This window comes from Sinorhizobium sp. NG07B (assembly GCF_002532005.1).
GTDB lineage: Bacteria > Pseudomonadota > Alphaproteobacteria > Rhizobiales > Rhizobiaceae > Sinorhizobium > Sinorhizobium fredii_C.
Window position 1 is genome coordinate 112055 of record NZ_NWTD01000001.1, and the last position, 55097, is coordinate 167151.

A 55097-nucleotide genomic window follows, 5' to 3' on the forward strand; every position below is an offset into this window, starting at 1 on the left:
TTTAAGGAACCATGCAGTGATTCAAAGTAGCAGCACTTCGCCGCGTCTGATGCGGCGGGCGGCGCTGTAGAGTGTAGCTGGCCTATAGCGCAAGTTTGTCGGCCGCGATACCGTGTCCCTGCGTCGGCGTTCCGCCGCCGTGCTCCGAGAGTCCGCCGGCATGAGTTCCTTCCGTTCCGCACTATCGCTTTTCCTGGCCGCCCTGGTGCTGAGCCTCTTCACCAGTGCCGCCCTGGCGGACGGGACGCGTCTCAATTTCGCCCAGAGCTTTCATGACCTTCCCGGCGTGCGGCCAGTGAACCCGTTGCAGGACGGCGAGATCACCGTCTGCGAGCAGGTCTTCATCGACCGCTACGGGCCGTTCGAACCCTCTCATGGCCGCCCTCGTTTCGATACCATCTACCGATGCCGCAAGGGCGACGGGCCGGTCTTTCAAAGCGGCCGACTGCCGCCGTCGCTCGAACGGCAGAAGCGCGGCCTGAACTATTGAATGCGGCGGCTTTCTCGACTGGAGAGGGAGGAAAGACAATGCCCGAGACGAAGCGACCGCTTGTCATCAGCGCGCCGGCGCCGCGCACGCTTGAGCTGATCTTCAGCCGGCAAGCGCGAGGTGAACTCGATCGACGCTATCGCATCGTCGAGGCCGATTCGGAAAACATTGCCGGGCTCGATGACGCAACGCTTGGCGAGGTTCGCTACATCATCGGCCAGCCGCCGCTGGACGAGCGGACGCTCGAACGCATGCCGCAGCTGCGCGCCATCCTCAATGTCGAAAGCAACCTCCTCAACAACATGCCCTATGAGGTGCTTTTCCAGCGCGGCATTCACGTGGTGACGAGCGGGCAGGTGTTCGCCGAGCCGGTGGCGGAACTGGGGCTCGCCATGGCGCTCAATCTCGCCCGGGGCATCGTCGATGCCGATCTCGCCTTCCGCGAGGGACGCGAGCTCTGGGGCGGCGAAGGCAACGCTTCGGCGCGGCTCCTCTCCGGCTCCGAGATCGGCATCGTCGGCTTCGGCGATCTCGGAAGGGCGTTGAACCGGGTGCTTTCCGGTTTTCGCGCCAGGATCCGCGTCCATGATCCCTGGCTGCCCGCCTCCATTCTCACCGACGCCGGGGTTGAGCCGGCCTCGCTCGAGACGGTGCTCTCGATCAGCGATTTCGTCTTCGTCGTCGCGGCCGTCACCAGCGAGAATGAAGGTTTTCTCGCTGCCGAAGCCTTCGCCAAGATGCGGCCCGGAGCGGCCTTCATTCTGCTCAGCCGCGCCGGCGTCGTCGACTTCGATGCGCTGATCGCCGCGGTCGAAAGCGGCCGGATCGTCGCGGCGAGCGACGTCTTCCCGGAAGAACCGCTTCCACTCGACCATCCGGTCCGCCGGCTTCCCGGCTTCCTGCGCTCGGCGCATCGCGCCGGCGCGCTCGACCAGGCGTTCAAGAAGATGGGCGAGATGGTGCTCGAGGACATGGACTTGATGGACCGCAACCTGCCGCCGATGCGCTGCAAGCGGGCGGAACGGGAGACGGTGGCGCGGATGCGGTCCCGGCCGGTCAGCGTCAATTGACGCCGCCCTGCTGACAACGGCAACAAACGGCCCTATGCAAGCCCGCGCGATAGCGCCAAGATCAATTTTAGGTTCAGGACCTAGCCAATCCGCATAGGGGCACGGACATGCGCGGCTCTAAGGAGAACAAGCGTCTCGATACCTGGACGCTCCGGTCGCTGCTGAGCCTCGTCATGGTCGCCGTGCTCGTCGTCGTGTCCGCCACCCTCGTAGGGCTCGACTACCGCCGCGCCCGCAACGCCGCAATCGAGGATGCCGAGGCCAACATGGGCGCCTTCGTCGATCGCCTCGTGGATCGGCTCGGTATGCTTTCCGGGGACACGTCGGCGCTGGTCAGCCTCGTGGCATCTGTCGCCAACGCCTTTCTGGTACCGCCGCCGCAGCGCATGAACGACAAGGTGGCGCTGCTGCGCGAAGGCATCATCCGCTCGCCGCATATCGACGGCGTCTATGTCGGCTATCCGAGCGGCGCCTTCTTCCACGTGGTCGATCTTCGCTCGTCTGCCTGGCGGATGGCACTCGACGCGCCGCGCGGCGCGACGCTCGCGGTGCGTTCGATGGAGCGCGACGACCAGGGAAGGAGGCTTTATCGGATCCTCTTCCTCGACGAAAGCGGCCTGCAGTTTGCCGAACGCCGCGTGCCCTCGACCGCCTACGATCCGCGGACGCGCCCCTGGTACCGCGCGGCCGTCAATGGCAAGGCGCCGATGTCGGTCGGCCCCTACGAGATGGCAACGACGGGCAAGCTCGGCATGACCATTTCGCAGGCTCATCGCGGCAATCCGCAGATCGTCATCGGCGCCGACGTCGTCGTGGACACGATCACCGATTTCCTGTCTCGCGAACGGCTGACGGCCGACTCCGTGTCGCTGGTTCTCGATGCTGTCGGAAGGCCGATCATCCATTCGGATCCGATGGCGATGAAGCGCATTCTGGCTACGAAGGACAGCACCGCGCCGGTCGCGGTGCCTGAGGCCGATCCGCTCGTCGAAAGCATCCGGCGCAATCCGCCGGCCCCGGGCAAGGCGGTCCTGGTCGATGTCGGCGATCGCACCTATCTCGTCGCGGTGACGCCGATCCAATCGGCGCAGCTTCTAGCGGGCCACCGGATCGTGGTCGCGGCGCCGCTCGACGAGTTGATGGCCGCCGCCAACGAGACTCTCGTCCAGGGCCTCGCCATCTCCGGTTCGGTGGTGGTGCTTGCCGTCCTCTTCTCGCTAGTCCTCGCGCATCTGATCACCAAGTCGCTCAACCAGCTCACCGCCAGTGCCAATCGGCTGCAGGATCTCGATTTCGCGACGCCGATCAAGGTCTCCTCGCACGTGGCGGAAATCTCGACCCTCAACAGCGCGATGAACAGGGCCCGCGATGCGATCTCCACCTTTGCGCTTTACGTGCCGCGCGAACTGGTGCGCAAGGGCATCGAATCCGGGCAGTTCGCCGGTCGCGCCGGCTGGCGCCAGGAGGTGACGGCGCTGTTCACCGACATCTACGATTTCACGACGATCAGCGAACACCACTCGCCGGAGGCGGTGGTGGCGATGCTGTCGGAATATTTCGACATCTTCAGCGAGGTGGTCGCCGCCCATGAAGGCACAATCATCCAGTTTCTCGGCGATTCGGTCTTTGCCATGTGGAACGCGCCAGTCGCCGATCCGCACCATGCCGAACACGCCTGCCGCTGCGCGTTGGCGGTCGAAGAGCGGCTCGCCGCCTTCAACGCCAGCCAGCGGGAGAGGGGGCTGCCGGAGTTCCGTACCCGCTTCGGCCTCCATACCGGTCCGGCCGTCGTCGGCAGCGTCGGCGCCAAGGAGCGCCTGCAATATACCGCCATGGGCGACACGGTGAACGTCGCCTCGCGGCTCGAGGGCATGAACAAGGACTACGGCACCACGATTCTCGCGAGCGGCGCCGTGGTGGCGCAGTGCAGCGAGGTGATCGCCTTCCGCCCGCTCGGCCTTGCCCAGGCGAAGGGGCGAGCCACTGCTCTGGAAATCTACGAGGTGCTGCCGACCGCCGCGAACGCCGGACAGCCACCCGGCGAAGAGGCGGGCACGGCGGCGTAGGGCGTCAGCATGCCCGCTTTTGCCTTGATCGCAAAAATGCAAAAAGCCCGGGAATCCGGGCTTTTTCTGCATTTCTAAAGGGAAATGGTGCCCAGAAGAGGACTCGAACCTCCACGCCTCGCGGCACAGGTACCTGAAACCTGCGCGTCTACCAATTCCGCCATCTGGGCGACGGACCGGCATGTAAAAGGCCGGGGGCGAAGTGTCAACAGGCATTTTGAAGTTTTCACCTCAGGACGCGAAAAAGCTCCGGCAAGCGGCGCCGCTTCGACGTAACCCGCTTTCCGCCGATCCCGACGAGCGTTCCAACGCGCCACGACAGGCAAGAATTCCAGTGACATGAGCGCCGGAGAGGCGCATGCTTCTGCGGACGACTGGACCGCGCGGAGATCCGGGCCTGAGTACGCGTGTGCGCGCCGAGAGTCATGAAATAGAACCAACCAAACAAATGTCTGAGGAGAAGGGGCAGGAACCAGAAAGCACGTCTTTCGGAAAGTGAGGAGAAAATGACGGGATTTCGGAATTTCGTTATGAGCTGCGCTTTGGCGGCCGCCTCCATGATCCCCCCCGCAGCGCCCGTCCAGGCCATGCCGCGTCCGGCGCTCGACATAGAGATCAAGGCGCCCGCAGGCGTCCAAACTGTCACCCACCGCGGATACTATGGTCGGGGCTATTACCCGCGCTGGCGCGGCGGCTATTACGGCGGCTGGCCGGGCTACCATCATGGCTATCGGCGAGCCGGAATCACCTTCTATTTCGGGACGGGCGGATACTATCCGCGTCACCATTACTATGGGAACCGCTATTATTACGGCACCCGCTATTACGGCCCAGGCTACTACCCCGGCTATTATCCATACCGGTATTACGGCGCTCCGTACCGCTATTATCGTCCCGGTTACTACGGCCATCGGTACTACAGATACGGCTGGTAACGGCTCGTTCAAATGAGGCTCGGCGGCGGATTTCGCCGGGCCTGCCTGATGCCTGAAGCTGCGACGCGAGCAGACTGCCGCGTCCCGCCCCTGGGACGTGCGGCCTATCTTTTCCTGACGATCCCGAGCCGCGCCATGACTTCCCCCGGAATGCCGTAGCGGCGCACCGCGTCGCGGCTGTCGCCCAATCCGCAGATTTCCCGTTGGATCAGGAAGGCCCAGACGACGTCAGCCGCCTCGTCGAGCAGCCGCTGGCGTTCCTCCGGCCGGCCCCGATCCCGGTCGAAGCCGGTAAGGGCGGCGAGCGCTTTCTCGACCTTGAGGCCATGGCGCCCCAGGGCGTCGGCGCGCTCGGCCATCAATTCGTATTCGAGGACGTTCACGCCGCTTCCGGCATCGAAACGGCTGAGCGCTTGCGGCGGACGGAATGTCATCGGCAGCTCCATCGGGACTGGCCCTCATAGGATGGACCGGCGGGAGCCCTCCGGCAAGAGCGAAGCCTTGGACGCATGATCCGGTTGGCGAGGCCATCGGAAAAGGCGCCCCCTGCCGCAGCCATGGTTAACACTTCCTAAACTTCTTCGCTCTATATTCGGTCATCATGCCAAGTCCCATGCCAGCGGCTAGCCCGCCGCGGGGCCGGCCCATCGGCCGATATGCGCATGAGGCGCCCTCCAGCAGCAAGGACGTTCGATGGCGAGCGCGGCTCCGCGATGGCGGTGCCGCACGCAATTGGAGATGAGGATGCCGATACCGATTGGCATGATCAGGAACGCAACCGCGCCCGGCGACGATCTCGTCCAGGCCGTCCGGCGGGTCCTGCCGCCTGCCGGCCAGCGCGCCGAGGCGATCCAGAAGCTGCTCGACATGCTCGGACGTCATCTCTCGGGCAAGGAGGTTCTTCCCCGCGAGGCGCTGGTGCGGCTCATCGAGGATCTTGCCCGTGTTCTGAAGTTTCCGCCGCTGCCGCAGGAAGGCGGCCGCGGCTTTGTCCGGCGTCTCGTCGAACTCATGGAATCCCTGCCGCTGCCGGAGCGTCAGGCGATAGAGAGGCAGCTTGGCGGCGGCCTCGCGCGACGCCTGGCTGTCCTAACGCAAAGCGGGCCATCAGCAGGATTCGCGAGCCCCACGACGCCGTTGCCGGCCGGCCACACGGGAATACGGAATTTGCCGCTGCCGCTGCCGGCCGCCCCGCACCTTGCCGCCGCCTCGACGCCCTCGCCCAACGACCTGGCGCTGCTGCAGGCGATGCTGCGGAAAACCTACGGTGCCGACGACGGTGCATCCGCCGAGCCGGTTCTGGAAGAAGTGCCGCGAGAGCCCGCTGCACCGGCCCGGGCAGCGGAACCGCCGGCCCCGGCCACAACGCCGCGATCGACGAGCAACGGCGATAGTGCTGCGTCTGCGCCTCCTGCCGTGGCCAGGGAGGACGGTCTCGAGCCGGCCGAGGCGATAGAGCCCGCTTTGGCTGAGGCTTCGGAAGATGCCGCGGCTTCGACGGACGACGTATTGCCGGTTCGTGCTGAGGGCGATGAAGTGGCCGCCCAGCATGGGGCCGCCGAGTTGCCGGACGGCGAGGCGGAGCAGATTTTTGGCGAAGCGGAACCGGGCGGCGCGCAAGCGCCGACCAGGGGGTCGGAAGGATTCGAGGCGGACGGAACCTACGGGCCGACGCGCGCCAAAGGAAGCGACGCCCGGGCACCGGTCCAGGCCGCGGCGCCTCGGAAAATCGTGCCGGAGTCCGCACTCGCCGACGCCGCCGATGCGCTCCTGCAAGTAAGTCTCGATCTGCCGGAAGGCGTGCCGGAGGACCGGCGGGCGCCGGCATCGGGGGAAGGCGAACGACAAGCTGTGCGGACGCGGCCGGCGCCTGATTTGCCCGAGTGGCTGCCGGAGGCTTCGCCCCCCGACAGTGCCGCCGAGGACGGGCAGCCCATCTCCGAACCGGTCGCTGCGGAAAAGCCGGAGGCCGCCCTGCGCGGTTCGGCTGCCGTTCAAGGGCAAGCGCCGGCGGGCGAAGACGTCGCCATGCAACAGGCCGTCGCTCTCCTCGTCGAGAGCGGTCTGCCGGAGATCATCCCCTTCGCAATGGTGCCCTATCTGCCGGCAAAGGAGGAGGCGGAAGACGAAGCCGACCGGACCGACCGCCATCCAGCCGATGAGGGCGAGGACGACGGCACCGGCAAAGACGACCGGGAAGAGGCGAGGCGAGGGCAAGATCCCGAAGGCGACGGCGACGATGCGGTCGATGCCAAGGCAAGCGACGCCTATGACCTCTACAGGAAACTCGGCGATCTCGGTTGAACGCCGAATCAAGAGCAATCGCAGCCCAAAAAAAGCCCGCGGAGATCGCTCTCCGCGGGCTTATCATTTCCAGCCTGACAACGATTACTCGTTGCTCTGACGGTTCTTCAGAGCAGCACCCAGGATGTCGCCGAGCGAGGCGCCCGAGTCGGATGAACCGAACTGAGCGACGGCTTCCTTCTCTTCCGCGATTTCCAGAGCCTTGATCGACAGCTGGATCTTGCGGTCCTTCTTGGAGAAGTTGGTGACGCGGGCGTCGACAACCTGACCGACCGAGAAGCGCTCCGGACGCTGTTCGTCGCGGTCACGCGACAGGTCGGCGCGACGGATGAACGAGGTGATGTCTTCGTGGTTGACGAGCTTCACTTCGATGCCGCCATCGTTGACGCCGATGACTTCTGCCGAAACGACGGCGTTCTTGCGCAGTTCGCCGGAAGCAGCCGCTTCACCGACGGCGTCCTTGCCGAGCTGCTTGATGCCGAGCGAGATCCGCTCCTTTTCGACGTCGACATCGAGAACGACAGCACGGACGACATCGCCCTTGTTGAATTCCTCGATGACCTGCTCGCCCGGACGGTTCCAGTCGAGGTCGGAAAGGTGGACCATGCCGTCGACGTCGCCGTCGAGGCCGATGAACAGGCCGAATTCGGTCTTGTTCTTGACTTCGCCTTCGACTTCGGTACCAGCCGGATGGCTATGCGCGAAGGCCTGCCACGGGTTCTCGAGCGTCTGCTTGAGGCCGAGCGAGATACGGCGCTTGGTCGGATCGACTTCGAGAACGACCACGTCGACTTCCTGGCTGGTGGACAGGATCTTGCCGGGGTGAACGTTCTTCTTGGTCCAGGACATTTCGGAGATGTGGATCAGGCCTTCGATGCCCGGCTCCAGCTCGACGAACGCACCGTAGTCGGTGATGTTCGTGACCGTACCGGTGATCTTCTTGCCGACCGGGTACTTCGCACCGATACCATCCCACGGATCGGACTCGAGCTGTTTCATGCCGAGCGAGATGCGGTGGGTTTCCTGGTTGATGCGGATGATCTGAACCTTGACCTGCTGGCCGATGCTCAGGATCTCCGACGGATGGTTGACGCGGCGCCATGCCATGTCGGTGACGTGCAGCAGGCCGTCGATGCCGCCGAGGTCGACGAACGCACCGTAATCGGTGATGTTCTTGACGACGCCCTCGACAACCTGGCCTTCCTCGAGGTTCTGAACGATTTCAGAACGCTGCTCGGCGCGCGACTCTTCGAGAACCGTGCGGCGCGAAACGACGATGTTGCCGCGGCGCTTGTCCATCTTGAGGATTTCGAAGGGCTGCGGATTGTGCATCAGCGGCGTGACGTCGCGGATCGGACGGATGTCGACCTGCGAACGCGGCAGGAAGGCTACGGCGCCGTCGAGATCGACGGTGAAGCCGCCCTTGACCTGGTTGAAGATGATGCCTTCGACGCGTTCGCCGGCTTCGAACTTCACTTCCAGGCGCTGCCAGCTCTCTTCGCGGCGAGCCTTCTCGCGCGACAGAACGGCTTCGCCGAGCGCGTTTTCGATACGCTCGACATAGACCTCGACTTCGTCACCGACCTTGAGCGAGCCGTCCTTGGCCTTGGCGCCGAATTCCTTCAACGGAACGCGGCCTTCGACCTTCAGACCGACATCGACGATGGCGACGTCCTTTTCGATGGCCGTGATGACGCCCTTGGCGACATAGCCTTCGGCGAGGTCCGTCTTGGCGAAGGACTCTTCGAGAAGTGCGGCGAAATCATCACGGGTGGGGGTGGTTGCAGACATGTAATCTCCTGCTGCATCTCCTGGCGGAGACGCATGTGCGCCGGGGGCTAGCGTTAAAAGGGCCTGAACCCAGTCCGCCCTTCTTAAAGGGCAATCCGGCGCATGGACGGAATTTCAGGCTTTTCGAGAAAGACGGTTTCGGCCGGAACCGGAAACAGGGCTTTCTTCAAATCTTCTCTTTCAGGGCAGCGTCGATCAGCGTCTTCGCCGCCTGGAATGCGGCCTCTATACCCATTTCGGACGTGTCGAGCAAGTGCGCATCCTCGGCTGGCTTCAGCGGGCTGTCGGCCCGGCCCATGTCGCGCTCGTCGCGCTTTTTGACGTCCTCGAAGATCGCCCCGTAATCGGCCGTGCCGCCGCCGGCAATGATCTCGTCATAGCGCCGCTTGGCCCGCACTTCCGGCGAGGCGGTGACATAGAGCTTTACCGCCGCATCCGGGCAGACGACGGTGCCGATGTCGCGCCCGTCGAGCACGGTGCCGGGCTCCCTCAGCGAAAAGCCACGCTGCGCCTCGACCAGCGCTCGCCGCACCGCCGGCATGACGGCGATCTTCGAGGCCGCCTCGCCGATCTGATGCGCGGACAGTACCGAACGATCGAGTCCGGCAAGCTCGATCTCACGCGCCATCCTCTCGGCCACCGCCTCATCATCGAGCGACAGCCCAGCATCGAGGAGCGCCTTGGCCGTGGCACGATAGGTGAGCCCCGTGTCGAGATGGTGGAAGCCGTATTCCTCGGCGATGCGGCGCGAAAGCGTGCCCTTGCCGGAGGCAGCGGGTCCGTCGATGGCGATGGTGATCATATTTGGTCCTGCGGTCGTTTCTGCGGGGCCTGTTAGATCAAAATCGACGGAGAATCCACGATCATTCGATAATTTACGGTTCGCCGGCCTGTTGCGTATGGGCCGGGTAGGGCGCTGGTCAGCGGTGGTATTATTCAGAGCGACATCCAACTGCATGCCGGGCAAACAATAGGGGAATTCTTTCGTCCGACTGAAGAAAACCACGATTATTTCGCGTCTAACTATTTAAACGTGATTTCAAGCCCGTCCACGGGCTCATATCGTACCGCTTTGCCGTCCTTGTTCTTGGTGGAACCTAAATCACTCCTGTGAGTTTTGCCACAGCGTGAAGAATAAGGAGAAGTTAAATGGCTGATAGAGGTCCAACAGTTGTGAATACTGGTAGTGGCGGCGGCTGGGCCGTGGCTATAGTGTTGGTTCTGCTTGTCGTCGGCGCCTTGTTCCTCTTTGGCGGCGACCTGTTCGATGGTGCTGGGGGCGGAGGTGACACGGATGTCAATGTCAACGCCCCGACCATCGAAACACCGGCTGGTGGGCAGGGAACGCAACAGGCGCCTGAAGGCGGGCAAACCACGCAACCCGCTCCCACAGGAGGACAGGGTACTCAGCAAGCCCCATCGGGTGGCACGCAGTAACGTATGAGCCGTCGCTTTCGGGCGACGGCTCATAAGCGAGGCTGCGGGGAAGGTCGGCTACAGGGGAGCTCATGACACCACGTCAGCCTCGTTGCGACTTCGCTTTGCAGAGATTTGGTTCCACGCGAGCCCGACCGATGTCCTGTTATATCGATCACTCGATCTTCGCACCCAACCCCGTCATCAAATCCATGAATTCCGGGAAGCTGGTGGCAATCATCGTTGCGTCGTCGATGGTCACCGGATGCTCGGAGGCCAATCCCATGACAAGGAAGCTCATGGCGATGCGGTGGTCGAGATGGGTTTTCACCTGAGCGCCGGCGGCACTACCGAGACTCTTGCCGTCCGGGCGGCCGCGCACGACGAGCGAGGCTTCGCCCTCGTCGCAGTCGACGCCGTTGAGCTTCAGGCCGCCGGCGACGGCCGAAAGGCGATCGGATTCCTTGACGCGCAGTTCGTCGAGGCCGTTCATCACGGTGGCGCCGTCGGCAAAGGCGGCGGCGACGGCGAGCACCGGATATTCGTCGATCATCGACGGGGCGCGCTCTTCCGGCACCGTGACGCCCGTGAGCTCCGAATGGCGGACGCGCAGATCGGCGACGTCCTCGCCGCCGGCAAGGCGCCGGTTCATGACCTCGATATTGGCGCCCATTTCCTGCAGCGTCAGGATCAGCCCGGTGCGGGTCGGGTTCATCAGCACGTTGAGGATGATGACGTCCGAGCCCGGGACGAGCAGCGCCGCCACCAGCGGGAAGGCGGTGGAGGAGGGATCGCCCGGCACGTCGATGACCTGGCCGGTGAGCTTGCCGCGGCCCTCGAGACGGATGGTGCGCACGCCGTCTGAACCGGTCTCGACCGTCAGGTTGGCGCCGAAGCCCTGCAGCATCTTTTCCGTATGATCGCGGGTCATCACCGGTTCGATGACGGTGGTGATGCCCGGCGTGTTGAGGCCGGCGAGCAGAACGGCGGATTTCACCTGGGCGGAGGCCATCGGCACGCGATAGGTGATCGGGTTCGGCGTCTGCGGCCCGCGCAGCGTCACCGGCAGCCGGTCGCCCTCGGCCGACTTCACCTGCACGCCCATCTGACGCAGCGGGTCGAGCACGCGGCCCATTGGCCGCTTGGTCAGCGAAGCGTCGCCGACGAAGGTGGAATCGAAATCATAGACGCCGACAAGACCCATGGTTAGTCGGCAGCCGGTGCCGGCGTTGCCAAAATCGAGCGGCGCTTCCGGCGCCAGCAGGGCGCCGTTGCCGACGCCGTTGATGATCCAGGTGTCGCCATCCTTGCGGATCTTCGCACCCATCGCCTGCATGGCCTTGCCGGTATTGATCACGTCCTCGCCTTCGAGCAGTCCGGTGATGCGCGTCTCGCCCGAGGCCAGTCCGCCGAACATGAAGGAGCGGTGCGAGATCGACTTGTCGCCGGGAATGCGCACGGTGCCCTTGAGATCGGCAGACTTCTTGGCGGTGGCGGGCCGCGGGCTCAGGCCATGGGACATGATATTTACCTCTGACAATCCGGCTCGTCGGCGGCCCAGGGACAAGCGCTGCTTGGGGTTGAACGAGGAACCGCCGGTGTTGCGCGCTCCCTAACATAAAGAGCAATAGGGGTCATCCTCCCCCAAGAAGAAAATCCGGCGCAGCCGGCCCCGGAAGTTTGCCTTTGACAGACGACACCAAGACGATTATGGGGACCGGCTAATCATCATCAGCTTGATACCTTTCTAACCGCCGGCTTTACCGGCAAGAGCCGGCTCGCCGGCCATTCAAGAGGCTTTGACTGTGGCAAAACCGGAACTTGGAACAAAGCGCATCGACCCGGAAACGGGGCGCAAATTCTACGATCTGAACCGTGACCCGATCGTCTCCCCCTATACCGGCAAGTCCTATCCGCTGTCGTTCTTCGAGGAAACCTCCGTCGCCAAGGTGCTCGAGAAGGAGGAAGAGGAAGACGTCACGGAAGTCGATGCAGAGAACACCGAAGTCGAACTCGTTTCGCTCGAGGATGCCGACGACGAGGCATCGGGCGGCGACGACCTGCCGGATCTCGGCGATGACGACGTCGAGATCGACGGCGACGACGACGACACCTTCCTCGAAGCCGACGACGAAGACGATGACGACGACATGAGCGACCTTATCGGCGTCTCCGACGAGGACGAGGACGTCTAAGGCGTTCAAAAGTCGGATAAAAGCTGCTCTGGCCGCGCGATCATGCAGCGGCCGGGCGGCCGGCCGGAAAGGAAGATAAAATTTCTCCGGCCTTTAATTTTCGGCTTGCCATCTGCCAAAAGCAGAAGTAATAAGCCGCCACTCGCCGGGCACGACGCCCGACGAACTTCCCGGAACCGGCACTGCCGGACCCTCTATGGGGCTATAGCTCAGCTGGGAGAGCGCTTGCATGGCATGCAAGAGGTCAGCGGTTCGATCCCGCTTAGCTCCACCAAAATTTCCCAAGCAGCCCTCAGTCCGCACGAACCCCGGCTACTGACGTAAGATTTGCCTTCGTGGGGTTGCGCGCCTCGAACATCAGGCACATTCCGTTTCGATAGAACGAAAAGCCTTGGCAAGATGGAGTGAGGACGCACTGATCCTGACAGGCGGCCAGACTGAAGTTCTTGATCCTCGCGAACGGTTTGCCCACGATTTCGACGTTTCTGCTCGTCCGAAATGCGACCGAAGGGCCAAGATCGTGGCCGACCCTGCTGATGTCGCTCGTCTGACCATAGTAGCCGGAAACGGCGCCCGAAAACTGTAGCGCTTCGGTGGCCATTCCTTTCAGGAAGCAAGCGCTGTGAATTTGATTGAAGGTGAAGGCAGAGCAGCGGTCGGTGGCTTGGCAGGCCGACTGGCACTGCGCGGCGGTCTCGAGCTTCAGCGGCATGCCGGGTAGGTCGTAGCCCGGAAGATCGGTGTAGTCGAAATAGAGCCAGCTTCGCTGCGGGACAGTGGATTCCGGCACGGAGAGATTGGCTTGTTCTTCTGCGGCTCCGCCAAAGGGCACTGGTGCACCTGCGGCGGTGTCACCTAGATGCAAGACCTTCACATCCAGGCCGATCCGCTCCGCATCATCCGCCGTCAGCCACTGCATGGAGGAGGGGCCGGTCGCGGTGACATAGACGATGATATTCGGATTAAGGTTGAGCTGCTGGAGGCATGAGCCGACCAGGGCATTGCCCGCACTGCTTACATCTTGCCGACCCGCCTCGTTGACGAAGGCTGCATGAAATCCGATCTTGGATGTTGGAGAAAGCAGCCGTTTGTGGCCAGCCAGCCAAGCCAACCCACACGACGATGCACACACATGTTGATCCGCAACGGCCGTATAGAAGCCTTTGATCGCAATCGTTCGGCCGATCTCAATACCGACTTGTACAAGGCCACCGGGGCTGTTGAACGCAACGACGGCTCGTTCGGCCGTGATCGCCATATTCTTGAAACGGGTGTCGTCGCCTTCGATAAATTCGCCGTCGACAAGGATCAGATGAATGCTCTCCGAGAGCTTCTCCATTTGAAGCTGTGCGGCGCCGGCATTGAGCGGCATCATCCACAGGAAGCCAAGTACTAAAGCTAAGCGTTTGAACACGAGACGCCCCTCAACGCTATCCCAAGGTTGAGTGAAGTCCGCTTTGCATCCGGAGTCAAAACGGACAAATTGATGAGAGACTTAGTCGAGAGTGGCATGTCTGGACGGTGAAGCCGCCTAAGGACTTTGCGAAATCTTAACCGACCGGAACAAGAACGATCATCATGTTTCTCGCCTCCAAAATCTTCTGGCTCATTGCCCAGCCACTCTCCGTTGCTTTCTTCAGCATCCTCTTCGGCGTGCTGCTGATCTTCTCCCGCTTCCGCCGGAGCGGCGGCATCTTCGCTTCGCTCGGTCTCTTGGTGCTGTTCCTCAGCCTGTTCACCACCGCCGGCCCCTATTTCCTGCAGATCCTCGAAGACCGGTTTCCCCGACCCTTGGCCCCGCCGGCGGAGATCTCCTGCATCATCGTGCTCGGCGGCGCCTTTGAGAATGTGGTGATCGCAAGCCGCGGCGGTATCGAGTTCAACCAGGCGGCCGATCGCTTCATCGAGGCGGTCCGGCTCGCCAAGGCCTATCCGGCGGCGCGCGTTCTGGTTTCGGGCGGCGACGGCTCGATCACAGGCGCCTATGAAGGCGATGCGCGGGCCTCGCAAGGCTTTTTCGGCGCCTTCGGGATCGCGGCCGATCGGGTGATCCGCGAGGAAGCCTCGCGCACGACTTTCGAGAACGCCCGCTATACGAGGGATCTCCTCGCGACGAACGGGCTCGAACGCTGTGCTTTGGTCACTTCGGCCTATCATATGCCACGCTCGATCGGCCTCTTCCGCGCCAACGGCATCGAGGTCGTTCCCTGGCCGGCGGACTACCGGACGAGCGGCAAGGTGCGGCTCGGCTTTGATTTCACTCAGCCCTCGCTCAATGCGCAGCTGGCGACGACGGCCGCCAAGGAATGGACGGGGCTTCTCGCCTATTATCTGCTCGGCCGCACGCAGACGCTGCTGCCAGAGTGATACAGGCGTGGACGGCAATACGGCAGCGAGAGCGCGCGTGCCTCCTGACTTGTCGGCGACGCCGCGGTAATGATCTTGAATTGCCAATTCGGGCGTCGTCCAAGCGGAGCATCCATGCCGATCCTCGAAATTCTCGACTATGCCGGCATCGCCGTGTTCGCCGCGACCGGCGCGCTTTCTGCCTCGCGCAAGCAACTCGACATCGTCGGTTACCTGTTCCTCGCCTCCGTCACCGGCATCGGCGGCGGCACGATGCGTGACGTGATCCTCGGCGCGACGCCGGTTTTCTGGGTTATGAACCCCGCCTATGTCTTGGTCTGCGTCGCGGTCGGGTTCCTGGTGTTCCTGACATCGCACCGTTTCGAGTCGCGTTACCGGCTGCTCGTCTGGCTCGATGCGGTCGGGCTTTCCGCCTATTGCGTCATGGGCGCGGCGAAGGGATTGGCGGCGACCGGCTCGCCGACGGTTGCGATTGTCACCGGCATGCTGACGGCGACCTTCGGCGGCATCCTGCGTGATCTCTTGGCCGGTGAGCCGTCAGTGCTGTTGAGGCCGGAAATCTATGTCACCGCCGCACTCGTCGGCGCCGGCGCCTTCGTGGTGGCGACGCTGATCGGCCTGCCACTTGCCGCGAGTTCAGCGCTCGGCGTTGCGGCTGCCTTTGCGGTCCGCGGGGGGGCACTTCGCTATGGCTGGACGCTGCCGGCCGGCAAGGCCGGGCCAGGCCGTGATCCAGACGAGGTCATGTAGACTCAGCGGTGGGTCTTGCGGCGCAGACGGACGACCACGTCGACATGGGAGATCTCCATGCCTTCCGGCGCCTCCGGGAGGTTGCCGATCTGGATGTTGCTCACCGGAATGTCGAGGACCTCGTTCTGGCCCTCGATAAAGAAATGGTGGTGATCCGAAACATTCGTGTCGAAATAGGTCTTGGCGCTCTCGACGGCGAGAACACGGATCATGCCGGCTTCGGTGAACTGGTGCAGGGTGTTGTAGACGGTTGCGAGCGATACGGGCACGCCCGCCTCGACCGCCTCCTCATGCAGTTCCTCGACGGTCAGGTGACGGTCGCCCTTGGCGAAAATCAGATCCGCGAGCGCGATGCGCTGGCGCGTCGGGCGCAGGCCCGAATTGCGCAGCCTCTCCTGCGAAGAGATTTCCGTTGCTTTCGTCATGCGCAGCCGTTCCGATATTCCTGCCAAGATTATGGAGTATCAGCTTGCGATATAACTTCTGCCGCCGAGGCTTTCAATAGATTCCGCCCCTGGAAGGACCTGCAAAGGCCTGAAAAACGGCCTAAAGGGAGGGAAGGCTGGCATTTAACTCTGGCAGAGGCCACATACATACTGTAAGCGACGGCGGAACGCCATCGCCTAGGGAGCGGCGCTTAGGACAATGCGAGACGGGTTTTTCCACCCGCATGTCGCTCTGCTTGGACGACGGTGACAGACTGCAACCGGCAGCGACCATAACGGGCCGCGCTTCAATTCAGGCCGAACTTGCTCTAAAGCAGGTCGGAGAACTTTTGAGAACTCGGGGAAGCAACCATTCATGACCACCAGGCAATCCAGCTTCAGCTATGAGGAAATCCTTGCCTGCGGCCGAGGCGAACTGTTTGGCCCCGGCAATGCGCAGCTGCCGCTGCCGCCGATGCTGATGGTCCATCGCATCACGGAGATTTCCGAAACGGGCGGCGACTTCGACAAGGGATTTATCCGCGCCGAATACGACGTCAGTCCGGACGACTGGTATTTCCCATGCCATTTCCGGGGCAACCCGATCATGCCCGGCTGCTTGGGCCTCGACGGCATGTGGCAATTGACCGGCTTCTTCCTGGGCTGGCTCGGCGAACCGGGCCGCGGCATGGCGCTGTCGACCGGCGAAGTGAAGTTCAAGGGCATGGTTCGTCCCCATACCAAGCTGCTTCAATACGGAATCGACTTCAAGCGGGTCATGCGCGGGCGCCTCGTCCTCGGCACCGCCGACGGTTGGCTGAAGGCCGATGGCGAGACTATCTATCAGGCGACCGATCTGCGTGTCGGTCTGTCCAAGGACAAGGCTGACTAAGCCGCGGGACGTCTCCCGCATCCAGCGAGATAAAGAAAAGGTCATCTACCATGAGACGGGTTGTTGTAACGGGCCTCGGCATCGTTTCCTCGATCGGTAACAATGCCGACGAAGTCACCGCGTCGCTGCGCGAAGCGAAGTCGGGCATCACCTTTTCCCCGGATTTCGCCGAGCACGGCTTCAAGTGCCAGGTCTGGGGCCAGCCGACGCTCGACCCGGCCGAACTCGTCGACCGGCGTGCCATGCGATTTCTGTCGCAGGCGGGTGCCTGGAACCATGTGGCGATGAAGCAGGCGATTGCCGATGCGGGCCTCGATGCCGCCGACATCACCAATGAGCGCACCGGCATCATCATGGGTTCCGGCGGCGCCTCGACGCGCACCATCGTCGAGGCCGCAGAGATCACCCGCAAGAATGTCAGCCCCAAGCGCATCGGCCCCTTCGCGGTGCCGAAGGCGATGTCCTCGACCGCTTCCGCGACGCTTGCCACCTGGTTCCAGATCCACGGCGTCAACTACTCGATCTCGTCGGCCTGCTCGACCTCGGCGCATTGCATCGGCAATGCCGCGGAAATGATCCAGTGGGGCAAGCAGGACGTGATGTTCGCCGGCGGCCACGAAGATCTCGACTGGACCATGTCGAACCTCTTCGACGCCATGGGCGCCATGTCCTCCAAGTACAACGACACGCCGGCCTCGGCCTCGCGCGCCTATGACGTCGACCGCGACGGTTTCGTGATCGCCGGCGGCGCCGGCGTGCTCGTGCTCGAGGAGCTGGAGCGCGCCAAGGCCCGCGGCGCCAAGATCTATGCCGAGATCGTCGGCTATGGCGCGACCTCGGACGGCTACGACATGGTGGCCCCCTCCGGCGAGGGCGCGGTGCGCTGCATGCGCCAGGCGCTCGCGACCGTGAAGGGCGAGGTCGACTATATCAACACGCACGGAACCTCGACGCCGGTCGGCGACCAGAAGGAGATCGGCGCCATCCGCGAGGTGTTCGGCGAGAAGATGCCGCACATCCAGTCGACAAAATCGTTGACCGGCCATTCGCTCGGGGCTGCCGGCGTGCAGGAATCGATCTACGGCCTGTTGATGATGCAGGCCGGCTTCATCGGCGAAAGCGCCCATATCGACACGCTCGATCCCGAATTCGAGGGCGTGCCGATCGTCCGCAAGCGCATCGACAACGCCAAGATCGACACGGTTCTCTCGAACTCCTTCGGTTTCGGCGGCACCAATGCCACGCTCGTCTTCCAGCGCTATAACGGATAACCAGATGAACGGACTGATGAACGGAAAGCGCGGCCTCATCATGGGGGTGGCCAACAACCATTCTATTGCCTGGGGAATTGCCAAGGCCCTCGCAAGCCAGGGCGCCGAACTCGCCTTCACCTATCAGGGCGAGGCGCTCGGCAAGCGCGTCAAGCCGCTTGCCGCGGAGCTGAATTCCGACTTCCTTCTCCCCTGCGACGTCGAGGACATCGCCTCGGTCGACGCCGTCATAGACGCGATCAAGGAGCGCTGGGGCAAGCTCGACTTCGTCGTCCATGCCATCGGCTTCTCCGACAAGAGCGAGTTGAAAGGTCTCTACGCGGATACGTCGCGGGAGAATTTCAGCCGCACCATGGTGATCTCCTGCTTCTCCTTCACCGAGATCGCCAGGCGCGCCGCCGACCTCATGAGCGATGGCGGCACGATGCTGACGCTCACCTATGGCGGCTCGGTGCGGGTGATGCCGAACTACAATGTCATGGGGGTCGCCAAGGCGGCGCTCGAAGCCTCGGTGCGCTACCTTGCGGCCGACTACGGAACCCGCAGCATCCGCGTCAACGCCATCTCCGCCGGCCCGATCCGCACGCTCGCCGGCGCCGGCATTTCCGACGCCCGCGCCATGCTCTCCTGGCAGCAGAAGAATTCGCCGCTGCGCCGCACGGTCACCATCGAGGACGTCGGCAGCTCGGCGCTCTACTTGCTTTCCGATCTTTCCCGGGGCGTCACCGGTGAAATCCATTACGTGGATTCCGGCTATAACATCACCTCGATGCCGACGCTCGAGACGCTCCGCGTCGCCGACGCGGAATGAAGCGAGGCTCACCGCGCGCCAAGCCTGAATTGGGAGAAACCTTGCCGGCGGGTCGGAGAATGGCGGCGGCGCTGCGTCGGCTGCCTACCGGCCCACGGCCTTGACGCCTGAGGATGCGCTGCCTATTTCTTTAGAATAATTCTAAAGAAGGCTGCTATCGATGTTTTCCCGTCTCTTCTCCCGCTCGAAGCGTCCGTTTCTGTCGCTGGGCGAACAGGATATTCTGGCACTCGCCATTTCTTCCGAAGAAGACGACGGACGCATTTACCTCGCCTATGCGGATGCGCTGCGCGAAAAATACCCGCATTCCGCCCGCGTGTTCGAAGGCATGGCCGAGGAAGAGAGCCACCACCGACAGGCGCTGATCGACCTGCACGTGGCACGCTTCGGCAGCAGGATTCCGCTCATCCGGCGCGAGCATGTGCGCGATTTCCCGGAGCGGAAGCCCGATTGGCTCATTGCCGAGATGCCGATCGAGAAAGCGCGCGCAGAGGCGGAAGCCATGGAGGAGGCTGCCCACCGCTTCTATCTCGAGGCGGCAGCACGCACGCGGGACGCGGCGACGCGCAAGCTGTTGGGGGATCTGGCGATTGCCGAGAAGGCACATGAGTCTCTCGCCCGCCGGCTCGGCGAAAGTCATGCGCCGGCGCAAGTGCGGGCCGAGGAAGACCGAACGTCGCACCGACAGTTCATCCTTACCTATGTGCAGCCGGGTCTCGCAGGTTTGATGGACGGTTCGGTCTCGACCCTGGCGCCGATCTTCGCCGCCGCTTTTGCAACCCAGGATACCTGGCAGACCTTCTTGGTCGGGCTGTCGGCCTCGGTCGGTGCCGGCATCTCCATGGGTTTTACCGAAGCCGCCCACGACGACGGCAAGCTTTCCGGCCGCGGCTCACCGGTCAAGCGCGGTCTCGCCTCCGGCGTGATGACCGCGCTCGGCGGCCTTGGCCATGCGCTTCCCTATCTGATCCCGCATTTCTGGACGGCGACGGTGACCGCGGTGGCGATCGTCTTCTTCGAGCTCTGGGCCATTGCCTTCATCCAGAACCGGTTTATGGAAACGCCGTTCCTCAGGGCGGCCTTTCAGGTCGTGCTCGGCGGCGGCCTGGTGCTCGCGGCGGGCATCGTCATCGGCAATGCGTGATGCGACGACGGCGCAGCGGAATTGGGAAGAGACGTCATGAAGAAAGGGCCGCTGACCGGCCCTTTCTTGATCGAATTGTCCGGCGGTTCAGTTGCCGACCGAACCGACCAGCACCTCGGCGCTGTTGTCGATCGTCACCCAGCGGCCGCTATTGCTCGAAGCCTGGCGCTTCAGGAAGCGGTAGTGCGTGTTGGTCCAGAGCTTCACGCCGTTGTCGAGATTGTCGAGGATAAAATCGCCCTGGGCGGTGCGCACCGTCAGAACGGCATGACCCTCGCCGTCGGGCTTGCGCACTACCGTCAACAGCAGATTGCCGGCCGCGAAGCCGCGCTGCATCAGGCGCCGGCGCTTTTCAAGCGCGAAATCCTCGCAGTCGCCCCGGCCCTTCGGATAGGACCAGACCTCGTCGCGGCCGAGAAGCTCCTGGTCGGTGACCGGCGAGATCTCGCGGTTGACGGCTGCGTTCACCTGCCGGATGACCGCCCAGCCGCTCGCCGTGACGCGCGGCGGCGCGCCCGCCCGAGACCGGACGCCGCATTCGCTTCTGTTCTTCTGACAGAATTCGAAATGCCCGATTGGCTGCGAGGTTGCAGAGCCGGTCTGCATCCAGGGAGTGGATCCCGACTGAGCGGGAACCGCCATGCTTGCCGAAATGAAAAATGCGCAGAATCCCGCGACGCCTGCCTTTACCCCGGTCCAAAATGCCATACAAATCCCCTGCAGCGCGTGCGTGCACGCGCAATCTCAAGTTGATGACAGCTTTTGTAGGCTTCCCCTAGCGCTGCTCTAATCGTTAATAAAGTGTTAATATGGCGGGGCGGTTTGAGTCAATCTACCGATTCGTCTGATTGACCTTTATGGTTAAGATCATCCACTATAAGTCAGCGGAAGCCTTGCATCCCGGGCTGTCCGGGAATGGTTCCGAAAATGGGGCGGTTTGTTGACGAGTGCCGGCCCGGAAGTTAGGCCTTGGCGAGCATGGCGCTGATCGCCTGTTTCAGTTTGAAGACGTCTTCCTCGCGCGACAACCGGTGGTCGCCGTCGCGAATGAGGGTCATGACGACATCGTCCGCCGGCATGTGCTCCATGAGCTTCAGCGCATGCGTATAGGGCACATCGGGATCGCGCATCCCCTGGAGAATATGCACCGGGCAGCCGGTCGCGATCGGCCCTTTAAGGACCCGATTTTCACGCCCGTCCTCGATCAGGGCGCGGGTGAAGACATTCGGCTCCGGGCTATATTCCGACGGCTCCTCGAAATAGCCGCGTTCGGCGAGCGAAGCCCGTTCGGTCGGCGACAGGTTGGGCTCGATCAGCTCGGCGGTGAAGTCGGGGGCAGGGGCGATCAGCACCAGGCCGGCGATGCGCTTCCCCTCACCGCGTGCTCTCAGCTCTTCGATGAGGCGCAGTGCCACCCATGCGCCCATGGAGGAGCCGATCAGGATCATGCGCCCGGCGACCGCGTGATCGACGACGGCAAGGCTTTCCTCGAGCCAGCGCGAGATCGTGCCTTCCTTGAAGTCGCCGCCGGAAGCGCCGTGGCCGGAATAGTCGAAGCGGACGCAGTCCGTTCCGATCGCTTGCGCATGGCGTTCGACTTCGAGCGCCTTCGTGCCGGTCATGTCGGACCGGTAGCCGCCGAGCCAGACGAGCGCCGGGCGGTTTGAGGGGAGTTCGGCGCGGAAAATCCGCACGGCGATGTTGCGCGCCGAGGCTTCCGCGCCCACCTTTACATGCGTGACTTCGGTTTCGGCCGGCATGGCTGGCATCGCTTAATTCCTCGCAAGCACCCGTTTCGTTCAGATATCCCGCTAAAAACAGATTCGCCAGAGCCTGGAAGAGGTGATTTTCCTTGCGACCCATGCTATTGACTCTGGAGCCGCAATTCACACATTGCCGTCAGTGACTGTTTCAAGCGCTAGTTTGAGATGACGCTGATCGTTTGATCGACCACTATTACCGAAAACAGCTCGAGGAGAGTACGACCATTCGCAGACCGTTCAAAGCGGACGCCCCAGTCAAGGAAGGCCCGCGCGCAAACAAGGAAATCCGGGTTCCCCGGGTTCAGCTCATCGACGCCGAAGGCCAGAACATGGGCAACGTGCCGATCGACCAGGCGCTCCGCATGGCGGAAGAGGCCGGTCTTGATCTGGTGGAGATCGCACCGAATTCCGAACCGCCGGTGTGCAAGATTCTCGATCTTGGCAAGTTGAAATACGCCAACCAGAAGAAGGCGGCCGAGGCGCGCAAGAAGCAGAAGATCGTCGAGATCAAGGAAATCAAGATGCGCCCGAACATCGACACCCATGATTACGAGGTGAAGATGAAGGCGATGAACCGCTTCTTCGAAGAGGGCGACAAGGTCAAGGTGACGCTGAAGTTCCGCGGCCGCGAAATGGCCCACCAGGAGCTCGGCATGAAGCTTCTGCTGCAGGTCAAGGACGATACGCAGGCGATCGCCAAGGTCGAAGCCGAGCCGAAGCTCGAGGGCCGCCAGATGATGATGGTGCTCGCGCCGAAGTAAGCACGAAGGCGTGGGCCGCACGCGAAATCCCAAGTGAAAGCCGCCGTGAGGCGGCTTTTTGCGTTCTACAGCGCCGCGCGTCTTATCAGACGCGCAAAGGTCACTGTAGCACTTTGAATTGCTGCATGTCTCCTTAAATCGAGGTCGATTTAAGGAGACATGCAGTGGCGCATCGTTGGCGGGCCTGACAGAATGCTGACAGCCGCGCTCAGCCGCCTGTCAGTTGCCGGATGCCAGTCTCTGCCCGTTCCAAAACAAGGAAGGGTATAGATATGCACAGCGCATTCAAAAAAGTGCTGCTCGTTTCCACAGTGAGCTTGATCGGCGTCGTTGGAGGACCCGTGACGATGGCTCTTGCGGATACCGGCGCGGCCAGCAGCTTCGAAGCCGGACCTAATGGCGGCTTCGACACGAGCAGCCCCACTACAGGTGGCGAAGGTGGATCCGGCGGCGGACAGGACACCGGCACAGGCGGTGGACAGGATACCGGTACGGGCGGTGGACAAGACACTGGCGGCGGCACTGGCGGTGAAGGCGGCGGCACCGGCGGCGAAGGCGGCGGCACTGGCGGCGAAGGCGGCGGCACCGGCGGCGAAGGCGGCGGCACTGGCGGCGAAGGCGGCGGCACCGGCGGCGAAGGTGGCGGCACCGGCGGCGAAGGTGGCGGCACCGGCGGCGAAGGCGGCGGCAGCGGCGGCGAAGGCGGCGGCAGCGGCGGCGAAGGCGGCGGCAGCGGCGGCGAAGGCGGCGGCAGCGGCGGCGAAGGCGGCGGCAGCGGCGGCGAAGGCGGCGGCAGCGGCGGCGAAGGCGGCGGCAGCGGCGGACAGGATACTGGTACCGGCGGTGGACAAGACGGTGGCGGAACGCCGACGGCGAACTGATCCGATTCCGGGCTGAGCCCTGAACTGCGGCGGTGGCTGTCGCCATCGCCGCAGACTTATCATATTCGTGCCTCTTGCATCATCCTGCTGCGAGGGGCACGCCCGTTTCAGCAAGAAAATCGAAGTTCCACCCCTGTTTCCGTCACTTTTCTGGCGGATGCTGCGGCGACCTGTGTTGAGGGGATAATGAGAGACCATATCTGCCTGGAGCGCGCTGCGCCGCCCCGTCCCGCTTCGCTCATGCGCCGGAGTCTGGCCGCATTCGTTTGCTGGTCGGTCGCCTCCTGTGTCCTGCCGTTGTCCGCGAGCGGTGCCGCTTTGGCCGAGGACGGAAAGGACAACCGCGACACCTCGGATACCGGCGGCAGCGGCGATACCGGCACCCGAGGCGACCGCAGCACGGCGGCCCCGGAGAACGACAGGACCCGGGAAACCAGAAGCCAGGAGGATGCGCGGGACGCGGTCGCCAGGGGAGAGATCCTGCCGCTCAGCAAGCTGCTCGCCCTGGTCGATCGCGATCTCTACGGAATGGTCATCGCAGTCGAGCTGGTACGATACATGGGCAGCGACGTCTACCGGCTGAGGACGCGCGATGGCACAGGCGTCATCCGCGATCTCGGGATCGATGCGCGCACCGGCAGATTCGTGAATTTCTGAGGCAGACATGCGCATACTTCTGGCAGAAGACGATCCCAATATCGCGGGCCATGTCCGCGGCAAGCTCGAGGCCGAAGGCTACGCGGTCGATACGCTGGCGCACGGTCCCGACATCTGGGAGCGCGGTGAAGACGGCGGCTATGCCGCCATCATCCTCGACCTCGGTCTGCCCGGTCTCGACGGATTGTCGATCCTCAAGCGGTGGCGCCACGACGGTGTGGAAACGCCCGTCGTGGTCCTGACCGCCCGCGGATCCTGGATGGAGCGCGTCGACGGCTTCGAGGCCGGCGCCGACGACTATATTCCCAAGCCGTTTCGGGCCGAGGAATTGCTGGCGCGGCTGAGGGCGCTTCTGCGGCGCGCCGGCCCGCGATTCCAGATCACCAAATCGGCGGGCCGTTTTACGCTCGACGAGGCGACCCGCCGGGTGACGTTCGACGGAGAGGCGCTCGAACTCAGCCCGCTCGAATTCCGCATGGTCGCCTACTTCATCGAGCGCAAGGGCGAAGTGCTGACCTCGCTCGAACTGGCAAGCCATGTCCAGGGACGCGACGACGATTCGGCCAAGAACGCGGTCGAGGCGATGATCGCCCGCCTGCGCCGCAAGACCGAAAGCGGCGCCATCGAGACGCGTCGCGGCTTCGGCTATCTGCTGCGTGACGATCCCTCATGATGCGCTCGCTGCGGCTGCGACTGGCGGTCGGAGCGGTGATCGCGATCGGCCTCGTGCTGCTCGTTGCATGGCTTTCCCTGACGCGGCTGTTCACCGACCACGTGGTCGGGCGCTACCGCAGCGAGATGATGACGACCGTCGACACGCTCGCCGCCGAACTCGCCGTGCGGGACGGCAAGCTGATGCTCACCGGAGAGCCGGCCGATCCGCGTTTCGACCTGCCGAACGGCGGCCGCTATTGGCAGATCTCGCCCATCGACGGCAGCGACATCTTGCGGTCGCGCTCGCTTTGGGACGTATCGATCGATGCCGACGCGCCGCCCAGCCCGCACTATGAGGGGTTTACCACCAGCGAGGGTCCCGACGGTCGTCTGATGCTGGTGCACAGCCAAACGCTGTCGCTCGGCGAGGATGCCCGGCCGGTCCGCTTCGTCGCGTCGGCGGCGTTTCCGCAGCGGGAACTGGACGAGGCGCTGGGGGATTTCCAGGCGCCGCTGCGGCTGATGCTGCTTGCCACCGCCGGGGTCCTTGCCGCCGCCGCCTTTTTCCAGAATGCCATAGGGCTCGTACCGCTCCGCCGCCTCAGCGAGCGGGCGGCCGCAGTGCGCGCCGGCCGCGAACGGGATTTCGGGACCTCCGGCCCGAGCGAAGTGCAGCCGCTGGTCAGCGAGATCAATCTCCTCCTCAAGGAACGCGAAGTGGCGGTCGAGCGCGCGCGTGCCCGGGCCAGCGATCTCGCCCATGGCCTTAAGACGCCGCTGACGGTGCTCGCGCAGCTTGCCGACCGGCTTCCGCCCGAGGATCGCGCCCTCGCGCTCAGACAGGTGGAACTCGCCCGTCAGCGGGCCGACCGGCAGCTGCAGGCCGCGCGCATGGGCGTCGAGCGGATGGCGACGACGTCGGTCATGGGCCTTGGCGGCAAGCTCGTCAGCGTCCTTCGTCCGGTCACCGCCGAGCGGAATGTCGCCTGGGAGGTCTCGATCGACAGCTCGCTTTCTCTCGACGTCGATCCGGCCGACCTCGCCGAGTGCCTCGGCAATCTCCTCGATAACGCCGCCAAATGGGCCCGTTCCTTCATCCGCTTCTCGGCACGCCGGGCGAACGACGCGATTACCATCGTGATTGAGGACGACGGGCCCGGCATTGCCGAGCAGGACCGCGAGGCGATCCTCAAACGCGGCGCGCGAATCGACAGCAGCGACGAACGAGAGCCGGAAGGCACCGGGCTGGGTCTGGCGATCAGTGCGGATATCGCCGACGCCTACGGCGCCTCCTTGACCATCGATCAATCTGATCTAGGAGGGCTGAGAGCGCGGCTGACCTTTCCTGTCAGGGTCGTGCGGCGTCCGTGGCGCGATCCCGTCTGACGTCGTGGGCGCAGGATCGACGCGCGGCTTGCGCTTTTGCAGGACTTCGGCTACAAGCCCCCGGTCCGAACGGTCCGGCAGGGCATGCCGTGGCCGTTCTTAACGCTGGAAACCAGCCTCGTCAGCCGGTTTCAGATATCAAGAACAATGGAGTAGCAAAATGCCCAAGATGAAGACGAAGTCGTCTGCCAAGAAGCGGTTCAAGGTAACCGCGACCGGCAAGGTGCGCGCTGCCGCTGCCGGCAAGCGCCACGGCATGATCAAGCGTACCAACAAGTTCATTCGCGACGCGCGCGGGACCATGGTTCTCGCCGAGCCTGATGGCAAGAAGGTCGTCAAGAACTACCTGCCGAACGGTCTCTGAGACTTCAGGCATATTGGACACGTTAAGGAGATCATGACATGGCACGTGTAAAACGCGGCGTTACCGCCCACGCCAAGCACAAGAAGACGCTGAAGGCCGCCAAGGGTTTCTACGGCCGCCGTAAGAACACGATCCGCGCCGCCAAGGCAGCGGTCGACCGTTCCAAGCAGTACGCCTATCGCGACCGCAAGGTTAACAAGCGCAACTTCCGCGCCCTCTGGATCCAGCGCATCAACGCTGCTGTCCGTGAATTCGGTTTGACCTACGGCCGCTTCATCGACGGCCTGAACAAGGCTGGCATCGAAGTAGACCGCAAGGTTCTGTCCGACATGGCGATTCATGAGCCGGCAGCATTCGGCGCGCTCGTCGAGGCTTCCAAGAAGGCGCTCGCCTATCTCAAGGAAGCCGGCACGGCAAACGAGTTTGAGAGCGCTGTCCGTTAAGCCAGCGTTTTCCCAAGACCGTTTCTGAAATTGTTGGGAAACCCGCGCTGGCAGGGCTGGCGCGGGTTTTTCTTGTTCGGCTCGATCGCCGGCGATCACATCGCTGCAGTGTTGAACCGATAAAACAAACCATTTCCGCATCGAGGCAGACAGAATGAGCGAACTGGAAACATTGGAACGGACATTGCTGGCGGAAATCGATGCCGCCGCCGACGAGGGGGCGATCGAGGCGTTGCGCGTCGGTGCCCTCGGCAAGAAGGGTTCGATCTCGGAGCTTCTGAAGACGCTCGGCACGATGAGCCCGGAGGAGCGGCAGACCCGCGGCGCCCGCATCAACGCGCTGAAAAACAGCGTCACAGAGGCGATTTCGGCCCGTAAGTCAGCGCTGAAGGATGCGGCGATCGCCGAGCGGCTGGCGCGCGAGACGGTCGATATCAGCCTGCCGGTTCGCTCCTCGCCGGCCGAGCGCGGCCGCATCCATCCGATCAGCCAGATCGTCGACGAGATCACCGCGATTTTCGGCGACATGGGCTTCTCGATCGCCGAGGGGCCCGACATCGAGACGGACTATTACAATTTCACCGCGCTCAATTTCCCCGAGGGCCATCCGGCCCGCGAGATGCACGACACGTTCTTCTTTCAGCCGGACGAGAAGGGAGAACGCAAGGTGCTGCGGACGCACACATCGCCGGTGCAAATTCGCACGATGGAGGCTCAGAAGCCGCCGATCCGCATCATCATTCCGGGCAAGACCTATCGCCAGGATTCCGACGCCACCCATTCGCCGATGTTCCATCAGGTCGAAGGCCTGGTGATCGACAAGGCGGCGAACGTCGCAAACATGCGCTGGGTGCTGGAGGAATTCTGCAAGGCGTTCTTCGAGGTCGATCAGGTGACGATGCGCTTCCGGCCGTCCTTCTTCCCCTTCACCGAGCCGTCCTTCGAGGTCGATATCCAGTGCGATCGCTCCGGCCCGATCGTCAAGTTCGGCGAAGGCAAGGACTGGATGGAGATCCTCGGCTGCGGCATGGTGCACCCGAACGTGCTGCGCGCCGGCGGCCTCGATCCGGACGAGTACCAGGGTTTTGCCTGGGGTATGGGCCTCGATCGTATCGCCATGCTGAAATACGGCATGCCGGACCTGCGCGACTTCTTCAACGCCGATGTCCGCTGGATGACCCATTACGGCTTCCGGCCGCTCGACATGCCGACGCTGTTCGGCGGTCTCTCTGCTTAATTTGGCGTGAAAACTTAGGACACAGGTGAAATCATGAAGTTCACGCTTTCCTGGCTGAAGGACCATCTCGAAACCGACGCCTCGCTCGAGGACATCTGCGCCCGCCTGACGATGATCGGGCTGGAGGTCGAGGACGTCGACGACAAGGCGGCCTTCAAGCCCTTCGTCATCGCCAAGGTCGTCTCCGCCGAGCAGCACCCGAATGCCGACAAGCTCAAGGTATTGAAGGTCGATACCGGCTCCGGCGAGCCGGTGCAGGTCGTCTGCGGCGCGCCGAACGCGCGCACCGGCCTCGTCGGCGCCTTTGCCGGCCCCGGCACCTACGTGCCCGGCATCGACACGACGCTTTCCGTCGGCAATATCCGCGGCGTCGAAAGCCGCGGCATGATGTGCTCGGAAAAGGAGCTGGAGATTTCCGACGACCACACCGGCATCATCGACCTGCCCGAGGATGCGCCGGTCGGCACGAGCTACGCGGCCTATGCGGGCCTCGACGATCCGGTCATCGAGATCAATCTGACGCCGAACCGGCCGGATTGCACCAGCGTTCACGGCATTGCCCGCGATCTCGCCGCCTCCGGCCTTGGAACTCTCAAGACGCGGCCGGCGCCGTCCTTCCCGGTCGAAGGCTCAACGCCGGTCAAGGTAACACTCGATCTTGGCGAAGACAGGCATCTCTGCCCCGGTTTCGCGCTGCGCCTTGTGCGCGGCGTCAAGAACGGCCCGAGCCCGGCCTGGATGCGCCAGCGGCTGGCGGCGATCGGGCTTCGGCCGATCAACGCGCTCGTCGACATCACCAATTACTTGACCTTCGATCAGGGCCGGCCGCTGCACGTTTTCGACGCGGCCAAGGTCACCGGCAGCCTGACGGTCCGCCGCGCCACGGAAGGCGAGAAGGTGCTGGCCCTCGATACGCGCGAATACACGCTGTCGCCGGCCAACGTGGTGATCGCCGACGAGGACGGGATCGAATCGATCGGCGGCATCATGGGCGGCGAGCATTCCGGCTGCGATGAGGCGACCACCGAAGTGCTGATCGAATCGGCGCTCTGGGATCCGATGAACATCGCCAAAAGCGGCCGCACCCTCGGCATCATCACCGATGCGCGCTACCGCTTCGAGCGCGGCGTCGATCCGGAATACATGGTGCCGGGCATCGAACGGGCGACCGAACTGGTGCTGGAGCTCTGCGGCGGCACGGCCGCCAGGCTGGATGTCGTCGGCTATGAGGGCCACGCGCCTAAGGTCGTCGAATTCCCGGTCTCGGAAGTGAAGCGGCTCACCGGCCTCGAGGTCTCTCCCGAGGAGAGCGTGTCGATCCTGCAAAAACTCGGCTTCGGCGTCGAGGGCTCCGGCGAGCGCTTCCGCGTCACCGTGCCCTCCTGGCGGCCGGACGTCGACGGCAAGGCGGACCTCGTCGAGGAAGTGATGCGCATCCATGGCGTCGACAAAATCGTCGCCGCGGCCTTGCCGAGCCACAACGCCGTCAACGGCAAGATCCTCACGACGCTGCAGATCCGCACCCGCCAGGCGAGACGTGCGCTTGCAAGCCGCGGCATGCTCGAAGCCGTCACCTGGTCGTTCATCTCGGAAGAGCAGGCGAAGCTCTTCGGCGGCGGCCGGCCGGCGCTGAAGCTCGCCAATCCGATCGCCGCCGATATGTCCGACATGCGGCCGTCGCTGCTGCCGGGTCTTCTGACCGCGGCGCAGCGCAATGCCGACAAGGGCTATAGCGACGTGGCAATCTTCGAGGTCTCGGGCATCTATGAGGGCGACACGCCCGAGGCGCAGCGCCGCGTCGCCGGCGGCGTCCGCCGTGGCACCGCGTCGCTCAACGGCGCCGGCCGGCTATGGTCGAATGCCGCCAAGGGCGGCGGCAAGCCGGTCGACGTCTTCGACGCCAAGGCCGATGCGATCGCCGTGCTCGAAGCCTGCGGCGTGCCGATGGCCAATGTCCAGCTCGAGGCCGGCGGCCCGGCCTGGTATCATCCGGGCCGTTCCGGCACGATCAAGCTTGGGCCGAAGATCGTGCTCGGCGCCTTCGGCGAGTTCCACCCGAAGACGCTCGACACGCTCGACGTTTCCGGTCCGATCGCCGGCTTCGAGATCTATGTCGACGCCATGCCGGAGCCGAAGAAGAAGGCGACGCGCACCAAGCCGGCGCTCGAGCTCTCGCCCTTCCAGGCGGTCAAGCGCGACTTCGCCTTCGTCGTCGACAAGGCGGTGGAGGCCGCTGCAATCGCGCGGGCGGCATCCGGCGCCGACCGAAAGCTGGTGACAGCGGTCAACGTCTTCGACGTCTTCGAGGGGGCCTCGCTCGGCGAGGGCAAGAAGTCGGTCGCCATCGAGGTGACGATCCAGCCGGTCGAGCGGACGCTCACCGACGAGGATTTCGAGGCGCTGACCTCGCGCATCGTCGCCAACGTCGCCAAGAGTACGGGCGGCGTGCTGCGCGCCTGAGGAATTCGAAGGCCGCCGTTTCACCGCGGCGGCCTTTTCGCTCCGAAGGCATTGCCGGATTATGCGTGGCGATGCCAGACCTTGTTGACGATCAGCCAGCGGCCGTCGACCTTCAGCAGCGACAGGTAGTCCGTATAGCGCGCGCCGCCGAATTCATCGATGACCTTCACGCTCGCGGCGTCGCCGGTGATGTGGATCAACTCCACCTCCATCAGGGGCTGCGTTTCCGGCGGTGCCGAGCCTTCCTTGGAAACGGCGGCAATGAAGGCATCGCGTGTGAGCCATTCGACCGAGTCTTGGTAATTGCCGACGATCGAGGCGCTCGGGTGAAATGCCTTACGCAGCGCCGCCTCATTGGCGAAAGCCATGCCGTCGACATAGAGATGGATGACCGCGCTGATGGCCTGCTCATCGGACATGCCTGATTCCTCCATTCCCGAAGCGGCCAAGACCCGACGCTCTGCGCATGGTCGACATTCTCCCGCCTCCGATGCCGCTCCAACCATTCGAGGCGAACACCTGATAGTTAGGGTATCGCAACGGAATTGCGATACCTCGGGGGCCGGGAGCGGCCTCAGCGGTTGGGTGGGAGATGGAAATAGGTGAACCGCGCGGGGATTGTGCGTCCGGCGCTCAAAGCGCTCATCGACTTCATTGACCGGCGACCGGCCTCTTCGCCGGTCGCCGGTAGCAAGTCAGGCGGCCTTCCTGTTCGCTTTCGCCGTCGCAAGCTTCGTCAGGTCCTGGTCGGTGACGACTTCTTCCTTCAGCGTTGCGTCGAGAAGCGGGACCGCATCCTTGAGGCCGATGGTCTGCGCCCATGTCTTCAGGGTGCCGTAGCGAGCGATCTCGTAGTGCTCGACGGATTGCGCGGCGGAGATCAGGCCGGCGTCAAGTGCCTGCGTGCCCTTGAACTCGTCCATGATTTCCTCGCCCTCGGCAATGATACCTTCGATCGCTTCGCAGGTCTTGCCTGTCGCGCGCTTGCCGATCAGCTCAAAAACCTGCTGCAGCCGCTCGACATGGGTTTCCGTCTGTTCGCGGTGCTTTTCGAAGGCTGCCTTGAGCTCCTGTGCTTGCGCGGCACGCGCCATCTTCGGCAGAGCCTTCAGGATCTTGCGCTCGGCATAGTAGATGTCCTTGAGCGCGTCGTAGAACAGATCGTCCATTGTCTTTTCCTTGGGCATTGTCGAATTCCTTCCTTGTCCGGTGGGGAGCTTGGCTGTGACGCCCAATCAACATCAGACAGAGGCATTTGTTCCTTTCTTCGGGGAAAATGCGTGGACGCCCTTGTCTCCCGTCGATCTCCAATGAGCGCGTCCGCTTCCGCTGCGCTGAAATCGGGTGGCCGCGACCGCTGCCAGCTGGAATCTTCCATGCGTCGATAACAATGGTGAGGAAGATCAAATGCTGAGACTTGCAGGAAAGGTGGCGATCGTAACGGGTGCGAGTTCGGGAATAGGCCGTGCGGCCGCCTCTCTCTTTGCGCGGGAAGGCGCAAAGGTCGTGATCGCCGCAAGGCGCGCCGAGGCCCTCGAGCAGCTCGTTTGCGAGATCGCGCAAGCGGGCGGTGAAGCGGCAATGCTTTCCGGCGACCTGCGCGACGAAGGTTTGAACGAGGCGCTTGTCGATCTGGCGCTGACCCGCTTCGGCGGGTTGGACGTCGCCTTCAACAATGCCGGCGCACTTGGCACTGTGGGTGAGGCCGTGTCGCTCTCGATCGAGGGATGGCGCGAAACGCTCGACACCAACCTGACCAGCGCCTTTCTCGCCGCCAAGCACCAGGCTCCGGCCATGATTGCGCGTGGCGGCGGTTCGCTCGTCTTCACCTCGAGCTTCGTCGGTCACACGGCAGGTTTCCCGGGGATGGCCGCCTACGCGGCCAGCAAGGCGGGGCTGATCGGCCTGGTGCAGTCCTTGGCGGTCGAGTTTGGAGCGCGTGGGGTGCGGGTCAATGCGCTGCTGCCGGGCGGCACCGACACGCCGTCCAATGCCGCGAACCTGCCGGGTGCTCCGCCCGAGACGCGCGGCTTCGTTGAAGGTCTGCATGCGCTGAAGCGCATGGCGCAGCCGGCGGAAATTGCCGAGGCCGCGCTTTACCTCGCCTCCGACGGTGCTAGCTTCGTCACCGGTACCGCGTTGCTGGTGGATGGCGGCGTTTCGATCAGCAGGACATGAACGGGCGGAAGGAAGGAAGAATGAGGAAGCCTGGGTCGATGAAGTCGCTGGAGGATCTCGGCCGGGTGCGCCTGTCCAAAAACTTCTTCCTGCGCGATTTCCTGCATTCTGAGATCGCCGAATTCTATCGCCTCCCGAACATCCCGGACGACCCGGAGCTCGCCATCGCAGCGGGTCGCAGGCTCTGCGAGGAACTTCTCGAGCCTCTGCAGGCGACGTTCGGGCGGCTTCACATTCGCTCCGCCTATCGCAACCGCGTTGTCAACGACTTCGGCAACAGGAACAAGCTCAACTGCTCGACCAATGCGGCGACGGCGGCCGACCATATCTGGGATATGCGCGACGCAGACGGTTGCATGGGGGCGACCGCCTGCATCGTCATTCCCTGGGTATGGGACCGGGAGCGCGGCGAGGGCGGTTGGCAGAGTCTGGCCTGGTGGATCCATGACCACCTGCCCTATGCCTCGCTCTGCTTCTTCCCGAAGCTTTGGGCCTTCAACATCCAATGGCATGAGCGGCCGCAGCGGCGAATCCGGAGCTTCGCCGAGCCGCGCGGCCTCTTGACGAAGCCGGGCATGGCCAACCACGAGGGCAGCCACCAGCATTTCTACGCCGGGTTTCCTACGCTCGTGAGGGCGTCGTAACGATGTCTCCTCCCCAAACCGTGCCACCTTGGATGGGTTGGGGAGGGGCGTTGTTGGACATTACTGGCTCACATCGTTCAGCCGCTGGATCGCCTCCTCCGAGAGCTTGAGATGCGCCGATCTCACGAGGCTTACCAGCTGATCGAGATTCGTGGCGCTGGCGATCGGCGCGGTGACGCCGTCGCGGGCGATGATCCAGGCAAGGGCGATCTCCGCCTGTTTCGCGCCGGTCTCCTCGGCGATCTCGTCGAGCACGCCGAGAATGCGCATGCCGCGCCCGTCCAGATATTTTTCGACCCCGCCACCGCGCGCAGTCCCTTCAAGATCCTTGTGCGAGCGGTACTTGCCGGAAAGAAAGCCCCGGGCGAGGCTGAAATAGGTGATGACGCCGATCTCCTCGGCGATGCAGAGATCGCGCAGCGGTCCGTCATAGGCGGCCCGATCGTAGAGATTGTATTCCGGCTGCAGAACGTCATAGCGCGGCAGGTCCTTCGCCTTCGCGACGGCGAGAGCGTCGCCGAGTTGCCCTGCATCGAGGTTCGAGGCGCCGATCGCCCGCACCTTGCCCTGGGTGAGGAGCGCGTCATAGGCGGCGAGCGTCTCCTCATTGGGCACTTCCGGATCGGGCCAGTGCGACAAGTAAAGGTCGATATGGTCGGTCTGCAGGCGCTTCAGCGACTCTTCGACCGCCTGCAGGATCCAGCGGCGCGAGAGTCCCTTGCGTCCGGGTCCGAGGTCGGAGCCGACCTTGGTGACGATGACGGCCCGGTCGCGCGGGCGTCTGGATTGCTTCAGCCACTTGCCGATGATCGTCTCGGACTCGCCGCCCCGGTTTCCGGGCACCCAGGAGGAATAGGCATCCGCCGTATCGACGGCATTGAAGCCCGAATCGAAAAAGGTATCGAGGAGGGCGAAGGAGGTTTTCTCGTCCGCCGTCCAGCCGAACACATTGCCGCCGAAGACCAGCGGGGCAATGGAAAGACCGGTACGGCCAAGTCTGCGCATTACCATGGTTTCGCTCCATGTGGTTGGATGAAAACGAGCTGCGATCGGGAGGATTGCTGGGGAAACATAGGACAGCTTCCGGTCCAAGGACACCTGCTGCCGCCGATTTTCCGGTCCGCGCACGGCTTGCTAGGCACGTACCTCGGCGATAGTGTCGGTTCGCTTGATCGCGCGATTTGGAATCGTACCGCGATCGGTCCTCGCCAGGTGCGAGCCGTTTTCCGCCCGCGTCCCGCTCCGACCTGCAGCAATCGAACAGGATGCGGGCTCGTCAACAGCCTCACTCACGTTCCGCTCGAAAAAGGAGACTGCCCCATGTTGCGCTTCGGAATTCTGTCGACGGCCAGGATCGGCCGCGAACTCGTCGTGCCCGCCATTCAGGATGCCGAGAATTGCGTGGTCACGGCAATCGCCAGCCGCGACCAGGCGAAAGCACGGGCGATGGCCGACCGCTTTTCGGTGCCGCATGCCTTCGGCTCCTATGAGGAGATGCTTGCCTGCGACGTGATCGACGCGGTCTACATTCCGCTCCCGACCTCGCAGCACGTCGAGTGGGCGATTAAGGCGGCCGACGCCGGCAAGCATGTGCTTTGCGAAAAGCCGCTGGCGCTCAAGGCCGAGGAGATTGACGCGGTGATCGCGGCGCGTGACCGCAACAAGGTGCTGGTTTCGGAAGCCTATATGGTCACCTACAGCCCCGTCTGGCGGAAGGTGCGCTCGCTCATCGCCGAGGGAGCGGTCGGCAAGCTCCGGCACGTTCAGGGTGCTTTCACCTATTACAACCGCGATCCCGGCAACATGCGCAATGTCCCGGCGCTCGGCGGCGGCGGCCTGCCGGATATCGGCGTCTATCCGGCGATCACCACGCGCTTCACGACCGGCAAGGAGCCGCTGCGCGTCCAGGCCAATACCGACCGCGATCCTGAATTCGGCACCGACATCTATTCGAGCGTGCGTGCCGATTTCGGCGATTTCGAGCTGAGCTTCTACATCTCCACCCAGCTCGCCGCCCGCCAGGTCATGGTGTTCCACGGCGACCAGGGGTTCATCGAGGTGAAATCCCCCTTCAATGCGGATCGCTACGGCCGCGAGGAAGTGGAACTCACCAACCAGAACCACGCCCAATCGCAGCTTTTCCGCTTCCAGGATGCGCGCCAGTACAAGCTCGAGGCGGAAGCCTTCGCGCGTGCGGCGAAGGGAGAGGCGGAAGAGGTGGTGACGCTCGAGAGCTCGCGCCTCAATCAAAAGTTCATCGACGCGATCTACCGCGCCAGCGAGACAGACGGTTGGGAAACGGTCTGAGGTAAATTGAAAGACGGTCCGCCAAATGGCGAGCCGTCGCATTCGTTGCCTGGACGCTAAGTGGCCGGTCGTATGCCCACCTGGGCGGCACCTTTGAGTTTCAGGAAGAGAAAGTCGGCGACGCCGACCATCGCCGCCACGATCAATCCAACGCCGATTGCCGTCAGCGACGCATAGGCAAGCGCGAGAATGGCGAGACTGGCAACCTGCCAGAGGATGTCGCCGGCGATGCTGATGCGGGCCGCCGGCGCGCTCGGGCCCCCTTTTCTTGCCGAGACAAGATGGAAGGCGCCCCAGAGCAACAGCCCGGTACCGAGAAGCCCGATGACCCCCGGGGCAATGACGGGGCTGACGAGCGATGCCAGCGGTGCGGCGTCGACGATCAAAACCGTGCCGGCGACGAGCGAGACGATGCCGTCGGCAAGGAATGCCTTGTTGAGAAGCGAGCGGTGGGAAAGGGCGAGCATGTCGGTCTCCTTCGGTTGTCGATGGAGCAATGCTGGCCTGATGCGGTCATCAAACCAATTACCTCTGAGGTAATGGATTTCCCGCTGTGTTCGGCCCATTCTTGCCGCGCAGCGAGGAGGGCGCCATGGGATTCGGCAGTCAGTTAAAGGAATGGCGTGGTCACCGCCGCATGAGCCAGCTGGATCTCGCGACCGCGGCGGGTATTTCCACCCGGCATCTTTCCTTTCTCGAAACCGGGCGTTCGCGGCCGACCGAGGGCATGATCCTCCGGCTTGCGTCGGTGCTCGATATTCCGGCGCGCGACCAAGGCTCGCTCTTTTCCGCGGCCGGCTATCGGCCGCGCATGGCGACGCGTCCGGCCTCCGGTCTCGATGCCATGCCGGCCGCAATCGCCGGCGCGATCCGTTTGATGCTGGACCGGCACGACCCGTATCCGGGCCTCGTCCTCGATCATCAGTACAGCGTACTAATTGCCAATCCGGCCTTTGCAGCGCTTGCCGCGGTCGCCGATGCGCCGTTCGGGCCGGGGGAGAATTTCCTCGACGCCTTCCTGGGCGCCGAGAGCGTCCGTACCCTCGTCGTGAATTGGGAGGCGGCAGCCGCGGACCTTGTCCAGCGGGTTCGGACGGAGGCCTGGCTGCAGGGGCCGCGCAGTCCGCTGCAGCGCCGGCTCGACCGGCTCACTGCCGATCCGGCGGTCGTCAAGGCGCTCGACAGCTATCCCGCGACGGATCGTTTGCCCGTGCTGCCGATCGAACTGCGTGTCGGCGATACGGAACTGCGCTTCATCACGACGCTGTCGACCTTCGGTTCGACCCAGGATGCACTGGTGGAGGGCGTGCTGATCGAATCCTTCTTTCCGGCGGACGAGGCGACGCGACGCTTTTTCGAGAAGGCCACCTCGCCGGAAAAACAGTAGAAAGGCGCCACGGAGTGCTGATCTTCGGCGCCCGGTCGGCTACAAAGGGCTCATGACGTCGTTCTTCGAATCCGATTCTTCATCCAACGTCGCCGAATATTCGGTGTCGGAACTGTCCGGCTCGATCAAGCGCACGCTCGAGCAGGCCTTCGAGCATGTGCGCGTGCGCGGCGAGATCTCCGGCTATCGCGGGCCGCATTCCTCCGGCCACGCCTATTTCGCGCTGAAGGACGATCGCGCCCGGATGGAGGCGGTGATCTGGAAGGGCACCTTCGCGCGGCTGAAATTCCGGCCGGAGGAGGGGATGGAAGTGATCGCGACCGGGCGGGTCACGACCTTCCCCGGCTCGTCGAAATACCAGATTGTCATCGACTCGCTCGAACCCGCCGGTGCCGGCGCGCTCATGGCGATGATCGAGGAGCGCAAGCGCAAGCTCGCGGCAGAGGGACTGTTCGATGCGGCACGGAAGCGGCCGCTGCCCTTCATGCCAAAGGTGATCGGCGTCGTCACCTCGCCGACAGGCGCCGTCATCCGCGACATCCTGCACCGGATTGCCGATCGCTTCCCCGTCCATGTCGTCGTCTGGCCGGTGCGCGTCCAGGGTGACGGGGCGTGCGACGAGATCGAGGCGGCGATCCGCGGCTTCAACGCGCTCGAGATTGGCGGCGCCATTCCGCGACCGGACGTGCTGATCGTCGCGCGGGGCGGCGGCAGCCTCGAGGATCTCTGGTGCTTCAACGACGAGGCGGTGGTGCGCGCGGCGGCGGCCTCCGCCATTCCGCTGATCTCAGCCGTCGGTCACGAAACCGATTGGACGCTGATCGACTACGCGGCCGACCAGCGGGCGCCGACGCCGACCGGTGCGGCCGAGATGGCGGTTCCGGTGAAGGCAGATCTCGAGGCGCAGACCGCCAATCTTTCGGCTCGCCTGCAGGCGGCCGCCACACGGCAGATGGATCACCGCCGCCACGCGCTGCGGGCGGTCGCCCGGGCGCTGCCGTCGCTCGATCAGTTGCTCGCCCTGCCAAGGAGACGCTTCGACGAGGCGGCCGCCGGGCTTGGCCGCGGTCTGCAGATGAACACCGCCAACAAGCGCCGCAGCTTCGAGCGCATCGCGGCCCATTTGCGACCCGAACTCCTGACGACGAAGATCCGCGAGCAACGCCGGCATCTTCTGGAGGCAATGAACAAGGCCGAGCGCTGCGTGGAGCGCCAGCTCGACCGTCGGCAGGCGCGCGTTTCCGCCGCCGATGCGTCGCTTCGTGCGCTGCCGTCGCGGCTCGTCAGCCAGATCCACCGCGCGTCGGACCGTGTCTCGGGCTTGAGCGCGCGCGCCGATGGAGCCATGGCCGCGGAAATGCGCCGGCTGAAGGGCGCGCTCGCGGCGCAGGACCGGGTGCTGCAATCGCTGTCCTATCGCAACGTCCTGCAGCGCGGTTTTGCATTGGTGCGTGATGCGGCGGGCGAACCGGTGAAGCAGGCGGCGGCAGTGACGGAGGGCATGGCGCTGTCGCTCGAATTCGCCGACGGCCGGGTCTCGGCCATAGCGGGCGAGGGCGGCTCGCCGGCGGCGCCGGCGCCGAAGAAACGATCGGCCCGGACGGCCGAGCCGACAAAGCAGGGCAGCCTGTTCTGAGAGGGTGGCGATGCGAATTCTGATGGTGCTCGCCCACCCGCTCGAGGACAGCTTTGCGGCGAGCGTCGCGCGCGCCGCCAAGGAGACCCTGGAAAGCCGCGGCAACACCGTCGATCTGCTCGATCTCTATCGCGAAGGTTTCGATCCGTGCCTGAGCGCTGCCGAGCGCGCCAGCTATTTCTCCCAGCGATATGATGCCTCCGAAGTTGCCGGCTGGATCGGGCGGCTGCAGGCGGCCGACGGGCTGATGCTCGTCTTTCCACAATGGTGGTTCAATTTTCCGGCGATCCTGAAAGGCTTCTTCGACCGGGTCTTCGCTCCAGGTGTCGCCTTCGACCATGATCTAGCGGGCGGATGCATCATCCCGCGGCTCACCAACATTAAGCTCTTTTGCGCTCTGACGACCACCGGCTCGCCCTGGTGGGTCGTCCATCTCTATATGGGCAACCCGGTTCGCCGCCTGCTGAAGCGCGGCATCGCCGCCTTCTGCAGCAAGGATGTCAGGTTCCGCATGGTCAGCCTTCACGATATGGATCGGGCGACTGAGGCGAAGCGCAAGCGCCATATCGAGCGCGTCCGCGCCCTGATGAGCCGGATCTGATCAGCTCATTCGAATGTCGCGAGGAATTTCCGGAGCAGCGCGTCGAGCGCCACCCGTTCCTCGGGCTCAAGGCCCGCGATCAGGCGCTGCTGGTTGGCGACGTGCGCCGCCGCCGCTGCATCGATGCGCTTCAAGCCGTTCGGCGTCAACGCGATGATCACGCCGCGTCGGTCTTCGGGATTGTCCAGGCGCTCGACGAGGCCTGCTCTTTCGAGTTGGTCGATGCGGTTGGTCATGGTGCCGGAGGTCACCATTGTTGCCGCAAGCAGTTCGCCGGGCGAAAGTTGAAACGGCGGACCGGAACGGCGGAGCGTCGCCAGCACGTCGAAGCTTGCCGAAGTGAGATCGTATTCGGCAAAGACTGCCTCCTGCTCCCGGGCGATATGGGCCCTGAGCCTCCCCAAGCGTCCGAGGAGACCCATGGCGGCGACGTCCAGTTCCGGCCGCTCCCGGCGCCACTGGGCCAGGATCCGATCCACGTGGTCTTTGTCGCTGTGTTTCATATGCACCCACGGCATGACATGCGGAGCCGCTCCGCGCCTTCACCATGGCACTACTAAGTAGGTGTCTTGACGTCAAGATAAATTCCGCTACGGTTATCTTGATATCAAGTTACTTGAGGCAAAGATAATGAAGCAGAACCTCGACCTTGCCTTTACCGCCATAGCCCCGGCGATCTGGGGAAGCACCTATGTGGTTACCACCGAATTTCTGCCGGCCGGCTACCCGCTGACGGTGGCTATGCTGAGAGCGCTGCCGGCCGGCCTGCTGTTGCTGCTCGTCGTTCGGCAGATACCGAAGGGCATCTGGTGGCCGCGCAGCTTTCTGCTCGGCGCGCTGAACTTCTCGTTCTTCTGGGCGATGCTGTTCGTCTCGGCCTACCGCCTTCCGGGCGGCGTCGCCGCGACCGTCGGCGCCATCCAGCCGCTGATCGTCGTCATGCTGTCGCGTGTCGTGCTTGGTTCGGCGGTCAAGGCGCTGAGCGTCATTGCCGGCATCGCCGGCATTGCCGGGGTGGCGCTGCTGGTGCTGACGCCCGGGGCTGCACTCGATCCGCTGGGCGTCGCGGCCGGTCTTGCCGGCGCTGTCTCCATGGCCTTCGGGACGGTGCTGAGCCGGCATTGGGCGCCGCCGGTCTCGCCGCTGACCTTCACCGCCTGGCAATTGGCGGCCGGCGGGCTTCTCCTCGTGCCCGTGGCATTGTTCTTCGAACCCTCGCTGCCACCGCTCACCGCCTCCCATTTGATGGGATTCGCCTATCTCGGCCTGATCGGCGCCGCCTTCACCTATCTTCTATGGTTCCGCGGATTGTCACGACTGGAGCCGTCCCAGGTCTCGCCGCTCGGCTTCCTGAGCCCCGTGGTGGCGATCCTGCTTGGCTGGGGCGTGCTTGGGCAGCAGGTGACGTCGGTGCAAGCGATCGGGATCGCCGTCGTGTTCGCCAGTGTATGGATGAGTCAGCAGGCGCAGATGGTGCGGCGTGCCGGGTCCCTTAGGACATAGCAATCGAATTATGCAGGGGCATCGCTGCGCTCAAATCCATCCTTCGATGGCTGGACATGTGAGCCGAGGCACCCGGCTACACCCCCCTCTGCACGGCAGGGCAGAGGGGGGTGTAGCCGGGTGCCAGCGCAAGACTTACATAGACTCAAGCCCACTCGCCCTGGCGCATGACGGGCACGCGGCCGCCATCGGCGCGCACGCCTTCGATGTCGACCTTGCCGGAGCCGATCATCCAGTCGATATGGATCAGGCTCGAATTGCCGCCTTGGGCGCGGATCTGTTCCTCGCTGAGGCTGGCGCCGTCGAGGAAGCACTTCGAGTAGCACTGGCCGAGCGCGATGTGGCAGGAGGCGTTCTCGTCGAAGAGCGTGTTGTAGAAGAGGATGCCGGAGGCCGAGATCGGCGAGGAATGCGGCACCAGCGCCACTTCGCCGAGCCGGCGGGCGCCGTCATCGGTGTCGAGCACCTTCTTCAGCACTTCCTCGCCCCGGGATGCCTTGGCCTCGACGATGCGGCCGCCCTCGAAGCGGACCTGGATGTTGTCGATCAGCGTGCCCTGATGCGACAGAGGCTTGGTGCTCGACACATGCCCCTCGACGCGCAAGGCATGCGGCGTCGTGAAGACCTCCTCGGTCGGAATGTTCGGGTTGCAGGTGATGCCGTTCTTCGCGCTGGAAGCGCCGCCGTGCCATTCGTGGCCGTCGGCGAGGCCGACCGTCAGGTTGGTGCCTGGGCCGGTGAAATGCAGCGCGGAGAAGCGCTCCTCGTTCAGCCAGGCCGAACGCCGGCGGAGATTGGCGTTGTGCTCCGCCCAGGCGGCGATCGGGTCGTCGGCGTCGACGCGGGAGGCGGCGAAGATGGCGCTTGCCAGCTTCTCGACGGCGATCGCCTCCGGATCGTCCGGAAACACCTGCTTCGCCCAGGAGGGATTCGGATAGGAGACGATGTTCCAGTTGATGTCGAAATTGGAGATCTTTTCGAGCGCCGGCTTGTAGGCGATCGAGTTCGCCCTGTTGGCGCGGGCGACCTTTTGCGGGTCCTCGGACGCAAGCAGCATCGGATTGTCGCCGGCGATCGCCAGACGCGCCGCGCCGCCGGCAAAGGCCTTCGCCATGCCCTCGTAGAGCCAGTCGCTGGCCCGGTCGAAGCTCTCGTCCGGCGCATGGGCGTAGCGGGCAAGCGTCGCCTCCTCGTCGGCATAGAAGGTCGTTACCAGCCCGGCGCCGGCCATATAGGCATGCCTGGTGATGAGACGCACCAGCGGCAGCGCGGCGATCGGCGCGGTCATCACCAGGTCCTGGCCGCGCTGCAATTGCAGGCCGACCTTGATGGCGACCTCGGCAAGCTTGTCGAGCTTGGCAGGGTCGACGGGATTTCTGGCCGACTGGAGGGGGGCGTTCATGGCAGCTCCTTCTCGGATGTTATGCGGATACGCCCGTTTTAGACCGCTTCCCGCAAAAACAGAAGGCTCCGTGTTCCACCAATCAGGCGGCGATCCTTGCCGTTTTCAGCAATGCCGCGTCGTGCTTCTCGAGGAACGCCATCAGCCGCTCGGCGTAATCGGCGGTGACTGCCGCCCTGACGCTCGGCCGCTCGGCCAGTGCCTTGCGCCAGGCGCCGACGCGCGGCAGACCATCGAAGATGCCGTGCTCCGCAATTAAGTCGAACAGGTCGAAATAGCGGAAAATCGGCGCGAAGACGGCATCGACAAGGCTGAAATCGGCGCCCGCGAAATAGGGGCCGTCGCCGAGCTCCGCTTCGACCGTCGCGAACTTGGCCTTGAGGGCATTGCCCTTTGCGCCGAGCGTGTCGGCGTCCTGCGTGGTCTCGTAGACCCAGAGATCGGAAAGGATGGAGGAGCCGAACTCCATCCAGCCGCGGTGCCGTGCCCTCGCCAGCGGATCTGCCAGGTGGAGTTTCGCGCCCGGCTGAGTTTCTTCGAGATATTCGCAGATGACCGTGCTTTCGAAGAGGACCGCCCCGCCCCTGTCTTGCGGAATGCGCAGCAGAGGCACTTTGCCGAGCGGCGAGATCTTCAGGAACCAATCTGGCTTGTTCGCGAGGTCGATATAGACGCGCTCGAACGGCACGCCTTTTTCCGCAAGCGCAATCGCGGCGCGCTGCACATAGGGGCAGAGATGATGGCTGATCAGGGTCAGTGACGCGGTCATGGGAGCCTCCGCTGGTGAGAGAAGTAAATGCAGTTGCATATATCTCGACTTGCCAACTGCGTCAAGATAGATGTAATTGCATGTATGAAAGGGATAGCCGGGCCGACATCAGCGACCACCGACGCATGGATAGGGCTCATGCGGGCGCAGCAGCGCGTTCTTGCGGCCATCGAAAAGGAGTTTAAGGCGGCAGGGCTCCCTCCGCTTTCCTGGTACGATGTGCTCTGGGAACTGGTGAAGGTCGAAGCAGGCAGACTACGCCCATTCGAGATCGAGGCCCGGACGCTGCTTGCCCAATACAATCTTTCCCGTCTGATCGATCGGCTGGAAAAGGAAGGATTGGTGCGCCGCGAATCCTATGACGAGGATGCGCGCGGTTGCTGGGTCACCGTCACCGAAGCGGGGAGGACGATGCGGGCTCGCATGTGGGAGACCTATTCGCAGTCGATCGAGACGCATGTCGGCACGAAGCTTAGTGAGCAAGAGGCCCAGGCGCTTGCCGCGCTGCTTTCAAGACTCTCCTGACCTCGTCAGGCGACTAACGGCGCGCCGATCGCCTTGAGCACCGCCTGCGCGTCCTTGGGCGCAAGCCGCACCTGCAGCCCGCGCTGGCCGCCGTTGATATAGACCAGCGCCTCGCCGAATGCCGCTTCCTCGATTGCCGTCGGCACGAGCTTCTTCTGGCCGAAGGGGCTGATGCCGCCGACATGGTAGCCGGTGAACCGCTCGGCGTCGGCCGGTTTCATCATGTTCGCCGACTTGCCGCCGAAGGCGGCGGCGAGCTTTTTCATGCTGACTTCCCGGTCGGAGGGCACGATGCAGCAGACCGGCTTGCCGTCCACCTCCGCCATCAGCGTCTTCAACACGCGCGACGGCTCCTCGCCGAGCGCCTCCGCCGCCTGCAGCCCGACGCGCTCGGCGCCCGGATCGTACTCGTAGCTGTGCACCGTGAAGGAGACGCCGGCCATAGTGAGCGTCTGAGTGGCGCGGGTCGTTTTGGACATCGCTCTTATGCGCCGAATTCCGCTTCGTAGAGCTCGGCCTTGAAGCCGACGACGAGCTTGCCGTCGGCTTCCAGCACCGGCCGCTTGATCATCGACGGCTGCTTGAGCATCAGCGCGATCGCCTTTTCGGCGGTGAGATCCTGCCTCTCCGCCTCCGGCAAATTGCGAAAGGTCATGCCCTGGCGATTGAGAACCGTTTCCCAGCCGAGCTCTGCGCACCAGCGCTCGAGGTGAGCGCGGTCGATGCCCTCGGCCTTGTAGTCGTGGAACCGGTAGGTCGTGCCGCGGCCGTCGAGCCAGCCGCGCGCCTTCTTCATCCTGTCGCAGTTCTTGATGCCGTAGATCGTGACCGTCATTGCTCGAACCTTCTTCCGCCGCATGCGGGATCACACATAGCCGCGCGCGGCGGCGGAGAAAAGTCCGGAAGCGTCGATCTCAGGTCACGCCGACATAGCGCCCGGGCCTGTGATTGATCGCCAGCATCATATTGACGACGGTTGCACCGAGGACCGACAGCATCAGATTGGCGGGCGGCAGCACGAAATAAGCGGCGGCCAGGATCGCGAGGTCGACCGCCAGCTGGAAGTAGCCGGCCCGGATGCCGCTCTTTTCCTGCAGGTAGATCGCCAGGATGTTGATGCCGCCGAGGCCGGTTCGATGGCGGAAGAGCACCAGCAGCCCCATCCCCATCAGCCCGCCGCCGACGACCGCCGCATAGATCGGGTCGAGCCGGGCGAACTCGACCCATTGCGTCGTAAGCCTGGAGAAGAGCGAGACGAGGCTGACCGCGAGGAAAGTCCGCAGCATGAAAAACCAGCCGAGACGTTTCACCGCCAGGATGTAGAAGGGCAGGTTGACGAGCGAGAACACCAGCCAAAAGCTGGTGCCGGTCGCATATTGCAGGAGCAGCGCCAGCCCGGCAGTGCTGCCGGTCAAGAGCACCGCCTTGCTGTAGATCACCACCCCAAGGGAGACGATGAGCGTGCCGGTCAGGATGGCGAGCACGTCCTCGTATAGTTTGTGGCGTTCGACCGGGGCGTCGACCGCTTCGCTGTCGGCTGTCATTCCGGCGATCCGATCAGAGGCTGGTGAATTTCTGGATGACACCGGCGACCTCCGCCGTCTTCAGCCCGGCAATATTGATGCGCCCCGAGCCCGGCATGTAGATGCCGTGCTCGGTCCTGAGCCGCATCACCTCCGCTTCGGTGAGCGGCAGCATCGAGAACATCCCTTCCTGGCCGGCGATCGCGCCCAAGCTCTGCCAGCGGCTCCTGAGGCCTTCCGCGAGCATTCTGCGGATACCGGTCATGCGCAGCCGCATGCCTTCCAATTCCTCGGCCCAGTCGCGGGCAAGTTCGGGATCGGCAAGAATCGTGCGGACGACCGCCGCGCCGTGGTCCGGCGGCATTGAATAGCTGGTGCGGGCAAGGCCGGCGAGATTGGAACGCACCGTATCGGCGGACGAGGACGAGGGGGTGATGGCGAAGATCGCGCCGGTGCGCTCGCGATAGAGTCCGAAGGACTTCGAGCAGGAAACCGTGACGAGCGCTTCCGGAACGACGGTCAAGAGGTGCCTGAGCCCGGCCACGTCCTGTTCAAGGCCGCGCCCAAAACCCTGATAGGCGAGATCGACGAGCGGCAGCAGGCCGCGCTCGGCAACGAGCGCCGCGATCTCCATCCATTGGGATTCGGTCACGACGCCGCCTGTCGGGTTGTGGCAGCTCGCATGCAAGAGCACCGCGTCGCCGGCGGCAGCACCTTCGAGCGTGCTGACGAGATTGTCGAAGGTCACCGATTGCGCCGGAATATCGAAGAAGTCGTAGGTGGCGATCTCGAGGCCTGCTGCCTTGAAGATCGGCGCGTGGTTCGGCCAGCTCGGCAGGCCGAGCCAGATCTTCCGGCCGCCCATGCGGTAGATCAGGTCAGCCGCAAGCCGCAACGCGCCGGAGCCGCCGGGCGTCTGCACGCCGGCCACATGGCTGCGCTCGACCGTCTCGCCGCCGACGAGGGCCCAGAGGTGGTCGAGGAACACCAGATCTCCCTCGGGGCCGACATAAGCTTTCGTCTCCTGCGTCTCGAGCAGCCGCCTTTCCGCCGCCTTGACGGCGCGGAAGATCGGCGTGCGGCCGGTCTCGTCGCGATAGACGCCGACGCCAAGATCCACCTTGCCGGGGCGTTCGTCCTTGCGGAACAGGCCGATCAGGGCCAGCAACGGATCGTCGGGTTGGCGGGCGAGGGCGTCGAACATGCTGGAGATCCTTGGAGCTGTGACCGGTCGATAGTCGTCTTGGGTTTGTTCAAAGGCAAGCCGCATCAGGGCTTTGACGGATCCTCTGTAAGATAAGCATGGCGCAAAATCGACGACATATTTGTCTGATTTCGCTAATGCTGGCGCGTGCTTTTGCGGTATACTGGGCATCAACTGCATCCCATTTGCGAAAACTCGGGAATGATGGAAATCGAACGAACGGAGCTGGATGCGACCGACCGGCGGATCATCAGGCTGCTGATCGAAGATGCGTCGCAGAGCAACAACGAACTCGCCGCCAAGGTGGGGCTGTCGCCGGCGCCGCTGTCGCGGCGGCTGGCGCGTCTCTACGCGACCGGCGTCATCCGCCAGACGGTCGTCGTCGACCCGAAGGCACTCGGCATCGGCTTCCACGCCTTTGTCGAGGTGACGCTGGAACGGACCGCCAGCAAGGTCGGGCAGCGCTTCATCGAGCTGGTGTCACGCATTCCGGAGGTGGTCGAGTGCCATACGGTCGCCGGCGATTTCGATTTCCTGCTGAAGATAGCGGTGCGCGATGTGGCGGATTACAAGCGCCTGCTCTGGAGCGAGTTCGAGCAGATCGCCGAAATCAAGACGCTGCGCTCGACGATCCTGCTCGACAGCCCGAAGCTGCAGGGTGGTTCGACGCCTTAGGAGCGGCCGGATCGTCCGGCTGAGGAAATGCCTGCGTGTGGGTCACGCCTCCAGCGTCCCCGGCCTGCGCCGAGCCCGCGACGGCCCGGGGCAGGCAATCTTCATCAGGTCAGATCGGCAGCGGGCGAAGCGGGTGGAGACGCGGGTGACGATCAAGCCGTCCTGCGGCGCCCGAACCTCGATCGCTCCATCCGGCATGCCGGGCCTGGCGAGGATCGTCGCCAGCAGGTCCCCGGCTTTGACCTGTTCGCCGGGGTCCCGGTGAAAGAGGATCGCCCCGGCTGCTGGCGCGCGAATCATCTCGATATTGTCGAGCGGCGCCACCACGCCGCCAAAGCTCGGGCGAGGATCGTCGTCCGCCGCGACGCCGCCGCGTCCGGCGAGAAACCGATAGACGCCCTCGGCATCCTTGCCGGCCAGGTCAGGATAGACATCGCGCGTGCCGCGCAGTTCCACGGTCACCGAAAGCCGGCCGGGCAGCGAGGTCTTCCTTTCGCCGGCGCTCCCGTATTTCCAGGCGTAGGCAACGGCCTCCTCGAAGGCGGAGCTTTCCCCGTCGGAGAGGAGCACCGCCCGCATGTCGAGTGCGGCGGCGAGGTCCGCGGCCTCCGGCCAGAAGGCCTCGTCGATATAGGCGTATTGCAGTCCTTCGTCGTCGCAATGGAGGTCGAGCACTAGGTCGCAGCCGAGTGCCATGTGCAGCAGATGTCGCTTCAGCCGGTCGACCGCCGAATACTGTTCGAGATTCTCGATGAGGCCGGCGCGATCGCCAAGCCGGATCAGCGGAAAGTCGCGGTTGAAATTGGCGCGGGTGCCGAGATCGAAGCGGCCCTGCAGCTCGCCGAAATGCGCTTGCGCAGCGCCGATCGGGTTCGCCTGGGGAAGGACGGTGATGTCGCCGAGGATCATGCCTTCCCTCTCGGCCTGGCGCAGTCGGTCCAGGAGAAAATGAAGCAGTGCCGTGCCCGGGAGTTCGTTGGCGTGGAGGGCGGCCTGAATATAGCTCCGCGGTGCCCCGGCTCTGGTTCCAGTGAACCGGAACACCGGCAGACGCCACTCGACGCCCGGCGTATCACCGGCGATGATGATCTCGGAAACTTCCACTTTGCCGTCCTCAATGGTTCGGGCCATACCCGCGCAAGTCGTTATTTGCATGAGCCTCGCCATGCAAGCCGATTGACTGGCCGGATCAATCCTGATCGACCGTGGGCAGGTCGAGCGCGGAGCGCAGCACTCCCTTTCCCCGCTCATAGAGCATCGCATAGCGTGCCGGCTTCAACAGGTCGGCACGCGGCGTAAATCCCGCAACGACCTTGTTGAAGGGGATTGCGCCGCAGCCTGGCGCAAGGCATCGAATTTGCCTTTGGGACACTGGCTGAACTTGCGGAGGCGCCCGAGATAACGGTTGCTTCCCGGTTCGAACAGGAAGCCATCGACTTTCCATGTCCATCCTTGCCTTGGCATGGTGCTCCCATCGCTGAAGTTTGATGGTGCAAGTAGCCTATATCGGAGTTGCTCTGAAGCAACCGCCGCACCGCCTTATCCTCAGCGAACATTCCTGGTGTTGTCGATTTGAGGACGTGAACATCAGCGCCATGCATCTGAAGAGACGGATGGCGCTGCAGACCCCACAAAACCTTTGCTGGGCGAAGCTGGAGGACTGAGCCTCACTCCCACTCGATCGTTCCCGGCGGCTTCGAGGTCACATCGTAGACGACGCGGTTGATGCCGCGCACCTCGTTGATGATGCGGGTCGCGGCGCGGCCCAAGAATTCCATGTCGTAGTGGTAGAAGTCGGCGGTCATGCCGTCGACCGAGGTGACGGCGCGCAGCGCGCAGACGAATTCGTAGGTGCGCCCGTCGCCCATGACGCCGACCGTCTGCACCGGCAGCAGCACGGCGAAGGCCTGCCAGATGGCATCGTAAAGGCCCGCCTTGCGGATCTCGTCGAGATAGATTGCGTCCGCCTCGCGCAGGATTTCGAGCTTTTCGCGGGTGATGCCGCCCGGGCAGCGGATGGCAAGGCCGGGGCCGGGGAAGGGGTGGCGGCCGATGAAGCTGTCGGGCAGTCCGAGTTCGCGGCCGAGCACGCGCACCTCGTCCTTGAAGAGTTCGCGCAGCGGCTCGACGAGCTGCATGTTCATGCGCTCCGGCAGGCCGCCGACGTTGTGATGCGACTTGATCGTCACCGATGGGCCGCCGGTGAAGGAAACGCTTTCGATCACGTCAGGATAAAGCGTGCCCTGGGCGAGGAAATCGGCGCCGCCGAGCTTCTTCGCCTCTTCCTCGAAGACCTCGATGAACAGCCGCCCGATGATCTTGCGCTTGGTTTCCGGATCGCTGACGCCCGTAAGTTCGCCGATGAAGCGGTCGGAGGCATCGATATGGAGGAGGTGCAGGTTGTAATGCTCTTGGAACATGGCGACGACGTTGGCCGCCTCGTCCTTGCGCATCAGGCCGTGGTCGACGAGGATGCAGGTGAGCTGGTCGCCGACCGCCTCATGGATGAGGAGGGCCGCAACGGAGGAATCGACGCCGCCCGAAAGCGCGCAGATCACCTTCTTGTCGCCGACCTGCTCACGGATCGCCTCGACCGCCTTGGCGCGATAGGCCGACATCGTCCAGTCGCCCTTGATGCCGGCGATCTTGTGGACAAAGTTGGAGATGAGCTTGGCGCCGTCGGGCGTATGCACCACTTCCGGATGGAATTGCACGGCGTAATATTTGCGCTTCTCGTCGGCGATGAAGGCGAAGGGGGCGTTGGACGAGGTCGCCACCACCTCGAAGCCCTCGGGCAGTGCTGTCACCCGGTCGCCATGCGACATCCATACCTGGTGGCGCGAGCCGAGCGACCAGAGTCCGTCAAAGAGGGCGCAATCCTTCTCGACTTCGAGGAAGGCGCGGCCGAATTCGCGGTGATGGCCGCTTTCCACCTTGCCACCGAGCTGGGCGCACATGGTCTGCTGGCCGTAGCAGATGCCGAAGACCGGCAGGCCGCTTTCGAAGATCACCGACGGCGCGCGCGGCGAGCCGATCTCGAGCGTCGAGGCCGGGCTGCCGGACAGGATCACCGCCTTCGGGTTCAGGCGCCTGAAGCCCTCTTCGGCCGACTGGAACGGCACGATTTCGCAATAGACGCCGGCCTCGCGTACACGCCGGGCGATGAGCTGCGTCACCTGGCTGCCGAAATCGACGATCAGGACGGTGTCGGGATGGGCTGTCTGGGTCATGGCGGGCCTTCAGGCAAGCTTGAACATGGCGAGCCTTTAATGAAAGGCCGCCCTTGGCGCAACGATTTCATTGCACCCCGACAATTTAGGACCTGCTGCAGAACCGTCAGAGCCGGATTTGGCCCGTGTCGAGCGCCTTTTCCAGCCGGCCCACCGCGTCTGCCAGCTTCTCGTCGATGACGTGCAGATATTCCGTCCAGTCGTCGACATGCTTCAGCTCCGCCTTGCCGTCCGATATGCCGCGCAGCCCGATCAGCGGCACGTCGAAGGCCTGGCAGGCGCGCAGGACGGCATAGGTCTCCATCTCGACCATGTCGGCGTCGATCTCGTCATAGGCCTTGCCGGAGACGATACCGGCGCCGGTCGAAAGCCGCGCCTCCTTCACGCCCGGGACCCGATGCGGCAGCTTGACGACGGCGGGCAGATCGAGAAAGGGCGTCGCGCCCTTCTCGAAGCCGAGCGGCGAGGCGTCCATGTCGCGATAACCGACCGAGGCCGCCTGGTAGATTTCCGTCTGTTCGAGCGTGGCGGAACCGGCGGAGCCGAGCGAGACGACGAGATCCGGCAGCCTGCCTGCGGCCTTGAGCTCGCAAAGCGCCTTGGTCAGGCCGACGGCCGCTTCGACCGGGCCGACGCCGGTCATCAACGGCCTGATCCGGTGCTTGAGGCAGGGGCCGTATTCCAGGTTGACGGCCATCACGTAGAGGATGTTCTTACCGGCGACCGGCTTCAACTCGAAACTCATCCCTCGATCCCCTCGCGGCCGCGCACCACCATCATCGTTCCGGTCATCGAGGCGATTAGCTTTGCCGGTCCGTCGGATCGGACGGCATAGGCCTTGCCGTCCGAGACAATGATCGTCGTGCCGGGCTTCGTCACCTCGCCGCGGAAGAGAAAACGCTCGCCGCGGCCGGGCGAAAGGAGATTGACCTTGAACTCGATGGTCAGCAGCGATGCGTCGGGATCGATGAGCGAATAGCCCGCATAGGTGCCGGCGGCATCGAGCGCTGCCGAGATCACCCCGGCATGCAGCAGCCCGTGCTGCTGCGTCAGCTTGAGATCGAACGGCAATTCGATCTCCACCGTGCGCTGCTCGACGCGGGTAAGTTCCGCGCCGATCGTGCGCATGGCGGCCTGGCGGTCGAAACTCTCCCGGATGCGGGCGCGGAAATCGTGCGGCTCGCTGTCGTGCCTCAATTCAAAAAGCCCCTTGCTGAAACGGACCGGGATGCCCGATCGCGCCGACAGTTGCATGCGTCGCGACCGAGGACAAGCGCAATCGTCCGCACGGGCGAACCCGGTGCCGACGGACTTTCGGGACGCACGCCGCATCCATATATCATCCTGATGAGGAACTTCAGGCGCATAGAGATCCGCCCTGCCGTACCGGACGACGTGATGATGATCGCGTCGGTGCTGGTGAGCACCTGGCGCGCGACCTTCCGCGGGATCATTTCCGATGCCTATCTCGACGCCATGAAGGTCGAGGACCAGGCGATCGGCCATGCGCGGCGAATGCGAATACCGGGCGCCTTCCTCCTGGTCGCCGTCGATCTCTCGGAAGATCGAGTGGTCGGTTTTGCGAATTACGGTCGGGCGCGGTCCATGCCGCCGGCCTTCGACCGGGAACTCTACGAGCTTTATCTTCTGCCGGAGTTCCATGGCGCGGGCATTGGTGCGGCGCTGGTGCGCACGGTCGCGGCCCACTGCCGGGAGCTGCAGGCCTCGTCGCTCTTCGCCTGGGTGCTGAAGGGCAATCCGAACCGGGCCTTCTACGAGCGGCTCGGCGCGCGGGCGGTGGGAGAGGGCCGGGTCAGCGTCGGCCGCGAGAGCCTCGAACAGATCGCCTATCGCTGGGATGACCTGGTCAAGCTTTCCGGTGCGGGAAATGTCGCGACCTGATTTAGAAGCGTCCTAATCCTTGCCGAGCCCGACGATGTGCTGGTCCCAGGCGACGGCACTCTTCTGACCCTTGAACCGGCCATCATAAGTCGAGACGGCGAAGCCGGGTCTCGCGGCGGCAACGCCCGCCGCATCCACGACCCGTTCCTCCTTCAAGACCGCGCCCGTTTTCGCATCGAGCGTCACGGCGACATTGCCCTTCGGCGACGTGAGCGCGACAAGGTCCTCGCGGCGGTTGATGGCAATGGCGCCGACATAATTGGCGAGGGCGGCGGTCGTGCGCTCGGGGAGGGGGATAAAACTCAGCTCCTCCCCCTTTTTGAAATGCCCGACCAGCGGCGGCAGGTCGTTGCGCGCGCCCTCGTACTGGCAGGCAAACCAGATCCTGCCGTCGGCGCCGATGTCGACGTGGCGGGTGGAAAGCTGCTTGAACTCCGGCGGCAGGCCGTGTTTCTCGATGAGCGCGCCGGTCGCCGTATCGACCAGGGCGAGGCTCGGTTCCATGTAATCGAGATTGAGCTTGGTGCGGCCGAAATCCGGATGGGTCTCGATGCCGCCATTGGCGATTGCGAGCGTCCGGCCGTCGGCGGTCAGCGTCATGTCGTGCGGACCGATGCCATAGGTGGGGAATTCGCCTGTGCGGATGAAGCCGCGCGTCCCGTCGTAAACGCCGATCATGCCGCGATTGGCGGAGAAATCGTTCTCCGTGGCGTAGAGCAGCCGCCCGTCGGCGGAGAAGCAGCCGTGGCCGAAGAAGTGGCGGCCTTCGGCGGCGGAGATGACGACCGGCTCGGCGGTGCCGTCGGTCGCGAGGATCATGGCATAGGTTCCGGGCCGGCGCGCAAAGGCGACGGCGCGGCGGGTCGCCGGCGAGAAGGCCATGCCATGCGCCCGCGCCGGCAGTAGCGTCCGTTCGACGATCTCTCCCTCCTCCGTCAGCGTCGCCACGCCATAGCTGCCGTCCGGCGCCATGAAGGCCGAGGCGAAGACGGCATCCGCCCGCTCGAGCGCGAAGGCCCCGCTTGGGGCGAGCGTCGCCATCCAGGCGGCGCCGGCCATTTTGACGAAGCTGCGTCGATCGATGAGGGTTTTGGTGCTCATGCGCTTTTCCGCGTGGCCGACGACAGTGAACGTCTCTCGGCGGAGAGGCGATCCTGCAGCGCAACCCCTCCCCAACCCCTCCCCACAAGGGGGAGGGATTTACAATGCCGCGACCGATTCGGCCGCTTAGAGCGGATCCGCGAGTTCGGATGTCGCAGATGGCGCTCGGCGGGCCGCGGCGGGCAAGCCCCTCCCCCTTGTGGGGAGGGGTTGGGGAGGGGTCTCGACTGCGTCATCTACAACCAGCCCCTGCGCTTGAAATAGAGATACGGCAACAGGGCGGACATGACCATCAGCACCAGTGCATAGGGATAACCCAAGTGCCAGTGCAGTTCCGGTATCGCGTCGAAGTTCATGCCATAGACCGAGGCGACCAGTGTCGGCGGCAGGAACACGACGGAGGCGACCGAGAAGATCTTGATGATCTGGTTCTGCTCGAGATTGATCAGCCCCAGCGTCGCGTCGAGCAGGAAGTTGATCTTGTTCGACAGGAACAGCGCGTGGTCGCCGAGCGAGGCGGCGTCGCGCTGGATCAGCTTGATCCGCTGCCGACTCTCCTTGGCGGCCTTGCGTGCCGCGCTCCCTTCCACCGCGACGTGATAGGCGACGAGCCTGCCGATGCTGACAAGGCTTTCGCGGATGGTCGTCAGCAGGTCGCCCTTCTGGCCGATCTGCTCGATCAGCGACTGCAGGTCGCGCGTCTTCTTGGTGGCGCTGGCATGCGACTTGCGGAAGACCTCGCGAGAAATCGCGTCGACCTCGTTGCCGGCCCGCTCCAGCGCGTCGGCAATCCGGTCGATCATCGCCTCGAGCAGACCCAGCATGACCAGTTCGCCCGTCTCGCAGACGGCACCATTCGGCTTCTGGATGCGCGTTGCATAGAGCTGGAACGGCTTCGGGTCGGCGTGGCGCACCGAGACGAGCGTCGCGCCCTTCAGCACGAAGGTCACCGGCACCTTGGCGGGGTAGTCGCTGTCGAGCTTGGCGGTCGCGGTCATGGTCATGAATTCCGCGCCGTCCTCCTGGTAGAGCCGGTCGGACAGCTCGATTTCCTGCATCTCGTCGCGGGTCGGAATGGCGATGCCGAGATGTTCCTCGACGAAACGCGTCTCATCTGCGGAGGGGTTGAAGAGGTCGAACCAGGTCACCGGCTCCTGGAAGGCAGGACCGGCGGCACGATCGACGAGCACGAGATGGCCGTTCTGGCTTGTGTAGATGCGCAGCATTCTGGGCTCCATGGGCGAGGTCATCGGACCGCCCGGAGCCCTGATCAATCAGGTCCGCACGGCCGCAAGGAAGACTCGACTTCGACTGTCGGGGTTCATCTTGGGTTAGTCCTTCGTGGGTGAAGCATGCCCGCGAGACGGGCATGAAATGCGCTTTGCTCCCATATTCGCGGCTTGTCAACCGGAGGCTTTTTCACGCTACTGCATGTGTTCTTGAATCGTAGCCCATTCAAGGACAAAAACATGCAGTAATTCAAAGTGCTACAGCGTCCTTTGTGCGTCTGAAAGGACGCACGGCGCTGTAGTGTCAATCGCCGTCCGCGAAGGAAAACCCGGCCCCAAGCCCGATCGCGCCGCCGAAGTCGCGGTTCAGCCGGTCGAGGAGGTCGGCCGTGTTGAGAGTGATGAAGTCGAGCCGGGAACGCTGTTTCTGATCGGCAAGCACCGCGTCGAGCGGGCCGTCGACGCGTTCGGTCATGCCGATCAATGCTTTGAAAAGGAAATTTACCGACCCGGCGATAGAGCGGCTGTCGGCGGGAAGCAGGCTCTCCATTCCCGCAGCGTTGAACAGCGTCTGCAGGCCGCTGAGGTTGCCGGCGATCGACCTCATCGTATTGCCCGATCGCCAGTAGATGGCGAGCTTGGGGCGGCCCTCGTCAGCCTTGCCGTCGATCGCGCCGGCATAGAAGGGGCGCAGCCGCTGGTCCTTGATCATTTCGACGCTGTGCACGAGAACGCCGAGCAGTTCGGT

57 protein-coding genes, 2 tRNA genes and 1 pseudogene (1 of these 60 cut by a window edge) are annotated in these 55097 nt (G+C 63.9%); 32 read left to right on the forward strand and 28 right to left on the reverse strand.

Features of this window, described 5'->3' with window-relative positions:
• Positions 1-160 precede the first annotated feature (160 nt).
• The 3 genes from CO664_RS00560 (at position 161) to CO664_RS00570 (ending at position 3626) form a co-directional block, all read left to right on the forward strand.
• Positions 161-490: a hypothetical protein gene (locus tag CO664_RS00560; protein WP_097537677.1), complete on the forward strand. Its 330-nt coding sequence runs from the start codon at positions 161-163 to the stop codon at positions 488-490.
• Between the two features lie 38 nt (positions 491-528).
• Positions 529-1560: a hydroxyacid dehydrogenase gene (locus tag CO664_RS00565; protein ID WP_097537678.1), complete on the forward strand. Its 1032-nt coding sequence runs from the start codon at positions 529-531 to the stop codon at positions 1558-1560.
• Positions 1561-1667: 107 nt separating this feature from the next.
• A complete protein-coding gene (locus tag CO664_RS00570; protein WP_097537679.1) occupies positions 1668-3626 on the forward strand; it encodes an adenylate/guanylate cyclase domain-containing protein in 1959 nt (652 codons plus the stop codon).
• Positions 3627-3711: 85 nt separating this feature from the next.
• On the opposite strand, the gene CO664_RS00575 is transcribed toward CO664_RS00570, so the two are convergent.
• Positions 3712-3796 (reverse strand) — tRNA-Leu (locus tag CO664_RS00575).
• A gap of 336 nt (positions 3797-4132) precedes the next feature.
• On the opposite strand from CO664_RS00575, the gene CO664_RS00580 reads away from it, so the two are divergent.
• Positions 4133-4561, forward strand: coding sequence for a hypothetical protein (locus CO664_RS00580; RefSeq protein ID WP_037422335.1), 429 nt, complete (start codon positions 4133-4135; stop codon positions 4559-4561).
• Between the two features lie 104 nt (positions 4562-4665).
• On the opposite strand, the gene CO664_RS00585 is transcribed toward CO664_RS00580, so the two are convergent.
• On the reverse strand, positions 4666-4995 hold the full coding sequence (locus tag CO664_RS00585) for a DUF6665 family protein (RefSeq protein WP_097538547.1): 330 nt from the start codon (positions 4993-4995) through the stop codon (positions 4666-4668).
• Between the two features lie 310 nt (positions 4996-5305).
• Between CO664_RS00585 and CO664_RS00590 the strand changes: the two genes are divergently transcribed.
• Positions 5306-6865: a hypothetical protein gene (locus tag CO664_RS00590; RefSeq protein WP_097537680.1), complete on the forward strand. Its 1560-nt coding sequence runs from the start codon at positions 5306-5308 to the stop codon at positions 6863-6865.
• 84 nt (positions 6866-6949) lie between these two features.
• Here CO664_RS00590 and rpsA read toward each other — a convergent pair whose 3' ends face one another.
• The 3 genes from rpsA to aroA all read right to left on the reverse strand — a co-directional run bounded on the left by rpsA (position 6950) and on the right by aroA (position 11594).
• Positions 6950-8656 carry a 30S ribosomal protein S1 gene (rpsA, locus tag CO664_RS00595; RefSeq protein ID WP_097537681.1) on the reverse strand — a complete coding sequence of 569 codons (1707 nt, stop codon included), beginning with the start codon at positions 8654-8656 and terminating at the stop codon, positions 6950-6952.
• Positions 8657-8822: 166 nt separating this feature from the next.
• On the reverse strand, positions 8823-9458 hold the full coding sequence (gene cmk / locus CO664_RS00600; protein ID WP_097537682.1) for a (d)CMP kinase: 636 nt from the start codon (positions 9456-9458) through the stop codon (positions 8823-8825).
• Positions 9459-10247: 789 nt separating this feature from the next.
• Positions 10248-11594, reverse strand: coding sequence for a 3-phosphoshikimate 1-carboxyvinyltransferase (gene aroA / locus CO664_RS00610; protein ID WP_097537683.1), 1347 nt, complete (start codon positions 11592-11594; stop codon positions 10248-10250).
• A 283-nt stretch (positions 11595-11877) separates the two neighbouring features.
• Here aroA and CO664_RS00615 point away from each other — a divergent pair, with 283 nt between their 5' ends.
• Entirely contained in the window at positions 11878-12267 is a 390-nt protein-coding gene (locus CO664_RS00615) for a TIGR02300 family protein (RefSeq protein WP_037422328.1), read from the forward strand.
• A 198-nt stretch (positions 12268-12465) separates the two neighbouring features.
• Positions 12466-12541: transfer RNA gene (locus CO664_RS00620), tRNA-Ala, on the forward strand.
• A gap of 18 nt (positions 12542-12559) precedes the next feature.
• Here CO664_RS00620 and CO664_RS00625 read toward each other — a convergent pair.
• Positions 12560-13681: a PAN domain-containing protein gene (locus CO664_RS00625; protein WP_141471670.1), complete on the reverse strand. Its 1122-nt coding sequence runs from the start codon at positions 13679-13681 to the stop codon at positions 12560-12562.
• Positions 13682-13845: 164 nt separating this feature from the next.
• On the opposite strand from CO664_RS00625, the gene CO664_RS00630 reads away from it, so the two are divergent.
• Positions 13846-14634, forward strand: coding sequence for a YdcF family protein (locus CO664_RS00630; protein WP_097537685.1), 789 nt, complete (start codon positions 13846-13848; stop codon positions 14632-14634).
• A gap of 114 nt (positions 14635-14748) precedes the next feature.
• Positions 14749-15384: a trimeric intracellular cation channel family protein gene (locus CO664_RS00635; RefSeq protein ID WP_037422322.1), complete on the forward strand. Its 636-nt coding sequence runs from the start codon at positions 14749-14751 to the stop codon at positions 15382-15384.
• Between the two features lie 2 nt (positions 15385-15386).
• Here CO664_RS00635 and irrA read toward each other — a convergent pair whose 3' ends face one another.
• A complete protein-coding gene (gene irrA, locus CO664_RS00640; RefSeq protein ID WP_097537686.1) occupies positions 15387-15809 on the reverse strand; it encodes an iron response transcriptional regulator IrrA in 423 nt (140 codons plus the stop codon).
• 376 nt (positions 15810-16185) lie between these two features.
• Here irrA and fabA point away from each other — a divergent pair, with 376 nt between their 5' ends.
• The 4 genes from fabA to mbfA all read left to right on the forward strand — a co-directional run bounded on the left by fabA (position 16186) and on the right by mbfA (position 19927).
• A complete protein-coding gene (gene fabA, locus CO664_RS00645; protein ID WP_037422317.1) occupies positions 16186-16701 on the forward strand; it encodes a 3-hydroxyacyl-[acyl-carrier-protein] dehydratase FabA in 516 nt (171 codons plus the stop codon).
• Positions 16702-16751: 50 nt separating this feature from the next.
• Complete coding sequence (gene fabB, locus CO664_RS00650) at positions 16752-17972, forward strand: beta-ketoacyl-ACP synthase I (RefSeq protein WP_037422315.1); 1221 nt, start codon at positions 16752-16754, stop codon at positions 17970-17972.
• A gap of 4 nt (positions 17973-17976) precedes the next feature.
• Complete coding sequence (fabI, locus tag CO664_RS00655; RefSeq protein WP_037422312.1) at positions 17977-18783, forward strand: enoyl-ACP reductase FabI; 807 nt, start codon at positions 17977-17979, stop codon at positions 18781-18783.
• Positions 18784-18943: 160 nt separating this feature from the next.
• On the forward strand, positions 18944-19927 hold the full coding sequence (mbfA, locus tag CO664_RS00660; RefSeq protein WP_097525471.1) for an iron exporter MbfA: 984 nt from the start codon (positions 18944-18946) through the stop codon (positions 19925-19927).
• 87 nt (positions 19928-20014) lie between these two features.
• Here the strand turns inward: mbfA and CO664_RS00665 are convergent, their stop codons facing one another.
• Together CO664_RS00665 and CO664_RS00670 are read right to left on the reverse strand one after the other, a co-directional pair.
• On the reverse strand, positions 20015-20635 hold the full coding sequence (locus CO664_RS00665; protein WP_037422307.1) for a transglutaminase-like cysteine peptidase: 621 nt from the start codon (positions 20633-20635) through the stop codon (positions 20015-20017).
• Positions 20636-20889: 254 nt separating this feature from the next.
• Positions 20890-21696 carry an alpha/beta hydrolase gene (locus tag CO664_RS00670; protein WP_097537687.1) on the reverse strand — a complete coding sequence of 269 codons (807 nt, stop codon included), beginning with the start codon at positions 21694-21696 and terminating at the stop codon, positions 20890-20892.
• A gap of 218 nt (positions 21697-21914) precedes the next feature.
• Here CO664_RS00670 and infC point away from each other — a divergent pair, with 218 nt between their 5' ends.
• From infC to pheT, 9 genes are all read left to right on the forward strand, one after another.
• Positions 21915-22451, forward strand: a complete 537-nt coding sequence (gene infC / locus CO664_RS00675; RefSeq protein WP_083854172.1) for a translation initiation factor IF-3 — start codon at positions 21915-21917, stop codon at positions 22449-22451.
• Between the two features lie 272 nt (positions 22452-22723).
• Entirely contained in the window at positions 22724-23332 is a 609-nt protein-coding gene (locus CO664_RS00685; RefSeq protein WP_097537688.1) for a hypothetical protein, read from the forward strand.
• A gap of 186 nt (positions 23333-23518) precedes the next feature.
• Positions 23519-23989, forward strand: a complete 471-nt coding sequence (locus CO664_RS00690; protein WP_097537689.1) for a hypothetical protein — start codon at positions 23519-23521, stop codon at positions 23987-23989.
• Positions 23990-23996: 7 nt separating this feature from the next.
• Positions 23997-24662: a response regulator transcription factor gene (locus CO664_RS00695; protein WP_037421100.1), complete on the forward strand. Its 666-nt coding sequence runs from the start codon at positions 23997-23999 to the stop codon at positions 24660-24662.
• Positions 24659-26029, forward strand: coding sequence for a HAMP domain-containing sensor histidine kinase (locus CO664_RS00700; protein WP_095678036.1), 1371 nt, complete (start codon positions 24659-24661; stop codon positions 26027-26029). Before CO664_RS00695 ends, CO664_RS00700 begins: the two co-directional genes overlap by 4 nt.
• 160 nt (positions 26030-26189) lie before the next feature.
• Positions 26190-26393, forward strand: a complete 204-nt coding sequence (gene rpmI, locus CO664_RS00705; RefSeq protein WP_012710090.1) for a 50S ribosomal protein L35 — start codon at positions 26190-26192, stop codon at positions 26391-26393.
• Positions 26394-26431: 38 nt separating this feature from the next.
• Positions 26432-26836 carry a 50S ribosomal protein L20 gene (gene rplT, locus CO664_RS00710; RefSeq protein WP_012710091.1) on the forward strand — a complete coding sequence of 135 codons (405 nt, stop codon included), beginning with the start codon at positions 26432-26434 and terminating at the stop codon, positions 26834-26836.
• Between the two features lie 154 nt (positions 26837-26990).
• Complete coding sequence (gene pheS, locus CO664_RS00715) at positions 26991-28073, forward strand: phenylalanine--tRNA ligase subunit alpha (protein WP_097537690.1); 1083 nt, start codon at positions 26991-26993, stop codon at positions 28071-28073.
• Positions 28074-28106: 33 nt separating this feature from the next.
• Positions 28107-30533 carry a phenylalanine--tRNA ligase subunit beta gene (gene pheT, locus CO664_RS00720; protein ID WP_097537691.1) on the forward strand — a complete coding sequence of 809 codons (2427 nt, stop codon included), beginning with the start codon at positions 28107-28109 and terminating at the stop codon, positions 30531-30533.
• Between the two features lie 59 nt (positions 30534-30592).
• On the opposite strand, the gene CO664_RS00725 is transcribed toward pheT, so the two are convergent.
• Both CO664_RS00725 and CO664_RS00730 read right to left on the reverse strand, forming a co-directional pair.
• Positions 30593-30952, reverse strand: coding sequence for a nuclear transport factor 2 family protein (locus tag CO664_RS00725; RefSeq protein WP_097525475.1), 360 nt, complete (start codon positions 30950-30952; stop codon positions 30593-30595).
• A 276-nt stretch (positions 30953-31228) separates the two neighbouring features.
• Positions 31229-31720 (reverse strand): ferritin-like domain-containing protein, encoded by a 492-nt coding sequence (locus tag CO664_RS00730; RefSeq protein WP_037377882.1) that lies wholly within the window; start codon positions 31718-31720, stop codon positions 31229-31231.
• Between the two features lie 220 nt (positions 31721-31940).
• On the opposite strand from CO664_RS00730, the gene CO664_RS00735 reads away from it, so the two are divergent.
• Both CO664_RS00735 and CO664_RS00740 read left to right on the forward strand, forming a co-directional pair.
• Positions 31941-32711 carry an SDR family oxidoreductase gene (locus CO664_RS00735; protein ID WP_097525476.1) on the forward strand — a complete coding sequence of 257 codons (771 nt, stop codon included), beginning with the start codon at positions 31941-31943 and terminating at the stop codon, positions 32709-32711.
• A gap of 20 nt (positions 32712-32731) precedes the next feature.
• Positions 32732-33355 (forward strand): hypothetical protein, encoded by a 624-nt coding sequence (locus tag CO664_RS00740; protein ID WP_037421040.1) that lies wholly within the window; start codon positions 32732-32734, stop codon positions 33353-33355.
• Positions 33356-33415: 60 nt separating this feature from the next.
• Here CO664_RS00740 and CO664_RS00745 read toward each other — a convergent pair whose 3' ends face one another.
• Positions 33416-34366, reverse strand: coding sequence for an aldo/keto reductase (locus CO664_RS00745; protein ID WP_097525477.1), 951 nt, complete (start codon positions 34364-34366; stop codon positions 33416-33418).
• Between the two features lie 309 nt (positions 34367-34675).
• On the opposite strand from CO664_RS00745, the gene CO664_RS00750 reads away from it, so the two are divergent.
• Positions 34676-35662, forward strand: a complete 987-nt coding sequence (locus CO664_RS00750) for a Gfo/Idh/MocA family oxidoreductase (protein ID WP_097537692.1) — start codon at positions 34676-34678, stop codon at positions 35660-35662.
• Positions 35663-35718: 56 nt separating this feature from the next.
• Here CO664_RS00750 and CO664_RS00755 read toward each other — a convergent pair whose 3' ends face one another.
• Complete coding sequence (locus CO664_RS00755) at positions 35719-36129, reverse strand: hypothetical protein (RefSeq protein WP_037421034.1); 411 nt, start codon at positions 36127-36129, stop codon at positions 35719-35721.
• A gap of 125 nt (positions 36130-36254) precedes the next feature.
• On the opposite strand from CO664_RS00755, the gene CO664_RS00760 reads away from it, so the two are divergent.
• Genes CO664_RS00760 through CO664_RS00770 form a run of 3 tightly spaced genes read left to right on the forward strand, consistent with a single transcriptional unit; the run spans position 36255 to position 39286 of the window.
• Entirely contained in the window at positions 36255-37049 is a 795-nt protein-coding gene (locus CO664_RS00760) for a helix-turn-helix domain-containing protein (protein ID WP_097537693.1), read from the forward strand.
• 52 nt (positions 37050-37101) lie between these two features.
• Entirely contained in the window at positions 37102-38685 is a 1584-nt protein-coding gene (gene xseA, locus CO664_RS00765) for an exodeoxyribonuclease VII large subunit (RefSeq protein WP_097537694.1), read from the forward strand.
• Positions 38686-38695: 10 nt separating this feature from the next.
• Positions 38696-39286, forward strand: coding sequence for an NAD(P)H-dependent oxidoreductase (locus tag CO664_RS00770; RefSeq protein ID WP_097525480.1), 591 nt, complete (start codon positions 38696-38698; stop codon positions 39284-39286).
• A 5-nt stretch (positions 39287-39291) separates the two neighbouring features.
• Here the strand turns inward: CO664_RS00770 and CO664_RS00775 are convergent, their stop codons facing one another.
• The gene (locus tag CO664_RS00775; RefSeq protein ID WP_097537695.1) at positions 39292-39789 is read right to left on the reverse strand and encodes a MarR family transcriptional regulator; all 498 of its coding nucleotides are present in this window, start codon (positions 39787-39789) and stop codon (positions 39292-39294) included.
• Between the two features lie 124 nt (positions 39790-39913).
• Here CO664_RS00775 and CO664_RS00780 point away from each other — a divergent pair, with 124 nt between their 5' ends.
• Positions 39914-40789 carry an EamA family transporter gene (locus CO664_RS00780; protein WP_176536523.1) on the forward strand — a complete coding sequence of 292 codons (876 nt, stop codon included), beginning with the start codon at positions 39914-39916 and terminating at the stop codon, positions 40787-40789.
• Positions 40790-40934: 145 nt separating this feature from the next.
• Here CO664_RS00780 and CO664_RS00785 read toward each other — a convergent pair whose 3' ends face one another.
• Positions 40935-42191 carry an aminopeptidase gene (locus tag CO664_RS00785; protein ID WP_097537697.1) on the reverse strand — a complete coding sequence of 419 codons (1257 nt, stop codon included), beginning with the start codon at positions 42189-42191 and terminating at the stop codon, positions 40935-40937.
• Positions 42192-42273: 82 nt separating this feature from the next.
• Positions 42274-42960 carry a glutathione S-transferase family protein gene (locus tag CO664_RS00790; protein ID WP_037421014.1) on the reverse strand — a complete coding sequence of 229 codons (687 nt, stop codon included), beginning with the start codon at positions 42958-42960 and terminating at the stop codon, positions 42274-42276.
• 84 nt (positions 42961-43044) lie between these two features.
• On the opposite strand from CO664_RS00790, the gene CO664_RS00795 reads away from it, so the two are divergent.
• Positions 43045-43485 (forward strand): helix-turn-helix domain-containing protein, encoded by a 441-nt coding sequence (locus tag CO664_RS00795; RefSeq protein ID WP_037421012.1) that lies wholly within the window; start codon positions 43045-43047, stop codon positions 43483-43485.
• Positions 43486-43490: 5 nt separating this feature from the next.
• Here CO664_RS00795 and ybaK read toward each other — a convergent pair whose 3' ends face one another.
• The 4 genes from ybaK to tatA form a co-directional block, all read right to left on the reverse strand.
• A complete protein-coding gene (ybaK, locus tag CO664_RS00800; RefSeq protein ID WP_037421010.1) occupies positions 43491-43964 on the reverse strand; it encodes a Cys-tRNA(Pro) deacylase in 474 nt (157 codons plus the stop codon).
• 5 nt (positions 43965-43969) lie between these two features.
• Positions 43970-44320 carry an ArsC family reductase gene (locus CO664_RS00805; RefSeq protein WP_097537698.1) on the reverse strand — a complete coding sequence of 117 codons (351 nt, stop codon included), beginning with the start codon at positions 44318-44320 and terminating at the stop codon, positions 43970-43972.
• A 79-nt stretch (positions 44321-44399) separates the two neighbouring features.
• Positions 44400-45029 carry a YitT family protein gene (locus tag CO664_RS00810; RefSeq protein ID WP_097537699.1) on the reverse strand — a complete coding sequence of 210 codons (630 nt, stop codon included), beginning with the start codon at positions 45027-45029 and terminating at the stop codon, positions 44400-44402.
• 13 nt (positions 45030-45042) lie between these two features.
• A complete protein-coding gene (gene tatA, locus CO664_RS00815; RefSeq protein WP_097537700.1) occupies positions 45043-46212 on the reverse strand; it encodes a tyrosine aminotransferase in 1170 nt (389 codons plus the stop codon).
• A 204-nt stretch (positions 46213-46416) separates the two neighbouring features.
• On the opposite strand from tatA, the gene CO664_RS00820 reads away from it, so the two are divergent.
• On the forward strand, positions 46417-46887 hold the full coding sequence (locus tag CO664_RS00820) for an Lrp/AsnC family transcriptional regulator (protein WP_037421085.1): 471 nt from the start codon (positions 46417-46419) through the stop codon (positions 46885-46887).
• 42 nt (positions 46888-46929) lie between these two features.
• Here CO664_RS00820 and CO664_RS00825 read toward each other — a convergent pair whose 3' ends face one another.
• The 5 genes and pseudogenes from CO664_RS00825 to CO664_RS00845 form a co-directional block, all read right to left on the reverse strand.
• The gene (locus tag CO664_RS00825) at positions 46930-47991 is read right to left on the reverse strand and encodes a succinylglutamate desuccinylase/aspartoacylase family protein (RefSeq protein WP_097538548.1); all 1062 of its coding nucleotides are present in this window, start codon (positions 47989-47991) and stop codon (positions 46930-46932) included.
• An 85-nt stretch (positions 47992-48076) separates the two neighbouring features.
• Positions 48077-48327: pseudogene (locus CO664_RS00830) on the reverse strand (hypothetical protein); the annotation flags it as partial.
• A gap of 227 nt (positions 48328-48554) precedes the next feature.
• The gene (gene guaA / locus CO664_RS00835; RefSeq protein WP_037420999.1) at positions 48555-50117 is read right to left on the reverse strand and encodes a glutamine-hydrolyzing GMP synthase; all 1563 of its coding nucleotides are present in this window, start codon (positions 50115-50117) and stop codon (positions 48555-48557) included.
• Between the two features lie 106 nt (positions 50118-50223).
• Entirely contained in the window at positions 50224-50862 is a 639-nt protein-coding gene (locus CO664_RS00840; protein WP_097537701.1) for a 5'-methylthioadenosine/S-adenosylhomocysteine nucleosidase, read from the reverse strand.
• Positions 50859-51245 (reverse strand): PaaI family thioesterase, encoded by a 387-nt coding sequence (locus CO664_RS00845; RefSeq protein ID WP_234820152.1) that lies wholly within the window; start codon positions 51243-51245, stop codon positions 50859-50861. The genes CO664_RS00840 and CO664_RS00845 overlap by 4 nt, the downstream gene beginning before the upstream one ends.
• A 219-nt stretch (positions 51246-51464) precedes the next feature.
• Between CO664_RS00845 and CO664_RS00850 the strand changes: the two genes are divergently transcribed.
• Complete coding sequence (locus CO664_RS00850; RefSeq protein WP_037421078.1) at positions 51465-52019, forward strand: GNAT family N-acetyltransferase; 555 nt, start codon at positions 51465-51467, stop codon at positions 52017-52019.
• A 12-nt stretch (positions 52020-52031) separates the two neighbouring features.
• On the opposite strand, the gene CO664_RS00855 is transcribed toward CO664_RS00850, so the two are convergent.
• From CO664_RS00855 to CO664_RS00875, 3 genes are all read right to left on the reverse strand, one after another.
• Positions 52032-53120 (reverse strand): DUF1513 domain-containing protein, encoded by a 1089-nt coding sequence (locus CO664_RS00855; RefSeq protein WP_097537702.1) that lies wholly within the window; start codon positions 53118-53120, stop codon positions 52032-52034.
• A 236-nt stretch (positions 53121-53356) separates the two neighbouring features.
• On the reverse strand, positions 53357-54346 hold the full coding sequence (locus CO664_RS00865) for a magnesium transporter CorA family protein (protein WP_037420990.1): 990 nt from the start codon (positions 54344-54346) through the stop codon (positions 53357-53359).
• Between the two features lie 307 nt (positions 54347-54653).
• Positions 54654-55097, reverse strand: the 3' portion of a protein-coding gene (locus CO664_RS00875) for an imelysin family protein (protein WP_097537704.1). The gene runs 681 nt beyond the window's last position; only the last 444 of its 1125 coding nucleotides appear in the window; the start codon falls outside the window, past its right edge — the gene reads right to left on this strand; the stop codon is at positions 54654-54656.

Coding starts and splice junctions, on each gene's coding strand:
- CO664_RS00560 (WP_097537677.1), top strand. CDS start 161: ATGAGTTCCTTCCGTTCCGCACTATCGCTTTTCCTGGCCGCCCTGGTG.
- CO664_RS00565 (WP_097537678.1), top strand. CDS start 529: ATGCCCGAGACGAAGCGACCGCTTGTCATCAGCGCGCCGGCGCCGCGC.
- CO664_RS00570 (WP_097537679.1), top strand. CDS start 1,668: ATGCGCGGCTCTAAGGAGAACAAGCGTCTCGATACCTGGACGCTCCGG.
- CO664_RS00580 (WP_037422335.1), top strand. CDS start 4,133: ATGACGGGATTTCGGAATTTCGTTATGAGCTGCGCTTTGGCGGCCGCC.
- CO664_RS00585 (WP_097538547.1), bottom strand. CDS start 4,995: ATGACATTCCGTCCGCCGCAAGCGCTCAGCCGTTTCGATGCCGGAAGC.
- CO664_RS00590 (WP_097537680.1), top strand. CDS start 5,306: ATGCCGATACCGATTGGCATGATCAGGAACGCAACCGCGCCCGGCGAC.
- rpsA (WP_097537681.1), bottom strand. CDS start 8,656: ATGTCTGCAACCACCCCCACCCGTGATGATTTCGCCGCACTTCTCGAA.
- cmk (WP_097537682.1), bottom strand. CDS start 9,458: ATGATCACCATCGCCATCGACGGACCCGCTGCCTCCGGCAAGGGCACG.
- aroA (WP_097537683.1), bottom strand. CDS start 11,594: ATGTCCCATGGCCTGAGCCCGCGGCCCGCCACCGCCAAGAAGTCTGCC.
- CO664_RS00630 (WP_097537685.1), top strand. CDS start 13,846: ATGTTTCTCGCCTCCAAAATCTTCTGGCTCATTGCCCAGCCACTCTCC.
- CO664_RS00635 (WP_037422322.1), top strand. CDS start 14,749: ATGCCGATCCTCGAAATTCTCGACTATGCCGGCATCGCCGTGTTCGCC.
- irrA (WP_097537686.1), bottom strand. CDS start 15,809: ATGACGAAAGCAACGGAAATCTCTTCGCAGGAGAGGCTGCGCAATTCG.
- fabA (WP_037422317.1), top strand. CDS start 16,186: ATGACCACCAGGCAATCCAGCTTCAGCTATGAGGAAATCCTTGCCTGC.
- fabB (WP_037422315.1), top strand. CDS start 16,752: ATGAGACGGGTTGTTGTAACGGGCCTCGGCATCGTTTCCTCGATCGGT.
- fabI (WP_037422312.1), top strand. CDS start 17,977: ATGAACGGACTGATGAACGGAAAGCGCGGCCTCATCATGGGGGTGGCC.
- mbfA (WP_097525471.1), top strand. CDS start 18,944: ATGTTTTCCCGTCTCTTCTCCCGCTCGAAGCGTCCGTTTCTGTCGCTG.
- CO664_RS00665 (WP_037422307.1), bottom strand. CDS start 20,635: ATGGCATTTTGGACCGGGGTAAAGGCAGGCGTCGCGGGATTCTGCGCA.
- CO664_RS00670 (WP_097537687.1), bottom strand. CDS start 21,696: ATGCCAGCCATGCCGGCCGAAACCGAAGTCACGCATGTAAAGGTGGGC.
- CO664_RS00685 (WP_097537688.1), top strand. CDS start 22,724: ATGCACAGCGCATTCAAAAAAGTGCTGCTCGTTTCCACAGTGAGCTTG.
- CO664_RS00690 (WP_097537689.1), top strand. CDS start 23,519: ATGAGAGACCATATCTGCCTGGAGCGCGCTGCGCCGCCCCGTCCCGCT.
- CO664_RS00695 (WP_037421100.1), top strand. CDS start 23,997: ATGCGCATACTTCTGGCAGAAGACGATCCCAATATCGCGGGCCATGTC.
- CO664_RS00700 (WP_095678036.1), top strand. CDS start 24,659: ATGATGCGCTCGCTGCGGCTGCGACTGGCGGTCGGAGCGGTGATCGCG.
- rpmI (WP_012710090.1), top strand. CDS start 26,190: ATGCCCAAGATGAAGACGAAGTCGTCTGCCAAGAAGCGGTTCAAGGTA.
- rplT (WP_012710091.1), top strand. CDS start 26,432: ATGGCACGTGTAAAACGCGGCGTTACCGCCCACGCCAAGCACAAGAAG.
- pheS (WP_097537690.1), top strand. CDS start 26,991: ATGAGCGAACTGGAAACATTGGAACGGACATTGCTGGCGGAAATCGAT.
- pheT (WP_097537691.1), top strand. CDS start 28,107: ATGAAGTTCACGCTTTCCTGGCTGAAGGACCATCTCGAAACCGACGCC.
- CO664_RS00725 (WP_097525475.1), bottom strand. CDS start 30,952: ATGTCCGATGAGCAGGCCATCAGCGCGGTCATCCATCTCTATGTCGAC.
- CO664_RS00730 (WP_037377882.1), bottom strand. CDS start 31,720: ATGCCCAAGGAAAAGACAATGGACGATCTGTTCTACGACGCGCTCAAG.
- CO664_RS00735 (WP_097525476.1), top strand. CDS start 31,941: ATGCTGAGACTTGCAGGAAAGGTGGCGATCGTAACGGGTGCGAGTTCG.
- CO664_RS00740 (WP_037421040.1), top strand. CDS start 32,732: ATGAGGAAGCCTGGGTCGATGAAGTCGCTGGAGGATCTCGGCCGGGTG.
- CO664_RS00745 (WP_097525477.1), bottom strand. CDS start 34,366: ATGGTAATGCGCAGACTTGGCCGTACCGGTCTTTCCATTGCCCCGCTG.
- CO664_RS00750 (WP_097537692.1), top strand. CDS start 34,676: ATGTTGCGCTTCGGAATTCTGTCGACGGCCAGGATCGGCCGCGAACTC.
- CO664_RS00755 (WP_037421034.1), bottom strand. CDS start 36,129: ATGCTCGCCCTTTCCCACCGCTCGCTTCTCAACAAGGCATTCCTTGCC.
- CO664_RS00760 (WP_097537693.1), top strand. CDS start 36,255: ATGGGATTCGGCAGTCAGTTAAAGGAATGGCGTGGTCACCGCCGCATG.
- xseA (WP_097537694.1), top strand. CDS start 37,102: ATGACGTCGTTCTTCGAATCCGATTCTTCATCCAACGTCGCCGAATAT.
- CO664_RS00770 (WP_097525480.1), top strand. CDS start 38,696: ATGCGAATTCTGATGGTGCTCGCCCACCCGCTCGAGGACAGCTTTGCG.
- CO664_RS00775 (WP_097537695.1), bottom strand. CDS start 39,789: ATGAAACACAGCGACAAAGACCACGTGGATCGGATCCTGGCCCAGTGG.
- CO664_RS00785 (WP_097537697.1), bottom strand. CDS start 42,191: ATGAACGCCCCCCTCCAGTCGGCCAGAAATCCCGTCGACCCTGCCAAG.
- CO664_RS00790 (WP_037421014.1), bottom strand. CDS start 42,960: ATGACCGCGTCACTGACCCTGATCAGCCATCATCTCTGCCCCTATGTG.
- CO664_RS00795 (WP_037421012.1), top strand. CDS start 43,045: ATGAAAGGGATAGCCGGGCCGACATCAGCGACCACCGACGCATGGATA.
- ybaK (WP_037421010.1), bottom strand. CDS start 43,964: ATGTCCAAAACGACCCGCGCCACTCAGACGCTCACTATGGCCGGCGTC.
- CO664_RS00805 (WP_097537698.1), bottom strand. CDS start 44,320: ATGACGGTCACGATCTACGGCATCAAGAACTGCGACAGGATGAAGAAG.
- CO664_RS00810 (WP_097537699.1), bottom strand. CDS start 45,029: ATGACAGCCGACAGCGAAGCGGTCGACGCCCCGGTCGAACGCCACAAA.
- tatA (WP_097537700.1), bottom strand. CDS start 46,212: ATGTTCGACGCCCTCGCCCGCCAACCCGACGATCCGTTGCTGGCCCTG.
- CO664_RS00820 (WP_037421085.1), top strand. CDS start 46,417: ATGGAAATCGAACGAACGGAGCTGGATGCGACCGACCGGCGGATCATC.
- guaA (WP_037420999.1), bottom strand. CDS start 50,117: ATGACCCAGACAGCCCATCCCGACACCGTCCTGATCGTCGATTTCGGC.
- CO664_RS00840 (WP_097537701.1), bottom strand. CDS start 50,862: ATGAGTTTCGAGTTGAAGCCGGTCGCCGGTAAGAACATCCTCTACGTG.
- CO664_RS00845 (WP_234820152.1), bottom strand. CDS start 51,245: ATGCGCACGATCGGCGCGGAACTTACCCGCGTCGAGCAGCGCACGGTG.
- CO664_RS00850 (WP_037421078.1), top strand. CDS start 51,465: ATGAGGAACTTCAGGCGCATAGAGATCCGCCCTGCCGTACCGGACGAC.
- CO664_RS00855 (WP_097537702.1), bottom strand. CDS start 53,120: ATGAGCACCAAAACCCTCATCGATCGACGCAGCTTCGTCAAAATGGCC.
- CO664_RS00865 (WP_037420990.1), bottom strand. CDS start 54,346: ATGCTGCGCATCTACACAAGCCAGAACGGCCATCTCGTGCTCGTCGAT.